This is a genomic window from Arthrobacter sp. UNCCL28 (assembly GCF_900102805.1).
GTDB classification, from domain to species: Bacteria; Actinomycetota; Actinomycetes; order Actinomycetales; family Micrococcaceae; genus Arthrobacter; species Arthrobacter nicotinovorans_A.
In genome coordinates, this window is record NZ_FMWE01000002.1 from 403,898 (window position 1) to 461,568 (window position 57,671).

A 57,671-nucleotide genomic window follows, 5' to 3' on the forward strand; every position below is an offset into this window, starting at 1 on the left:
GACATCGGCCAGGTCCTCGGGCTTCAAGCTGAACAAACCCGCTTCACTTGTCAGGGGCGGTGTTTCAGGCTCCGCCGGCTGGGTGAGGGCGATGGCCGCTTCCCACCCCAGGGCTTCAATGTCGAACGCGCCCCTGCCCGCAAGGTGGAAGACACGCTCACGCAGTTGGGACGGGCACGACTTCGCGTTGGGACACCGGATGTCCACGTCGCTTTCCTTGGCCGGCGCCAGCGGGGTGCCGCAGGACGGGCACTCCGTGGGCATCACGAACTCCCGGACCGGAGGGTCTTGTTTGTCCCTCAAGGCAAGGACCGGCCCCACGATCTCCGGGATGACGTCGCCTGCTTTTCGCAGGATCACGATGTCACCGATCATGACGCCCTTGGCCTTGACCACGTCCTGGTTGTGCAAGGTTGCCATACCCACCGTGGAACCGGCCACTTTCACCGGTTCCATCAATCCGAAGGGAGTCACCCGTCCAGTGCGGCCAACGTTGACTGCTATGTCCAGGAGCTTGGTGTGGACTTCTTCCGGCGGGTACTTGTAGGCAGCTGCCCACCTCGGAACGCGGGAGGTGTATCCGAGGGCGCGTTGGGTCGCGAAGTCGTCGATCTTGACCACAATGCCGTCGATCTCATGTGCGAGGTCGTGACGGTGCTCGCCGTAGTGGCTTATGAACTGCAGGACCTCGTCAAAGGAGTCCAGGACTTTGAGGTACGGGCTGGTAGGCAGTCCCCAGGTCTCCAGGAGCTTGTACGTTTCGGACTGGCTCTTGGCGTCCAGGCCTTCGCGGGCACCGATCCCGTGGACGTACATGCTCAGCGGCCGCTTGGCTGTTTCTGCAGGGTCCTTCTGGCGAAGCGACCCGGCGGCTGCGTTGCGGGGGTTGGCCAGCGGGGCTTTGCCTGCTGCCACGAGGGTCTCGTTGAACTCCGTGAAAGCCTTGGAGGGGATGAACACCTCACCACGGATCTCGACTTCGGACGGATATCCGGAACCGCTGAGCTCCCGCGGGATTTCCTTGATGGTGAGGACGTTGTGCGTGATGTCTTCGCCGGTTGTGCCATCCCCGCGTGTGGCTGCACGCACCAGCTTGCCGTCGCGGTAGAGCAGGTTCACGGCGAGGCCGTCAATCTTCAACTCGGTCAGCCAGGCGATGGGCGGAACGGAGTCTCCGAGCTTGGCCACGGACGCTTCTGCCTTCCGCACCCAGGCCTCGAGCTCGTCCAGCGAGAAGACGTCGTCCAGGCTGTACATGCGCTGCAGGTGTTCAACGGCAGCAAAGGCCGAGGAAACTTCGCCGCCTACTTCCTGCGTAGGGGAATCGTTGGAGACCAGTTCCGGGTGGAGTGCCTCCAACTCCTCCAGCCGCCGGTACAGCTCATCAAACTCGGCGTCCGATACCGTGGGCGAGTCCTCCTGGTAATAGGCATACCTGTATTTACGGACGAGGTCGGCCAGGTGCTCGTACTCGTCCCGCAAGGACTCCGAGGGCGGGGTGCCCTCTCGTTCCACAACGGCTGCAGCCGTGTCCTCACCTGTGGTTTCTACCGGATTCGCAGTTTCTGGTGTGCTCACACGTCTATCTTGCCGCACGGTGCGGACATTATGCGGTGGGCTAGTGCGAGGAGAGCCTGTTCTTGCTCCACAGTGCGAACGCCAGGCCGCCCAGGCCCACCAGGAGGACTCCACCCAGGATGCCGAAGAGGCCCAGCATGTTGGGGCCGGAGAATGAGGTGCCGACCATCGCCGCCGCCTGCGTCTCCTTGCCCTTGTCCACAGGAGTGTTCCAGTTGGACGACTTTGAGGGGCTGGGGCTGGCGGAGGCGGAACCAGCAGAAGGCGAGGCCGTCGGCGTTGCCGACGCTGAGATCGGCTCGGCCGTGGGCGTGGGTTCGGATGACTCCGACGCCGGACTGGTCACCCGGGGTGCCACGGTGACGAACTGGGTGACCGCGGGCTGCGGTGCCTGGACGGGCGGCTGGGGAGGCGCCGGTGCCGGTGCCGGCGCCTTCGGGGTTTCCCTTACCCTGGTTGGTTCCGGTTGCGGCGCGGGCTTCTTATCCGGCTCCGGGGCCAGGCCAGGCTGCGTGGGTGTGGGCTCCGTAGGAACCTGTACGGGAGCACACGTGGCTTTGCCCTCCGTGCATGGAGCGGCGTGAACTGCGCCGGCGGGGGCAAGCACCCCGCCGACGGCAAGGAAAGCGGTAAGGAGAACGGCAGGGACAACGGAGTGTCTCATGAAGATAACCTCAGCTGGGGCGTTGGGGTGCCGCCAGTTTTCAAGGAGTTCGGGTGTTTTGTGAAATCCTCCTATATCCACTGCGCTGCGGCAAATCCTAGCTTCTGTTCTCCGGTGGCATGGCAATCTGGAGTTTGCGTACCTTGCCCCGTCCAACAATGTATCCACGGCCCGGAATGAAGTCGGTACTGATCCGGCCCAGGGAGGTGTTGAGGAGGCTGTCGCCCTCCACATCTCCCGGGTTGAGCAAGAGTCCGCGGCGGCCGGACTTGAACGGCTGGGCCAAGGACCAGGCCTGGGACCAGGTGGAGGTTTCGGACTCCCCCACCACCCATTGATCGGCCTTGATGGCTGCCGTGACCAGGCGGCCGACACCCGATTCTGCAAGCGTGTCTGTGAACTCGGTCAGGCCCTCGATGAAGATGGCCATGCTGCCCGGGTTGTCCGAGGCTTTGTCGATCAGGTCGTCCACCACATCGGACACTTCATCCGGGCCCACCAGCGAGCGGCTCCAGATGTTCAAGGAGGCAACAGCGGAACGGCGTGAACCGATGTAGATCAGGTCCGTCCGCGGGTTGGAGCGACGCAAAGCGTACGCCAAGGTAACCAGTGCAACCGTCCGTCCGGCACCCGGAGGGCCGGCGAGGAGCAGCGAACCCTTGGCGGCGATGGCCGCCGAACCCAGCGTTTCGTCGTCGACGCCTATCACGGGGTTGTCCGGAGCGCCGGTAGGCAGGATGTCCAGGTCCACCAATTCCGGCAGGCGCTGGATCTGCGGTGCCTGCTCCAGTCCCTGGCGGACCATGGCTTGGCTCAGCTTGGCCACTTCGCGTGCTTGCAGGGCCAGGTTCGGGTTGCCACCGAGCACGGCGAGCTGGACTTCCAGCCCATCAAGCAGGCCTCGACCGGGAGGGGACGCAGCGTTGAGGACGTCTTTGGGGACGTCCAAGGTCATGTAGTCGTCTTCGGAGCTGAGCCGCAGGACCAACCGCTTCTGGATGGAGGCAAGGAGCGACGCCGGAACGGAGTTGGTGCGGTCACCGCTGACGACGAGGTGGATGCCCAAGGGACGCCCGTCGGTAGCCAGGGTCAGGAAGATGTCCCAGAGCGCGGACAGCTTGCTGTACTCGTATCCTTCCCGGAAGGAGGACATACCGTCGACCAGGATGAAGATGCGCTTCTCCTCCGGCCGGTTGGCCAGCTGCCGGTACTCGACAATCGTCGATGCCCGGACCTCGGCGAACCGGGCAGCGCGGTCATCGGCCACTTCCTTGAGCCAGCGCAGCAGGCGGCCAACCCGTTCTACGTCGTCGCCGTTGATGATTTCACCAACGTGCGGGAGTCCGTCCAGCATCTTGAGGCCCGAAGAACCGCAGTCGATGCCGTAAATGTGCACCGGACCACCCCGGGGGGTGACAGCGGCAGCGATGGCGATACTGCGCAGCGCAGCCGACTTTCCGGATCCACCGGTGCCGTAGACAGCCATGTTGCCGTCTTTGTCCGGTTCGTAGAACACAGTTGGCTGGTCCTGGTGGGCGGGATCATCCGCCACGCCCAGCAGGAGCCGCTCATCCGTCCGGGGGTTGGGCAGCTTGGAGAAGTCGTAGGTGGTGGCAAGCTCGTTCAGCCACGGCTTCCGGGGAGGCTCGATGGACAGGACGTCGGCAGCGCGGATGATGTTTCCGGTCATCCGGGCAATGTCGTTCGGGCCGGCCGGTTCTTCCTCCACCTGGGAGACCAAAGGCGGCTCCCAGGTGGGGCCGGAACCGAAGGCCATCTCGACGATGTCGATCCTGGGACGCTGCGGCTTGTCGGTGGTCCAGCCTCCGGCGTAGCCGGTCTGGAAGCCCTGGATGCGGCCCGGACCGGTCTTCGCAGCGCCACGACCCGGAATCGAGGGATCAAAGTAGGCAGCAGTGGGAACACCCAGGATGTCCACGGCATCCACTTCATCGGCCATGCGCAAAGCAACCCGGAGGTTGGTGTTGGCCCGCAGGTTGTCCTTGATGACGCCGGCGGGACGCTGGGTGGCCAGGATCAGGTGCAGACCCAGCGAACGGCCTCGGGCTGCGACGTCCACCACGCCGTCCACGAACTCGGGAACTTCGGTCGCCAAAGCCGCGAACTCGTCCACGATGATGATCAGGTAGGGCGGGGCCTCGGGATCGGCCTCGCGCTGGAGCGCCAGCAGGTCCTTGGCCTTCTTGCGGTTCAGGAGGCGTTCACGGTAGTGCAGCTCGGCACGCAGGGAAGTCAGGGCACGGCGGACCAAGTGCGGGGACAGGTCAGTTACCAGGCCCACGGTGTGGGGCAGGTGGAGGCAGTCAGCGAAAGCCGCGCCGCCCTTGTAGTCCACGAACAGGAAGCTCACACGGTCCGGGCTGTATGCCGCGGCCATGCCCATCACCCAGGACTGGAGGAACTCGGACTTACCGGCACCGGTGGTGCCACCCACCAACGCGTGCGGTCCCTCGTTCTTCAGGTCAAGGTAGAACGGCTCCACGCCCTTGGACCCCACCAAGGCCCGGAGGCTGCCATTGTCCTTGCGGTTGGGCACTGCCGTGGCGTGGACCGAGTTGTTTTCCTGCCACCGCTCGGCCACAGCCTGCGGGTTGTCCATCAGCTCCTTGCCGATCAATGTGGCATAGGAGACCGCGCGCGGGAGGTCGGAGTCGTCGTCGAGCGGGTTGCCGACGTCCACCAGCGGAGACATCATGCGCGCCAGCTGCGTGGCAAGATCCGCGTCGAGGCTTTCACAGCTCACCGGGTAAGTGTGGCGGCCCAATCGAACCTGGCCGGTGGTGGTGCCATGATCGCCGTCGACTGACAGGAAATCGCGGCACGCTGCGGGGAGCGACTGGACATTGGCGGCCACCCACATGATGTGGACCCCGTAATCGGGGCCCCGCTCCACCAGGCGGGTCAGGCGTCCGCGATCCACGGGGGCGTCGTCCTCAACGATCACCAGGACCGCCGGAACCACGGGGGCGGGGATCTCTTCGTGTTCGTCCTTAAGACCTGGCCGGGGCTGGGGGCCCGGTTCCTTGGCCATGGACTCGCGTTCTTCGACGAGGCTTTCCAGCCGGGACAACAAGGCAGCACCGGCGGCAGGGCCGGCGGCGAGGTGGTCGCCGGAGAGCGGGCTGTGGCCCGAACCCACGTGCGGGAGCCATTGCAGCCAGTCCCAGCGTTCGCGGGAGCGTGCGGAGGTCAGTGAGGTCAGGACCACTTCCGCCGGTGAGTGGAGGCCCACCAGTTGGAGCACCATCCCGCGGGCAACATCGTCCACCACGCTGCGGTCCCCCGCGACGCCGAACGAGCCGGAGGTACGCAGTTGGGAAACGATCGGCACGCCTTCAATCACACGGACCTGTTGAAGGCATTCCTGGATTTCGCGCATGTACTGCGGTTCGGTCTCGTTGGCGCCGGGCTCGTCGAACGGGATCCGCGACGGCGCGGAGCCCAGCCCAAAACGGACGCCAAGGAAGTGCTGGTGCTCGGGACGGTTGGTCCACAGCAGCGGGCCAAGCTTGTAGATCGCGTCCACGGTATCGCTGACCGACGGCGCTTCCTGGAGCCTGACTGCGCGCTCGATGTTCTGCTGCCGGTCAATGTCCTCGCGAAATGCCAGCATTGCGGCTTTGAACTGCTTGTGGCCCTCCTTGGCCTGTCGCTTGCTCTGCATCTTGTGGTCCACATAGTGCCCCACGATGAACAGCGGCATCATGGCCATGAAGAGCACGGAGAGCAGGTTCTGGGTGACGGCGAAGAGCACCCCACCCATCAGCAGCGGCGCCACCAGCATGATGTAGGGGAAGGGCTGGTGCTCGGGGCGCTTGGGCCCCGCCGGCGGCACGCGCTTGGGAGAGTCGAACCTGGGCAGCACCCGGGGCGAGCGGTTGAAGTCCACCAACGGCGACGACGGTCCCCCGCCGTGGTTGCGCGACAACGCCACCACTCCCACCGTGGTGTCGCCCAGAGTTACCGTGTCCGAGGACTGCAAGGTTGCCCGGGTGACCGGCAGCCCATCCATCAGGAGGCCGTTGGCGGAGTTCGTGTCCACGATCTCCACGGTTTCGCCCACCGTGATGCGGGCATGGCGCTTGGAGGTCAAGGGGTCCGTGAGCCGGATGTCGGCGTCCCTGTCCCTGCCGATGTAGCTGGTGCCGAAGGGCAGCGAAAATTCGCGTCCGACGTCGGGCCCTGACATAACCCGCAGCGTCGCCGCTGCCGGTCCCCTGTTGGTGCCGTTTGCGTGGCCGTTCGAGGCGAACTGTTCACTGACCTGGGCGAGCGAAACCTTTGAACCAGGCCGCAGCCCGGACTCCAGCAAGTTGTCCGTGGGCCGCAGGACGTGACCGGACAGGCCTCCTCCAACGAACGCTTCGTCCACGCTGATGGACAGGTTCGACGGCGGTTCGGTCCCCTTGCGTACGGGGTCGGCGGCCCAGAGTTCCGTGGCGATGTCAGCAACCGTGGCACGGCCATCCACCGTGACGGCGAGGTCCTTTGCTTCGGCAGGATCGCGCCGCAAGGTCAGGCGAAACTTCATCCTTCGTCGACTCCAGTCATTTTTTCAAGAAGGTGCAAATCCGCCGGGGTGACCAAATGCGAGGTCACAGCGTGCTCCACCAGGCGGGCGCGGCGATTGGTGGCAAGTTTTCCGGCACCCCCGCGCAGGCCCACTACGCCCACGCGGTCCAGTTTGTCGCACACGTTGTCCAGCTTGCGGTTGAAGCGGGTCAGCGCCCATCCCAGGCGCTTGGCAGCCTCTGCCGAGGAAGGAATGGCGCTGAAGCCGGTGCCTTCGCGCCGCAGCATGGGTTCAGCCAAGGCCACGATCAAGGCCTTCTGCGAGTCGGTAAAGACCACGGGCCCAATGGTGGTGTCCCCGGCCTGGTCTTCTTCACGTGCCTCATGCCGGAACGATGGCGTCTTCAGGTGGACGGCGAACTCATAGGTGGTGGGACCGGCCGTGAAGATCACGTTGGTGTGGCTGAAGACCAAGGGAATCCTGGCGCCGGGCGCAAGCCAGGCCTGCATCCCGCCGGAACCATCGGCGATCGTGGCAGACAACATGCTGCCCACGTTGCTGAGCCACCACATGCCGTCGTAACGGGCAATCTGCAGGAAACGCCGGTGCAGGTACGGGTTGTCGTCGACCTCCAGATCACCTTCCCGACCAATGTCAAAGACGTCTTCGTCGGACGGTTCGTACCACTCCCCACAGAAATCTATTGCTAGATCCCCCATGATCTGTGCCTCCTATGTCGGTGATAAGTAAGTGTCATGCGCCGGTCAGCCTTCCAGGCAAGCAATGGATTCCGGGCCCTCCGGTGAGGCGCTGCCATCAGAGCGGACAATGATGACCTGGACACAAATGGGCGTTTCACCGAATCCGGAAACAAACGCCTTCTCGGTCTGGGTTGTCTCATAGGCGCCGTCGGCTTTAGCCGATTTGGTGCGCCACTTATAGGTGTCGCCCTCTTTTGGCTGCGGGTTCTTCCAGGAGAAAACAATGATGTTCGGGTCCTTGGTGTCCCGCGCTGCGGACAGTGCTTCGACGTCCGGGACGCTTCCACTGTCCAAGGGATCGGCCGGGGGCTTGCTCGCCGTTTCTGTCGGTGCAACCTTTGGTTGCGCCGAGGAGCCCAGGACCACGCCAACAACGACGGCGACCACAAGTACTGCTGCTCCGGTGGCGGCGAGCCACAGGTTGCGTTTGCTGTGGTCGGCTGCCGGGGCGTCGTCGTCAACAGCCGTTGGCACCCCTGCGGAGGCAGAGGAGCGGCTGATGGTGGCATCATCCACAGGCTCAGGCGAGGACTGCCACCCCCGCAGCACTGTGGACTCTGCGACGTCCGGTTCTTGCACAGGGCTGTTGTCCCGGGCAGGCGCGTGAAATTGGGGCGGGGTTTGCTGGGCGGCTGCTTGCGTTGATTGGGCAGCGCTGGCTTGTTGGGCAGCGCTGGCTTGTTGGGCAGGGCTGGCTTGCTGGGCAGCGTTTGGTTGCTGAACAGGGGTTGCTGGCTGGGCAGCGCTTCCTGGCGTTTGCTGTGCGGGCCTGAACTGGGCCGGCTGTACCGTTTGGGGCGGACCAGCCGACTGCGCAGGAGGCCGGGTGGCTCCTGGAACAGTGGAGGGAAAAGTCCGCGCCGGGAACGTGGGAGCCGAGCCCGTGGTGGCCGTTCCGGAGGCGTCCGGATCGATGGATGCAATGCTCCGGACCCGGGTTTCCTCGAAGTTGTCATCCGGATGCTGCTCGTCACCGTGCCCGGGCTCTTCGAGTACCTCGAACGGCGTCACGGACAGGTTCAGTTCTGTCTGGATCCGCTGGAGCGCCAAGGCAAAAGCGTGGGCCGACGAGTAGCGGGACCCTGGCGATTTCGCCATGGCCGTAGCCAGGACCAATTCCAGCGACTCCGGAACATCCGCCCGCCCCAGCCTGGGCAGGGGCGAATTGGTGATGCGTGAAATCAGCTCCCGCTGGGAGTTGTCCTGTCCGGGCAAAACGAACGGCGAACGGCCGGCCAAAAGCGTGTAAAGGGTTGCCCCCAGGGCCCAGATGTCCACGGGAACCCCGTCCACTGCGCCGCCCCGGAACTGCTCAGGCGGCGACCACGGAATGGACATGCCGGCGTCGTCCTCGGTGTCCGCGCCAATGGTGCCGGAAATCCCAAAGTCCGTCAGGGCAGGCCGGTTGTAGTCAGTGACCAGGATGTTCGCCGGCTTGATGTCCCGGTGGACAATGCCGGCCCGGTGGGCAGTCTCGACGGCGGATGCCACCTGGATGCCGACGGCCAGGACCTCGTCCACGCTGAACCGCTGGCGACGGTAGCGGACATCAAGGCTTGGCCTGGAGCAATACTCCATGGCGAGGTAGGAATGGCCGTTCTCGGTGATCTCTGCTTCAAAGATCGTGACAATGTACGGGTGCGAGGACAACTGGGCCATCAGGTTGGCCTCGGACTCGAAGCGACGGCGTGCGCCCTCGGTCTTCAGGTCCGACAGCAGCACCTTGACGGCTACTTTCCGGCGCGGCCTGTCTTGCTCGTACAGGTAAACATCCGAGAATCCACCGGAGCCTAGCAGGCTGACGTACTGGAATCCCGGGATGGGTGGAGGCGGCGCGGGGGGCCTCTTGGAACTCAAAGAATCTCCTCGAAACGCAATGAAATATCGTCACCCAACTCTGCGATATCGCCATCGAGCAGGATGGCCATCTCGTTTTGGGCAAGCCTGCGGGGTGCCTGGCCTTCCCTGATCAACACGGTTCCGTTGGTTGCTTTCAGGTCGCACAGCATGACGTGCCAACCTTCCAACCTGACCTCGACGTGGGAGCGGGAGATGTCCCCACCGGGGCTCTCCACCTGCACCAGCTTGGGCATGGTGCCGCCTTGGACACGGGAAACGGAAGGTTGCCGTCCAATGATGAGCGACTGGTCAAGATCAATCAGCTCACCTGTTGAAAGGCGCATCCGGCCAAGCCGTGGTCGTGGGACCTGCTGCGCATCGCCGGACAAGACGGTACCGCACACGGAACACTGCGGGTAGGTAGGCGGATTCGCGTGCCCTTGGGAGCACACCCTCGCCAGGACGCTTGGTCCGTTGGCAACCGCTGTCTCCGACGCGTCTTTCGCCGCGTCCGACGCTGGTTTGGCCGCATCCGCGGGATCAGCAGCAAGGCTGCTCTTCATGATGGTTTGGCCGTCATGATCTGAATCTTCGTCAACCGCGGGAGAAGGCGCCACTGGCCAGCCGCCTGGAAGCTGCGGGGCAGCGTCCACTCCACGCGCTGAGGGAGCCTGCCCGGGAGCTGGAACCGACCCAATGGCCGGCACCGCGGGCATATTCGAAAGCGGTGGCGGAACGCTGCCCGTGTCCGGTGCAGTGGGATTGTTGCGGAGCCAAGGGACGGAATCGATCAGCCCGGAGCCTCCGGTGGCTGCCGGGGGTTGCTCGACGGATTCCACGGCGGGTTCCACGGCGGGGGGCAGCTCAATGGGTTGCCCATGGCGTTCCGGAGCGGAGGGTTGCTGAACCGGGGACCCGGGGGCATCCGGTGTCTTGGACGCCGGGGCACCAGATATTTGGGACGCCGGGGCGTCATGGTCATCGGAGTCGTCTTCCACGCGGACAGCCGCGTCTTCAATATTCCGCATCACCGTCTTGTCCCATAGGTGATCGTAATTGGTGGTGTTTTCCAACGTGGGCAACAACGGATCGGTGGTGCTGGTGTGGACAGGGACTTCCGACGCCTCCTGAACGTCCTCAACCGCAGGGCCATCTGCGGGTCCGTCCGCGGGTGGTGCCCCAACCGCCGCTTCCTTCGCGTCGTCGTTCGTTTCCGGACTCTGGAGGCCAGGGGAATCCGGGAGAGCGCCCGCTTGCGAAGACCCAGCCGCCGCGGTGGTCTCCCCTGCCGGGGCAACTGTCAGTGAAGCCGCTCGGGTACCGTCAGCCGCAACCCCTTCAGGAGATTGCTCGGCTTCGTGGGATTCCTGGTCCCCTGGCCGGCCAGCGGCCGGCAGGACATCAGCGTGCTGGTCTTCAGCGTGCCGGTCATCAGTGGGTTGGCTGGCGGAAAGCTGGCCCGGGGCGATGGTCAGGCCCAGGTCTGCCTCGGTGTAACCGATCATGGTCTCGTCCGAAACGCTGTCCCGCACGGCAGACCCGGCGTCGCGCTCCTTGGCCGGCACCTCCACAGGAACGGCTGCAGCGGATATCACCGGCACGGCAGGCCCGGCGTTGCCGTCCTTTGCCGGCACCTCCACAGGAACGGCTGCAGCGGGTATTGCGGGCACGTCAACGCTGACGGGTTCGCCGGGGGCAGCTTCCAGTGCTGACAAGAGCACCACTCCCTCCGCCACGGGAAGGCTGTTCAAGGGCATGTCCGAGGCGGAACCGCCACCAATCCGGAGGCTGTAGGAAGTTGCTCCAGGGAGCCGGCGTTCGGTCCATGTAGTGACATCACGTCCGGTGAGCTGTTCGGCACCCGACTCGAACTGGACCAGCAGTTCAAGATCGCCACGAAGGAACACACGGAGCGCATCCTTGGCGTCAATGATCCCGAACGGAGGGATGCGGCTCAGGGATACACCAAAGGCGTCCGTTACCTCGTGGAGGACTTCGTGGGCCTCGGGAGCTGATTCCAGCAACCCCCAAACGGTATCAATCAGGGCGTGCGGCGTATCCGGGCCAAGGAGCACCACCGTTCCGTTCCGCACCACGCCGAACCAGTCACCCTGCTGGTAGCGGGTCTCCGACAGGTTACTGCTTGCCATCGACGCCTTCCTCCTGGTCCGCCGCGGGAAGCTCGTCTGTTCCATTCACCCAGGCCCTGGGCAGCGTGTCCTCTTCAACCTCGGCGGCAACCTCGGGGCGGGGCGCAGTGGTGGCGATGCCGGCGTCGTTCAGGACGTTCTTGGCGTCCACCACTATGACGGTGACGTTGTCACGGCCGCCGCTTCTGAGTGCCGCCTGGATCAGCGCGTCCACGGCGTCCTGTGGATGGGCCACGGTGCTGAGGATACGGAACATGTGGTCATCGCCCAGTTCACCGTTGAGGCCGTCGGAGCAAACCATGATCCGGTCGCCTTCCTGGATGGGAAGCAACCAGAAATCCGCTTCGGTCTCATCTCCCGTGCCCAGGGCGCGGGTCACTACGTGCCGCCGGGGATGGACCGTTGCCTGCTCTGCGGTGATGTCCCCGGAATCCACCAGTTCCTGCACCTCGGAGTGGTCAACGCTCACCTGGGTGAACTCCCCCTGGCTGAGGCGGTATGTCCTGGAATCGCCGATGTTCATCACCAGCCAATAGGGCAGGCCCATCTGTTCCACCACCACGACGCCGGACAGCGTGGTTCCGGCCCGGGCTCCGGTGGCGTTTCGAATAGCCGCGTCAGCCCTCAAGAGGCAGGCCTGCAGATCCGCCGCGGATGCTGTGCGGACACCGGCAGCAAGTTCGGGGGCGCTGCCCAGGGCCCGGACGCACATGCCGCTGGCAATTTCTCCGGCTTCGTGCCCGCCCATGCCATCGGCCACCGCGAAGACGGGGTCGGCAGCGATGAACGAATCCTCGTTCAATTCACGGCGGAGGCCGCGGTCCGTACCGTACCCGTAGCTCAGGCCAAAGGATGGCCCGCCCGGGACACCTGCTTCGGCGTTGGCAGGGGTGGCCGGCTGTGAATTCATGCTTGTCCTAGGTGGAAGGAACGGTCGCCAAAGTGAACGGTGGAACCGGGTCGGACCAGGACAGCCTGGCCCGGATGGAGTCGAGTCTGGAGGCCGTCGGGCGTGGTAACGGCACTGCCGTTGGTGGAGTTTCTGTCTGTGACCCAGACGCCATCGCCATCCACGCGCAGATGCAGGTGGGTTTTGGAGATGGACCGGCCGGGGTCCGCTACTGGCATCAGTTGTTCCACCGCTTCCCCTGGCTGTGGGGCAGGGTTGCGTCCCAGAAGAACCGAGCCACCAAGCTGAACGTCCTGGCCGTCGTCGATCCGGATCCGCAGGACCGCTTGCGCACGCTCGGCCCCGGGACGCATCTGGGTTCGCTCGACGTCGTCGTCGGGGTGCCCGGCAAAGCTGTGAACCGGTGCAGGAGGCTGTTGAATGACCTGGGGTTCAGGGGCGACCGGCGGCTGAATGACATGCGGCTGCTGCGCCACAGGGGCCGGGCGTTGTGCTGCCGCAGGGGGCCACGGAGCCGACGGCGGACGCCACTGGTTGGGGTCGTGGGAGGGTTGCTGCGCGGCCGGCACCGCAGGGGTCGCATGCACTTGAGGCCCCTGCGATTGAATCCCCTGAGCTGGGGAAGCAGTCCTCGGGGCGGAGTGCCCTGAGCCGGACGGCACCGGCGAAGCCACTGGCTGCACCGGCGGCAGGTCCATCGGCGCGAAGCTATAAGGCCCCTGAATTCCGCCGGTAGCCACGGGGTTGCGTCCCGCGTGGACATCGAACATCAAGGATTTCGCTGCCTTGTCCTGCCAGCCGCGCAGTTTGCCGTCTTTATCCCAGGCGTTGGAGACCACCACCAGGATGGCCCACACAACACCAAGGAATATCAAAGGAAGCCCGATCCACAGGACCAGGGAAATCAGGCCAAGCGCGGAAAGGACTGCCGAGGTGATCCCGCCGAGGAGCAGGACACTGCCGGTGACGATGCCACGAACAAAAACGGCGCCTGCGCCGGGAGCGTACCCCTCGGCATCGGAGCTGCGGATTCCCATGAGCTGGTTGCCAATGGTGTTGCCGGATTTCGCCTCAAGGGCAAGCAGAACAAAGATGTAGACAACGGTGACGCCCAGGCCGATGCTGCCCAAGAGGACCAGCAGGCCGGTGTCATAAACAATGAAGCCGTTCCGGCGGGTTTGGGTGATGCCCGCGATGCCTATGGCGAAGGTGGTGGCCAGGACTGCGAGTGGTCCAAGCCAGTCCAGCACAGCCGCGCCCAGCCTTTTGCCTGCAGATGCGGGCACCAAGTCGAGCTTGGTGGTCATGGTGGTCCCTCCCCCTGGCCCAGTGATACGGTCCGGCGCGTTGCTGGTTCCCGGTGGCACCGGGTGTGCCGGCGACGCCGGCGCCGACACTACCGAGATACTACCGGGATCGGGCACGCCCTGCCGGGTGGCGAACTCCAAAGCCGCTTTTTGGGCGTGGTTGATGTTCCCTTCCTTGCGGGCTCCACGGTTGCTCAGCGGGGAACCGCACTGGGTGCAGAACGCAGCCCCGGGACGGACTGCGTGCTTGCAGGCCGGGCAGAGTTCGGCCTCATTACTCATTGGTTGTGTCCTTCTTGAACGGCCAAGTGAAGCGACGACGTGTCGCCGGATCAGTGGTTCCCAGTTCCCGGCGCCTCAAGGCGGCCCGCCCATCGGACAACAGGGACCTCGGCGAGAACCTGGCCTGCTGCCGTTTCCAGAAACCGACGCTTCCAGTGATGTCGGTCAAGGACGAGTCAACGATCTCCCAGTAGTCCTTGACCTCGTCCTCGCTTGGTTGACCGGCGCCAAAGACGGCAGCGTCGGCGCGGTGGGCCAGCATCGTGGTGGTGCCGCCCGCGTTCGGGAACGCCTCCGCGATGACCGTGGCCGACTCGCGGCGCGTGGACTTGGTATCGATCGAGGCACCCATGTCGGTGGCAAGGCTGATCACTTCGTTCCATCCGCCGCCGACCCGCTGCGCAGGGTGGCCGTCACGGAAACGGGCCTTCCGGCGTCGTGCCTTCAACAGGAGGATGAGCAACAGCGGCAAGGCCAGGATCCCCAACGGAATCAGCGCAACACCGATGGCTGCCAACAACGGACCCCAGAACAGCCAAGGGTTGTTCTTCTTCTCATCAGCGTCCAAGGCATCCGGGGTGGAGTCCGGCGGGAGGTCTGCCGGTTCCTGCGGCGGGGGCGGCGGCTGCAGCACCTGCGGCTTGGGCTTGGACTTGTTCTCCGGGTCCGGCGGGATGGGCACGTTGTCTTTGGGCGGGGTGGGATCGAAGGCAACCCAACCCACACGGTCGAAAGCAACCTCAACCCAGGCATGGACGTCCTTGCCGGTGATTTTGATATCCCCGGCGCCATTTTCGGGGCTCTTCGGATCGGGGTAGAAGCCCATCACCACGCGCGAGGGGATGCCCAGGTGCCGGAGCATGAGGGACATGGAGACGGCGTACTGCTCGTCATCGCCGAGCATCTGCTTGGCGGAGAGCATGTTCCGGATACGTGCGGCGCTGTGGCCGGGCAGGCTCGGAAGCTGTCCCTCCGTCACCAAGCCGTTGCTGAACGCACCGCTCTTCTGGAAGTGAGCTTCAATCTGCCGCACGCGGTCAATGGCCGTCGGCGCATCCGCGGACAATTCGTTGGCCTGGGAGGCGACGATCGGCGGCACTTCCTGCGCCTCAGGCAGGGTGAGCTTTGCGAAGTCGTACTGCGTCAACTGCCCGTGCTCCAAGGTACCGGGGTCCGAGACCTGCACGGTGTAGTTCTCACCCTTGGACAAACCCTTGGTGCTTACAGCGGTGTCCGTACCGGCATTGAAGTAAAGCCCTGAGGCCGCGCCGGACGTGTCGGAGAAACTCATGCCGGTGGTGTGCCGGCCGCCCGGGACAAAGTACCCCTGGTAGTCCTCCACAGTGATGTCCAAGGTGTAGTTGGTGCCCTTCACCGGGCTCCCGGTATCGGCCAGCGTATTGAGCGAGCGGGCGTCGCCCACCTTGCTGAAGTTGCCGGAACTGTTGGGATCCATGGTGTAGTTCAGACCGTTGAAGGCGTCCAGCGCAGCCAGGCGCACACGGGCATCCTTGGGCAAGCCCTTGACGGTAAAAAGCGTGCTGTCCTTCTCGTCCTTGACGAAGTTCCGGAAGCTCGCCAGAGGAGTGATGTAGTCACGCGGATCGAACGGCGGGACAATCGTGTTCCGCAGGACCTTCCGGTCATCGCTGGCCGTCACAATCGGCGAGGCGATGGCGGTGACACCGACGGCGACCGCGATCACGGCAGCAGCAGTCCCCAGCCTGCGAAGCTGGCCGCGGCGGGCCGCACCGGCGTCGGAATCCGGCCTGTTGGCCGAGACGGTCTTGGTGCTCCGCTGCCGAAGGACATCGCGGCGGAACGTCGCCCATACGATCGAAACGATGGTGAGGGAAACACCGCGCTCCACGTTGAGGAAGCTTGCACTGGTGCTGAAGGCGATACCTGTCACGAACAACACCAGGACGGGCAGCAACGGCCAGTACGGGCTCTTCAGGCGCCATGTCAGCAGGCCCGCGGCCAGCGCCGTGAGCAGCGAGCTGAGGAATGGCACAATGAGCATCCCGTTGGCTGTGCCCACGGGAACGCCCACTGTGAGCATGTCCTTCCAGGAAAACACGACGCCCAGCAGCAGGGTCCGCAACGAATCGAGGCTCGGCAGGACGCCAAAGACCGCTGAATCCGGGACAGCCAGGGCGGAACCGAACAGCATGTAGGCGCCGAAGGTCACTGCTGCGGTGATCAGCAGGCCCAAACGAAGATGGGCGTTCAGGACCGCTATGCCCAGCCCGAGCAGCACACCGCCCAGACCGGCAACCAGATAGTGCGCATCTCCGCCGAAGCTCAGGCTGAATCCGAGGACTCCAAGGAAAAGCAGCACCGCCAGGGCGCCGCAATCCACCGCGAAGTGCCACAACGGGCGGCCGTCGGCAAAAATCGACCCGCCGGCGGCGCCACTGGCGCGGCCTGCGGACCTGGCTCCCTTGGCGGCGCGGGGACGCACGCGAAGATTGGGCGCGGTGCTCATGCTGCCGCCTTTCGAAGGACAATGGCGAGGTCGTCCAGGTCGCCCACCGTGAGGACCGTCAGGTCCGCGATGTTGGCCCTCGACGGCGCCGCGCCGGGTTGGACGCGCACCGCCAGGCTTCGGACTCCCGGAGGTACGGACGCGGCGCAGGTGCGCAGCTGGGTCGCGCTGACGTGGCTGCCCACGACGAAGAACACCACCGAAGCGTTCGGAACGGCGTCGGACAGGTTGCGTGCGAGGTCGACGGCGGTCTTCCTCATGGGTGCCCCGACAATGCGGGTGGCGTCGTCCAGCAGGTTGCGGCCGGTTTCGCAGCGGAGCGGTCCTCTTTGGGTCAGGACGTCGAGATCGCGCTGCTCACTGATGGCCTGGCGTCCGATGGATGCCGCCACTGAGATGGCCATTTCAAACTCAGGCTCGGAATCGTATTCCTCAGTGTTGATGGACAGGGCGATGGCAAGGTGGGCGCGGCGGGTTTCTTCGAACTGGCGGACCATGAGTTTGTTGGTGCGCGCCGTGGTCTTCCAGTGGATATGGCGGCGGTCATCGCCCGGAACATAATCCCGAAGTGCATGGAAGGAGACATCCGCGCTGGACAGCTCCGTGGTGGGCATGCCTTCGAGGTCACGGATGAAGCCGGCGGCAGAGCTGCCCAGCGACACCGTGCGGGGGTGGACGAAGAGGTCCACCGGTTCCGTCCACATCACCCTACGGCGCAGGAGGTGGAGGGGGTCGGCGCGTACCGAGCGAACCGGGCCCACCACGATCACAGCACGCCGGGCCGTGGGGATGGTGAAGAGGTCCTCGTGCACCTGCGCCGGCTTCATGCGGGGCAGATGGAACACAGCAGTATTGGCGCCGACCGGAAGTTCCAACGCGGCCGGCAACAACGGCCTGGTGGAGACGTTGGACACCGCAATACTGCCCACAGCGTCATCTCCCACAGCCACGCGCGTGCGGGCAAGGTCCAGGACCACACCGTAGGCCGAGCGGCCCACGATGAAGGCAATCGCCAGGACGAACAGCAGGAACGCGACCATCGCCGCGGACTTGGCTTCCTGCCAGCCCCAAGCCTGTCCGGCCCACCACAGTCCGATCGCAGCAGCCAGGACCACCCAGCCCAGCAGGCTCACTACGGACAGGACCGGCCACACGAACTTCAGCCATACTCCGCGCACGTTGTTCCAAGCCGGAGAGAGGAACTGGCCGGCTGTTCCCGCGGCTTCGGCCCAGACGGCGGCCGGGTGAAGTGAGCTGGACTTGCCCGGTTTCCCGGTTCGGCCAGGGCGGTTGCCTGGTTCGTTCCGGGGAGTGCGGGCGCCGCGGATCTTGCCGTTCACTGCCGCCGTAGCGCGCTTGAACGAGTCAGCAGCCCGGGTCAGGGGTGTGCTGGAGGACATGTGGAGGCCTTTGTTTGAGCTGGGGTGCAGGTGGGGGTGCTGTGCGCCGTGTTTGTTTGACCCGACGCCGGTGCCGCGGACTAAGCGGTGGCGCGTTGCTGCGGGGCGGCGACGTCGGCGAGAACGCGGGTGAGGACAACGTCAGGCGTTGCACCGGAGAACTCAGCCTCGGGATCCATCACCAAGCGGTGGGTCCAGACCACAGGGGCGAGTTCCTTGATGTCATCCGGAAGCACGAAGTTGCGGCCCTGGCCCGCAGCCCACACCTTGGCGGCACGAACCATGGCAAGTGCACCACGCACAGACACACCAAGGCGGGTCTCGGAGGCGTTGCGGGTCTCCTCGCACAGGCGGGAAATGTACTCCAGCACAGCCGTGTCCACGTGGGTGGTGGCCGCGAGGTCTGCCATGTCGGCCACGGCCTGGGTGGTGATGAGCGGAGTCAGCTCCTTGGACCGGTCCTTGAGGTTGGCCCCGCCCAGCAACCGCACCGTGGAGGCGTGGTCCGGGTAGCCGATGGACGTCTTAATCAGGAAGCGGTCCAACTGTGCTTCGGGCAGGCGGTAGGTGCCTGCTTGCTCGATCGGGTTCTGGGTTGCCAGCACCATAAACGGCCGGCCTGCCTCATAGGTGGTTCCATCCACGGTCACTCTGGATTCTTCCATGACTTCCAGCAGTGCAGACTGGGTCTTCGGCGACGCACGGTTGATTTCATCAGCAAGGACGATGTTGTTGAACACCGGACCCTTGTGGAACTCAAACTTCTGGGTCTTCTGGTCATAGATGGTCACGCCCGTCACGTCGGACGGCAGGAGGTCAGGCGTGAACTGGATTCGGTTATGCGAACCCTGAACCGTCGCGGCCAGAGCGCGGGCCAGCGAGGTCTTGCCCGTTCCCGGCGCATCTTCAAACAAGACGTGGCCCTCGGCCAGCATCGCCGTGAAGGTCAGCCGGATGACGTGCTCCTTGCCAAGCACCGCCTTGCCCACATTGGCCACGAGCTTCTCGAACGTTTCTGCAAACCAGGCGGCCTGCTCGTTTGTCATGGTCATCGGTTGATCCTGTTCCTTATGTATCGGTGGGGGTTTGACGTTGTTGTTGGCTGCCGCCCGGACAGGCTAGCAACCGCCGGGACGGCTGCCGTAGATGTCCACAGTGGTGGACTTCACGAACCAGCCCGGGTGGCTGCCCTCGGTGACGCGGTACCAAGGAGTACTGCTGCCGGGGGCGTATATAGCCTTGGTGCAATCGATCTTCAGGCGTCCCTCGGACCGTGAAACCCAGCCAACACCACAGGACGGGCCGCTCGGGTTGAAGGTATCGGGCTGCCCGGGCTTACCGGGACAGGTGTTGTTGTGCGCCTGGATTGTGGTGGACGGCGGTGGTGGCGGGGGTGGCGGCGTGGGGTCAGCGCCGCTGGTGGCGTTGACATTCCCGCTCCCTGGACCAGCCACGACAGTGACTGCCCTGACCTTCAATTGCCGGGTCTTATCCCAGCCGCCGCCGGGGGCGTCATAGCTGTTTGCCTTACCTACGCTCGTCCATCCGCCGTTGTCGAGGCTGACCTCGTAGTGGTCCAGGGGTCGGCCGTTCATGGCCGGGTTGTTCCAGGTCCAGTGAACCTGGCCGTCACCCTTGGCAGACTTTCCACCACTGACATTCGGGGCGTTGGGCGGACCGTACGGGTTGCCAGTGCCGATGGCCTTGGCATCGCCTGCCATACCGTTCTTGACCGAGGTGGCAATGATGTTCACCACCACATTGGTGCCGTTGGGTTGGCCGCCGATACTTCCACCTCCACGGCCGATCGGGCCTGAGCCATAAGCCGTTTGCCAGCGATAGGTGATCTCGTTGTCCTGGGACCCGTTGCGTTCGGCGGCAGTCAGCGGTGTGAACGCAACAGTGAGTTGGCCACTGGTTCCGGTGGCTGTGACGGAGCCACTGCCCACCGTGCCGGGCTTGCCGGCAGCGCGGATTGCCGCAGACTGCTGGCTGACCCCGCTGACGCCTGCCTTGTTGGTAGCCGACACCGTGAACGTGTAATCAGCTTCAGCGTTGGCAACGGTGACGTTCTGCGAGGTCGCCCCCACCGACTGCGTTGCCACCACGGCACCGCCCCGGTAAGTGGTCAACGTGTAGGCGGACACGGCGTCGCCGTTGTTGTTCGGCGCAGCCCAGGTGACCTGGAGCTGACTCTGGTTGCCAAGGGGTTTGGCGCCGGCTACTGAAGGCGCGGCAGGGGTTGCCGGTACGCCGGCCGGCGTTTCCGCCGCCGAGTAGGGGCTCCACTCGGAGGGTTCCTTGGCGTCGTTCCGGGCCAGGACACGGACCTTGTAGGCCACACCGTTGGTCAGCCCGGTCCAGACGTGGCTGTTGCCCGTGAGGTTCTGGATCTGGGGGTTCTGACCGGCCGGAGCCGGTGAGATTTCGAGATCGTAGGACTTGATGGGCGAGCCCTTGCTGCCAGGGGCAATCCAGGCCACCGAGAGTTGCTTGTCACCAAACTTCAGCGTGGGAGCAACCGGAGTGTCAGGCTTGACGTCCGGACGGACTTCGGCGGAAACCGGAGAGCGCTCGGATTCATTGATCGCATTGGTGGCGGTGACGGCAAAGTGGTACTTCACGTTGTTGGTCAGCCCGGTCAACGTACACGTATTCGCGGGACAGTCCTGCTTGAAGCCGTTCTCCCCGTACACCGTGTACTTGGTGATAGGTGAGCCGCGATCAGCAGGCGCGTTCCACGTCAGCAACGCCGTCTGGTCGCCCACGCTTTGGGCCAGCGGCGTGGTGGGTGCCGCCGGCTTGTCCTTGACCGTGAGTCGGATGCGGCCGGTCGCATACCGCGAGAGCTCACCTGTCTTGTCCTGCACTGTGTACGCCACAACCATGGTGCCGGTGAAGCCGCCTGCGGGAGTTACCGTGACGTTGCCGCCCCCGGCTTCGGCCGTTCCTTGTCCCGTTTCCGTCACAGCCGAAACGATCTTCAACGGCGTGTCCGGGAACGGATTGGAGTCGTTCGCCAAGGCATTGACGGTGACGGGCTTTCCGGATTGCGCCTCCGGTTCAACATCGTCATTGGCTACCGGCTTGGGCCGGTTGGACGCCGTCAACCGCAGTTTGTACGTCGCAATCGCTTCGAGGCCGCGAGGGTCCTTGGCCTTCACCTGGACCGTGCCGCCTTGCCCGATTTGCACGGAGTCTTCGGCCGAGACCTTCAAAGTCTTGCCATCGACGTTCACCCTGAATCCACCCGGGGCTGCACCGGCCAACTCATACTTCATGTTCTGAACGTCGTCGGAGTCAGGATCGGACGCCAGCTTCTCCAGGTCCAGGCTGGCTGAGTCACCCTTGGGAACGTCCACGTCACTGCCAAGCAGCACCGGCGGGTTGTTCTTGTTCGGATCAGGCAGCACCTTGGTACGGATACTCAACGTGGACTTCAGTCCGTTGGGGTCATCAGGGCCTGAACCATCAGTGACTTCGAAGCTGATGGACCCGGGGCCGACGTATTCGGCACCGGCGGTGTACTTGATGGCCGTTCCGTTGCCCGCAACGGGGTCGCTGCCGTCCGCACCAATGAGCTTGATGCGGTCCGCCTGGGTCAACCGGGGCGACTTTCCATCGCGCACCTTGACCCATTCGGCCAGGTTAACGGTGACGGACTGGCCCGAAACCAGTTCCACCACTTCGTCCTTGGCAAGAGTCGGAACCTGCTGGCCGATGCCCGGAACCCAGATGATGGCTGTGGACTTCTGGCCGTCCACGTCTTCCACGGTGTACGGCACCAGTTGCGGCTGCTCGGTGAGGTCCACCACCACGTTTCCTTCGGAACCGGGGCGGGCCGTTTCCAAGCCTGTGGTGACCTTGAGGTTCTCCCCCACGCCGTCAGGATCCTCGTCGTTCTTCAGGACCGGAACGTCCACTGCGGTCTTACCCAGCGTTTGGGCGGACGTGACGCGGTCATCGCGTGCGATGGGTGCCTGCAGCGGAATGTCGTTCTTCACGATCACCCGGATGCTGGCCTGGCCCACGGCGTCCCGGTCATCGGCCACCGAATAGCGGACGTTGACAGTGCCCTCGGCTGCCGGCGCTGTGACCAGGACCCGGCCGCTGGTCTTGCTGACCTGTGCTTCAAGCCCTGCGTCGGCCTCGATGCTGTCCGTCAGGATACGGATGATGTCGCCGTCGGGATCGGTGTCGTTGGCAGTGGCATCCACGGCGATCTGCCGTCCGGGCCGAACCCGCACTTCGTCATCCACCGGGGCAGGCTTTTGGTTGTCTTCACCGCGGGGCGCGACGCCGACCGTCACCGTTCCGGTATTGACCGCACCTTGGCGGTCAATCACCTTGTATCGGAAGGTGTCGGTTCCCGCGCCATCACCTGCGGCGACGAAATCGATGAAGCTGCTGCCCGCCGTCGCGGTTCCCATGGTGGGGGTGCTGTCGATGCCCGTGAGCTGGACCGAGTCGCCGTCGGGGTCGATGCCGTCCAGCGGCACCGGAATTCGGACGCTTCCGCCTGCCACCACGCGTGCGGTGAGGTTCTGCGGCTGCGGACGTGAGTTCTGCGCGCCCTCCAGCGGCAGGATGTGGATGGTCACAGCCGCGGCGCTCTTCTGGCCCTGCGGGTCCACGGCGTTGTAGATGGCACGCACTGTCTTGGGGGTGGGGCCGGCAATGAAACGCAAGGTCTTTTCGGAAATGAACGCCTTGCCATCCTCTTCCGGAATGGTCTGCGCCAGTACGGGATCAACGGACAGTTCTTCGCCCTGCGGGTGTGTGTCGTTGTCCAGGACCGGAATGGTCACGACGTCGTTAACGCGGACGTTGACTTCGTCCGGTTTCGGTTGGGGAGCTTCGACGACGGCGGGGGCCGGCACCGGGACGACGCCCACGGTGCCTGTGGCCGAGGCGCGGCCGTTGGACATGGTGTAGCTGAAAACGAACGGCTCTTTCGCGCCGAGGACGTCGGTAACGCGCAAGACGCTGTGGTCGATCACGCTGACCGAGGCAGAGGAGCCATCCGGGACGGTAACTGACTGGAGGACCAGCACGCCGCCGGAAGGATCCGAGTCGTTGGCCAGCGGATCAACCAGGACGCTGCCACCTACAGGGAGCAGGGCGACGTCGTGGACCGCCACCGGCGCACCGGAGTCCTTGCCGGATTCGACGTCCACGCGGATCAGGCCTTGGCTGCTTTGGGGGCCGTTGCTGGCGATATACGTCAAGTAGACCGGACCCGGTGTGGTGCTCCGGAAAGTGAACGTACCGCCGTCGGTCACTGGACCCAGTTCCGCAGGTCCAGCGGCCTCTACGTGGGCAACGCGCAAGGCGCCGCCGTTGGGGTCGACGTCGTTCTTGAGGGGTGCGATGACAAGGTCCTGGCCCACCACTGCCGTGACGTGGTCGGCGTTGACCACCGGCGCCAAAGCGCCCGGCGGCTGAACGTTGACAACGATCCTGCCCGTGGTGGTGGCCCGGCCGTCCCATACCGTGATGGTGACGTTCTTCTTGCCCGGTGCTGCACCCGAGTCCTGGTACGTGAGCAGGCCGTCGCGGCGGACCTTCACCTGGTCCTGGTCGTTGTCCGTCTTGGCGTCCAGAAGCACGAGGTCGTCGCCGTCAGGGTCCATCCAGTCTGTCAGGATGTTCTGGCTGACGGACTTGCCCTGCTCCACCAGCATGGTGGTGGGCTCGCCGCGTTTGAAGAAGGGAGGCTTGTTGTCCTCCGGAGCGACCACGCGCAGCGTCACCTGGCCACCGGCGGACAAGCCACGTCCGTCCGAAGCGTTGTAGTCGAAGGTTTCCGTACCGGGCTTGGCGTCAGCGGGAACCTTGAGCTGGAACGCTGAGCCACCATAGATGTTCTCCAGCGCCCCCGATTTGGGTCCGTTCGCGCCCACCGCTGCGGTGAGGACGTCGCCGTCGGGGTCTGAATCATTGTCCAGGACGCTGAGGATAGTGGTTCGGCCAGGCCTGACACCGAACTCGTCCGGCTTGGTTTCCGGAGCTCGGTTGGGTTTGGTGCGGTCCGGCAGGACGTTGATGGTGTTGTTGTCCGCGGACTCCTGGTCCTGGTCATCGGACTGGTTCTTGGGAGGGACAACATCGTCCCAGTTGTTGACGAGCTGCATGTTCTGGTTGACCAGCCACACGCTGCCCGAGTTCACGTCATTGAGGACTACGAGGTCGCGGTTGACGCGGAAAACGTAGCTGGGCGAAGCACTTGCCTTGGGGACGTCGTTCTTCTTGTCATCGGCATCGTTCTCGCAGTCGCGGACATACTTGTTGGCCCCGGACCAAGCTGCGTGAACACACTTGCTGACCTGCACTGGTGCTGCCGGGACACCTTCGCCGTCGGCGTTGACTGTTGCCGCTGTGGACCCGTCCAAGGGCTGCTTCAGCAGGGCTTTCCGCGTGGCGATGGCAACGAAGCTGCTGTCCTCGCCGCTCTGCTGCAGCTTGGCTTCCCTTGCGTCCTGCAACTGGAGTTTGCGGCCACCGGGCAGGAACAGGTTTCCGGAACCGGCGTCGAGGACTACCGGCTTGTCCCCCACGACGGCGATCTGGAGGTCTCCGGCGCCTTTGAGTTCGTCAATTTTGGTGACCTGTGAGTCTGTCCGCTCGCCATTGGCATCAACCGCGGTAACGGTGATTTCGCCCTTGCCCGGATCCGCAGTGTAGATGCGGTTATCGGCACCTACAGCAGAAACCATTCCCTGTTCGCCGGTCAGGACCGGCTCGGTGCCTGCTTCATCGAAACCGTTGACGGTGGAGGGCGACAACGCCCAAACCTTGCCCCGTGCGGGATCGGTCACGGAGAGGACGGTGGAACCGTAGCTCACCTGCGAGGACGACGGCAGCTGCTTGTCGCCGCCAAGCTTGAGGTTCGCGGCAGAGACCTGGTTGATGGTGGAACCGGACTCGTCGTCGACAAAGACGTTGCCGTCATGCTGCAGGACGTCAAAGGTGGTGGTTGCCGGAGTCACGGCACCATCGAGAACACGCGACGGGTAGTTCAACCGGCCCACGGCGTTCTTGGTCTTGCTCACAACCCACACGCCGCCGTCGTTCAAGTCCACCTCAGTGGTCTTGAAGCCCGGGTACAGCACAGCCCCGGTGATCAACAACGCGCCCGCTGCCGTGGCAGCAGTTCCCGCTATGAACTTCTTGTTTTGACGCCTCGTCAGCCTCAACTTGCCGAAGAAATTTCTCACAGCCCCAAAATTCCCTTGATATACAGCCGCTCCCCAGCGGCGTCCGGGCCAACCGACACGTGCCGGCAGCCGTGCATTCCGCAGTACCCCCATACGGCGGCGGAATTTTCAGTCCCTAAGACTATCCCACGCACCCCACGTCCAATCGAGGAAACCCGAGACCGGGCTATCCATTGGCTTTGACAGACTACGGCCTTAACCACTGGGCGCGCGATGGGGAGATGTGCCCCGTCCCGTGGTTTCTTCATGTTCAGCATGCAGGTGCTCCGACTGCTCCTGGCTCACCCATAGTCGTGTGACCTGCGATGATGTAGCGGCCCACGTTCCGGGCGGACCCATCCTCAAGGCGCCACCAAGTAAAGGTGAGGTTGTCCACATCCTGCTGGACGATGTAACACTTCACAACCATCTTCTGGCCCGGGTACTCCCAGGGCGGCTGGTCTCCACCCTTGCCATCGCAGGTGAAGGCCGGTTTTGGCTGGTAGTTCTTGCCACCAAGGGTGTAGGTGCAGGATCGCCCAACAACACCGGTATTAAGAACGCCCTCCCAAACGCCCTGCCGCCCGGACTGGACGCTGGCACTTGCCACGGGACCGCCGGTTCCGAGTGAGTTGAACGTCTGCACGTCGATGGTGCGGGTCTGCTCCCACCCTCCGGTGTTGATAGTCCGGCTACCCGAGGCAGCCACGGTTTCCCATGCTCCCCCGCTGATCCTGATTTTGGTGGTCTTGACGTCATTGGTGGAGGCAGACGGCGAGGACCAGTTCAGGGTGACCGATTGGTTGTTCAGGCCACCGCCCGTACCCGACGCCGACGGCGTCCCCGGCGCACCAAATGGCGTGACGGGTGGCGCGGCAGCGGCATCGGAACTGGGCGCCACGGTTGAATGTGCTGTCACTGTCACGGTGGTGGCCTGGCCATTGGCGAAGCCTCCTACGGTCTGCCCGGGCTGGATGGCGCCGGAGCGTCCGCCTGCGGAGTAGGTGTAGCTGACTTCGTTGGCCTTGGAACCGTTGCGCTGGGTGTCGCCGAGCGCACTGAAGTTGATGGTGAGCTGGCCACCAGCGGCGCCGGTGTTGGCCGGCGTCGCGCTGACGTTTTGAACGGTACCCAGCTTTCCGGTGGCCCTGCGCGGTGGCGAGGCTGCGCTGACCAGGCTCTTGCCTGCTTTGTTCTCGGCCTGGACAGTAAACGTGTACGCCGATTGGTCTGTGGCAACCTCGAAGGTGGCTGTTCGGACGTTCCCAGGAACGGTTTGCGTCTGGGTGGTTCCGCTGCCGCCACTCATGGTGACGTAATAGCTCTTGATGGGGTCACCATTGATGCCCGGCTCGGCCCAGTCGACGCGGAGCTGGTTCCTGGATCCGAGGGCGGAGACCACGGTGGTGCTCGGCGGCGCCGGTGTTCCCGGGATGCCCGCTGGGTGGTCCTCGGCGGAATACAGCCCCCAGTCGGACGGGCCAAGATCGTTGACGGCCTGAGCACGGACCTTGTACTTCACGCCGTTGGTCAGGCCCGGCCAGGTGTAGCTGAGGCCGGTGACCTCGTTCTTGACGGCGATTCCGTTGGCGGGCGGCGGTGAGATCTCCAGGTTGTAGTGCTTCACCGGTGAGCCCTCGGTTTTGGCGGGGGTCCAGGTGATGGCGAGGTCCTTGTCTCCTGCTTTGACCGTGGGTACGTCAGGGGGCGACGGCTTCTCATCCGGGGTGATCTCGTTGGAGGGCACGGATGGCTGGGACTCGCCCACTTCATTGGTGGCAACCACGGTGAAGACGTACTTGACGTTGTTGGTCAGGCCAGTCAACGTACACGTCGTGGTTTGGCACTCCTGCTGGAACCCCGCAGCCTTAACCGTGTACTTGGTGATGGCTGCGCCGTTATCCGACGGCGGCGCCCACTTGAGGACGGCGGTTTTGCTGCGGACGTCCGTAGCCACCGGCGCCGAAGGAGCGTCGGGCTTGTCCCGCACGGTGATCCGGACACGGCCCACGGCTTGCCGGCTGGGATCATCGGTCTTGTCCTTGATGGTGTACCTGACTACCAGGACCCCCTTGAAGCCATCGGCGGGTGTCACCGTGATGGAGTCGCCTCCAATGGCAGGCTCGCCTGATGCGGATCCGGTCTCCACCACGGCAGAAAGCACCGTCAAGGGTTCGCTGAAGGGGTTGAAGTCGTTGCCCAGCACATTGATGGTTTCGGACTTGCCGGCGTTAGCCTTATCGAGGACATCATCGTTCGCTGCCGGTTTTGGCCGGTTTGATGACACCACGGAGACGGTAACGGCTGCCTTCGCAGGCTCCGAGCGGCCATCGGTCACCTTGAGCGGCACGGTTCCGCGGGCACCGGGGTTGAGCGAACCCCCGGGGGTGATTTTCAGGACCGTACCCTCCACCCGCGCGTCGAATCCGCCGGGCAGGTCACCGTCCACGCTGAACGTGAGCTTGCCTTGGTCCTGCTCATCAACGTCCGCGGCAAGGTTGGCCAGGTCCAGCTCAGTGGTGTCCCCCTTCGGCGCTTCAATGGCAGCTCCACTGAAGGTGGGGGCGTGATTGGCGTTGGGGTTCGGGAGCACCTTGGTTTGGATGGTCAGGGTGGACTTCAAGCCCTCGGCATCGTCCGGACCACTGCCGTCGGTCACTTCGAAGGTGATGGACCCGGGGCCAACGTACTCAGGCTTGGCAGCATACCTCAGCGCAGTACCGTCACCAGCAATGACGTTGGTGGAGTCACCGCCCAAGACACGGATCTTGTCAGCCACCGTGATGCGGGGTTGGCGGCCGTCCCTGACCTTGACGTGGTCCTGGAGGGCCAAAGTGACTTCCTCCCCCGCTGTGACCTCCACGATCTCTGTGGTGGAAAGCGTGGGGTACTGGAGGCCTTGGCCTGGAATCCACATGATGGCGGTAGCTGATTGTCCGTCAATGTCCGTGACGGTGTAGGGAATCAACTGGTCCTCGGGCAGGAGTGTCACCACCACGTTTCCGGCGGTTCCGACGCGCGCATTCGGGTTTCCGTCCGGCAGGGAAATGGTGAGGTCCTCCGCCACGCCGTCGGGATCGGAATCGTTCTTCACCACCGGAACGTCAACCGCAGTCTTACCCAGGGTCTCGGCCAGCGTGATCCTGTCGTCCACTGCCACGGGGGCATGGAGCGGCGCGGTCGGGCTTGTCTGGACACGGATGACCGCCGCGGCTTCTGCCTTCTTATCGTCCTGTATCCGGTAACTGATGCTGTCCGTGCCGGCGGCACCCGGAGCTGTGAGGACTACCTTTCCTGCCGCAGCTTCTACCTGGAGCTCCGGCTTGGCCTCGAACGTCGGCACCAAAGCGATGGGATCGCCGTCGGGGTCTGAGTCGTTCTTCAGCGCATTCACCGCCACCCGCCGGCCGGGTCGGACATCAATGACATCGTCCACCGCGATGGGCTTCTGGTTATCGGCTTCCGCAGGCGCGATGCCCACGATCACCGTGCCGGTGTTCTCCGCACCAATACGGTCACGTACGCGGTAGCTGAAGGTGTCAGTGCCGGCAGACGTGCCTCCGGCGGTGAACTCGAGGTACCCGTCCCGCAGGATCGCCGTCCCCAGCTCGGGAGCTTTATCGATGCCCATCAGCTGCACCGAGTCGCCGTCGGCATCGATGCCGTCCAAGGGAACAGGGATCCTGACCGTCATCCCCGCAACCACGCGGGCCGTCAGATTCCTCGGCTCCGGCCTGGTGTTGGTGGCGTCGTCGCGGGCGCGGATGCGGATGGTAACTTGCTGCGAGTCAGTTTGGCCCGAGGCATTGCTGACCTTGTAGATCGCATAAACGGTGGTGGGTTCCGGGCCCGCGATGTAGCGCAACGTGTTGCCGGCAAGGAAGATCCGCCCGGCTTTCTCGTCCGGCTGCTGGGCCAGGACCGGGTCCAGCGTCAGTTCTCCACCATTGGGGTCCGTGTCGTTCTCCAGGACCGGGATGGTGACGACGTCGCCGGCACGGACGGAGACTTCGTCCGGTTTCGCCTGCGGTGCCTGGAGTTTGGTCGGCGCCGGGACAACCTGGACCGAGATGTCCCCGCTTGCGGAGGCTTTGCCGTTGGAGATCGTGTATTTCAACGACAACTGTCCTTGGGCACGGATGTCGGTGATCTTGATGACCGAATGGTCAAGGACCGCGACCGATACCGGGAGCCCGTCGGCTGCAGTGACTGACTGGACTACCAGGACACCCCCGCTGGGATCCGAGTCGTTGCCCAACACGTCAACCACGGTGCTGCCGCCGCTGGGCAGGAGCGCAATATCTCGAACAGCAACAGGCGCACCGTCGCTGTTTCCGGAAACCACATCCACACGCACCAACTGCTGCGCGCTTGCCGGCCCGTTGGTCACCATGTAAGTCACGTAATGGGCGCCGACGGTGCTGGAGTTGAAACTGAAAGTCTGCTGGTCCGGCCCCACCACCGCTGTTGACTGCGGATCCGGTTGTGCCTGCGCAAGCCGCAACGTGCCACCCTGTGGGTCGGTGTCGTTCTTGAGCGGCGCAATCACCGTATCCTGGCCCGCCACCGCGACCACATGGTCAGCGTTCGCGATGGGCGGCAGTGCACCGGAAGCACGAACGTCGACGCTGATCTGCCCTTGGGTGGTCAGCGACCCGTCCGAAACACTGACGGTCAGCGTCTTACGGCCCGCTCCCGCCCCTGAATCCTGAAAGGTGAGCAAGCCGTCGGGCCGGATCCGGACCTGGTCCGCGGGATCACTGCTGGAGACGGCGACGGCGAAGACGTCATCGCCGTCGGGGTCCAACCAATCGGTGAGGACAAACTGGCTGGCGATCTTCCCGGACTGGACCACCAACGTGTTGTTCCGGTTCGGCTTGGGCTGGGGTGCGTTGTTTTCCTCCGCTGGCACAACCCGCAGGTCAACATCGGCGCCGCCCGTACCGCCACGGCCATCATCCACCGAATACTTGAAAGTTTCCGAGCCCGTGGTTCCTGCGGGAACCGCAATCTGGAAGCCGGTGCCACCATACACGGCGGACAAAGCGCCTGACTTCAATGGCTCGCTGGTACTGACCGTGAGGACGTCGCCGTCGGCATCTGCGTCGTTGTCCAAGACGGGCAGGACGGTGGTCTTACCGGCCCTGACCCCAAACGCATCAGATTTGGCCACTGGTGCGGTGTTGGGTTTGCTCCTGTCCGGAAGGACTGTCTGCTGGACTTCGTCCGCAGAGTCCTTCTCGGCGTCGTCCGAGGTCTGTTGGGGCGGAATGACGTCATCCCAGTTGTTGACCAACTGCATGTTCTGGTTGACCATCCAGACGTTGCCGGAGTTGACGTCATTGAGCACCACGAGATCGCGGTTAACCCGGAAAACGTACGACGGCGATGCACTCGCCTTGGGAACGTCGGAGCGTTTGTTATCTGCCTCGTTGGTGCACTCCCGAACGTATTTGTTGGCGCCGGACCAGGCGGCGTACGTGCAAGACCCCAGATGGACAGGGGCGGCCGGAATCCCCTGGCCATCTGCCGAAACAGTCTTGGCGGTCCCGCCGTCGAGGGGCTGCAGAAGCAGCGCTTTCGGAGTGGCGATGGCCACACTGTTGGAGTCCGGGCTGCTCTGCTGCAGCTTTGCTTCCCGGGCATCGTCCAGATGGACCCTCTTGCCCCCGGGCAGCACGATCTCGCCCGTGGCAGCGTTGAGTACCACTGCTTTGTCGCCGACAGTGGCCAACTGGACTTCGCCGTCGGCCTTCAAAGCGTCATCGCTCCTGACCTGCGAGTCCACGGCCTTGCCGTCAACGTCCACCTTTGTGGCCGTCAGCGTCCCCGCTTTAGGGTCCAGCGTGTGGATGGTGTCATCCACGCCCACCACTGAGGCCACGCCCGGCGACTGCTCGAACAAAGGTTCAGCTTCGTCACTGAAACCGCCAATGGACGTGGGCGAAACGGCCCAGACCTTGCCCTTGGACGGGTCTGTGACAGCCAGGACCTTGTTGCCGAAACTCACCTCTGCGGAGCCGGGAAGTTTTTGGTCCCCTCCGAGGCGCATGTTGGCTGCGCTGACAGGGTTGATGGTGCCGCCGTCGGCGTCATCAATGAAAATATCGCCGGCCTGCTGGAGGATGTCGAAGTTGGTACTTGCCGGAGTTACTGCTCCATCCAGCGATTTGGAGGGGTAATTGAGGCGGCCGGCCGCGTTCTTGGTCTTGCTGACCACCCATACACCGCCGTCGTTCAGGTCCACCTCGGTGGTCTTGAAACCCGGATAGAGGATGGCACCTGTTACCAGGACAGCTGCGGCGGCAGTGAAGGCAGTGCCTGCAATGACCTTCCGCCGGCGAGTATTGGCACGGCGTTTTCCGGACCCATCAGACAGAGCCATCCCAGATTCCCCCACAGTTCAGGCAGCACGGAGCCGCCATCGCCGACCCCCACAGCGCAACACGACACAATCACCCCACAGCCTACCGGGTTACTCCATCGATTAGCTAAGTCGTGACCTAAATCGCACCCACACGCTCGCTCACATAACACCCCTTAAAGCCGCACGCTCGCTCACATAACACCCCTTAAGGCCGAACGCTCTCTCCCTTTCTTGAAGAAAGTGAGAGAGCGAACGGTTCAAACCGGGGGGACGTGATAGAGCGTCCGGTTTAAACCCGGGGGACGTGAGAGAGCGAACGGCTTGGAGGTGGCCCAGCCGGAGGCGTCTAGTCGAGTACCAAACCCTTGCCGCGGCCACGGGCCAGCATGACGGGATGGATCTCGCCGAAACCGCGGACATTTTCAGATTTCTGCGGAACCAGGACGAACCGGTCATCCTGGCCCAACGCAGCGGCGGTCATGGCATCCACCAGGACAGTCCCGGGTTGGGCCAACGTGGTAAGGCGGGCAGCGAGGTTGACCGTTGGTCCATAAATGTCACCCAGCCTGGACAGGATGCGACCCCAAACCATGGAGACACGGCATTGCGGCAGGATCTCGTCCTCAGTAAAGGCCTGCGCCAATGCAAGGGAAATCTCGGCCCCTGCAGCTGGTGTCTCGGCAATGTAGAGGACTTCATCGCCCACAGTCTTGACCAGACGGCCGCCACCCACGGAGATAATTTCTGCGCACTTGTTCTCAAAGCGCTGCACCAACTGGGCAAGCGTCTTCTCGTTCATGCGGCGCGAAAGGCTGGTGTAGGAGACGAGGTCGGCGAAGCCCACAGCCCGCGCCAGGGGCAATGGCGAATCGTCCTCATCGCCCTCACGGCCTTCCTCGCTGGCCTGAAGTCCGGCCTCGGCGCGAACCGCGAGGCGCTGCACACCGGCGTTGAGTTGACGGCGGTAGGAGTACACAAGGATCTCTTCAAGCGAATCCACCAGCGCCGGCAACTGACCTACCAATTGCTTGCGCGCCACTGCATCCGGAATCCCCTGCTCGGAGACCATGTCTTCCACCAGCGCTTCGATCTGCCAGACCACCATCCGGTCTGTCATCTGCCCGATTGAACGGGTGACGGAGATGGCGGCTTCCTCGGTCAGTATCCCGGCCCGGACGAGGTCCAGGATGGTGGACAGGGCGGCCTGGTCCCGTTCGGTGAAAGCCACGTCCTCGTCGCCGAAGTTCGGGAATCCCAGGGCACGCCAGATTTTGCGGGCCGACAGGATGGAAACGCCCGCCCCCGCGGCAACTTCACGACGACGGAGCTTGCGTTCACCGCCCAGCAGCTTCGATTCCAGAGCTTTGATGGCAAGGCGCTCGGCGGACATGACACCAGTGGGCGGACCACTCTGCACCGCAACCGGAGCAGGGCCGGCGTCGGTGTCCTCATCCACGGAAGGCTCGGGGACGGCGTCGAACTCCTGGTCCAAGTCCCCGCCGGACTGCTGATCCTCAACGCTCATCTCTTCCACCTTCTCTCAGCTCCCATGGCAACTGGTCATAGTCCGTCAATACTTGGCCTTCAAAAACCTCACCTTGCGGGAGTTCATCCATGGCGTCAAGAATGAACCCCCGGAATTTTGCGACCTCGGGAACATCCGCCAGAACGGCCGTTCCGGAGTGCCCGGTATCCAAGGATATATTCCCGGAGTGCAATGCCCGTTGGAACATGCTCTGATGGATCCCCACATTGCGGATTGCCACGAGCGATACTTGCCAGTCCCGGCGTCGAAACATTCCGTATTTGGCAAGTATCCGCCTGCTCGTCAGGATGTAACGGACGGAATTCCAGCGCATCACCCGGCGCAGGCTGTAGCCAAATACCAGCCAAGCTGCCAGCAACAGGCACAGCCCGATCAGCCATGGCGTCCATTCAACTGTAATGAAAGAAGCCAGGCGCTGGGGATTGCCTTTGACAATCCAGGCGCAGGCATAGCCTGTGAGGGCCGGAGCAGCAAGGAAGGCAAGCACGGGAAAGAAGAGGGAGCGGGCCTGCTGGCGCGTGATGGTGATGACCTGCTCTCCCGGAAGCAACTCCTTACGCATAACCGCTTTCTGTGGCGCGCAGGTGCACCACATCCCCAGCAGTCACAACATGCTCCCTGCCGCCGTGGTCTACCACCAGCAGGGATCCGTGCTCGTCCAGCCTTGAAGCATGGCCCACGAGTTCGAGATCTCCGGGCAAGTGGGCCCGTACTTCCCGGCCAAGGGTGACCATGGCCGACTCCACCCGCTTGTGCAGGGAAGCTCCGCCGGCCAAACCTGCGGCGGGGTCTCCTTCTGAATTGCAGAAACTGCGGTAAAGCCGTGCGAAGCGGGACAGGTAGCTTTTCAGCAACGCGGTACGGTCCGTCGTCGTGGCCCCTTCCAAGGCCAGCGACGTAGCTGTCTTGACCGGCAATTCCTCCTCAGCCAGCGTCACGTTGAGCCCCACGCCGAGGATCACTGCTGGAACCGAGCCATCGCCGATGTTGGTCATCTGCGCCAGGATGCCGGCGATCTTGCGGCCGTTCACCAGGACGTCGTTGGGCCACTTGATATCGGCAGTGACCCCAGCCGTTTCCTGCAAAGCTTCACGCAGGGCAACCGCAGCCAGGAGGGACAGCCACGAGTAGCTCTGGGTGGGTACCGGCATGCCTTCGGCTGTGACAGGACGAAGCACCATGGATACAGACACCGCTGAACGCTCGGGCGATTCCCACTGCCGGTCCAGCCGTCCACGCGCCGCCGTCTGGTGTTCGGCGGTCAGCACGGAAAGGTCAGTCCACTTCTTGGGCTCAACGGTGACCGCCCGCACCAGGTCCTGGTTGGTGGAGCCCGTGGATTGGACGATGTTCAGTTGCGAAATGCCCGCTGCCGACAGGAACTCCGGCTGCAGCAATGCTTCACGGTCCAACGCGGGTCGCTCGGGACCGGCGCCCTGGACGTGGGGTTCGCTGCTGTCTGGCTGTTGGGCATCCATAGCTGAATCCTATCCATTCGCGGCGCACACGGATGGCCCTTGCCCTGAAAAGGGTCTGGGAATACACCCCGAGAACGCCGAGTGGAAATCAGAGGAAGATGTCCGGAACCAGGCGGTCTTCGGGTGCACCGAGGCTGTAGGTCGAAAAATCCGACACACCGGCTGCTGTCAGGACCTCTTCGTCCGTGAAGAATTTGCCTGTTGCCCCGGAACCGGTCAGGACAGCATGTGCGGCATCGGCCATGATTTCGGGGCCTCGTGCTGCTTGCACGATTTGCTGCCCGCCGGGCATGTTCCGGATCGCGGCTGTATCAATCAGCGTGCAGGGCCAGAGGGAGTTGACCGACACGCCGTCGTTCTTGAGCTCTTCGGCCAATCCCAGGGTGGTCAGGCTCATTCCGTACTTGGCCATGGTGTAGGCAAGATGCATGCCGGCCCATTTCGGGTCAAGGTTCAGGGGCGGGGAAAGGGTGAGAATGTGGCCGTGGCTGGATTCCCTGAGCGCCGGCAGCGCGAGCTTGGAGAGCAGGAAGGTGCCACGGACATTAATGTCCTGCATGAGGTCGTAACGCTTCATGTCAACGGCGTCGGTGCGGGACAGATCGATTGCCGAGGCGTTGTTAACCACGACGTCGATCCCCCCGAAACGCTCGACGGCGGCGGCTACTGCTGCGGCGACGTCGTCATCGTTGCGGACGTCCCCGACGAGCGGCAAGGCCTGGCCACCTGCCGCCACCAATTGATCCGCGGCGGTGAAGACTGTGCCTTCGAGTTTGGGATGGGGATCCCCCGTCTTGGCCATGAGCACGATGTTGGCACCGTCCCGGGCCGCACGCGTGGCGATAGCCAGGCCGATGCCCCGGCTGCCGCCGGACATCAGGATGGTCCTGCCCTTGAGCGAACCAGTAGCTACGTAGGGAGTCTGCGTCGGCGCAAGTGCGCCGGAAGCGTCGTTGCTTGAAGTCATGGGGACACTCTAACCCAACTATGTTACTGACGGGTAACATAGCGACGGCTTTGGCTTGGACGCGGAAAATTGTAGGGTTTCTACAGCAGTTCGCGGCTAAGGCGTCACTAGACTGGCCTGCGGGCCCTGTTCTTTGTACGGAAGCTACTTAAGCTTTGGGACCAACACCGAACTGCGCCAGCGAAAATCAGCTACAGAGCCGGAGACACTTGATGAGCCACGATCTGACAACGACAGCGGGAAAGATTGCCGACTTCCGCGACCGCCAGGCCCGTGCAGAGCAACCTTCCGGCCCGGAAGCGATTGAGAAGCAGCACGCACGGGGCAAGAACACGGCCCGCGAACGCATCGACCTCTTGGTTGATCCGGGCTCCTTTGTCGAGTTCGACGCCTTGGCGGTGCACCGCTCCACAGCTTTTGGCATGGAGAAAAAGAAGCCTCTGGGCGACGGCGTGGTTTCCGGTTACGGAACCGTCGATGGCCGCCTCATCGCGATCTACAGCCAGGACTTCAGCGTCTACGGTGGCTCGTTGAGCCAGGTCAACGGCGAGAAGATCGTCAAGGTCCAGGAATTCGCCCTCCGCAACGGGTGCCCTGTTGTGGGTATCAACGACGGCGGCGGCGCGCGCATCCAGGAAGGCGTGGCTTCGCTGGCCATGTTCGCTGACATCTTCCGCAACAACGTCCACGCTTCCGGCGTGGTCCCCCAGATTTCCCTCATCATGGGCCCGTGCGCCGGCGGCGCCGCCTACTCCCCTGCCCTGACCGACTATGTGGTCATGGTGGACAAGACCTCGCACATGTTCATCACCGGCCCGGACGTCATCAAGACGGTCACCGGCGAAGACGTGGACATGGAAACCCTTGGTGGCGCCCGCCAGCACAACGCCACCACCGGAACCTCCACCTACCTTGCCTCCGACGAAGCAGACGCGATCGAATTCGTCCGCGAACTCCTGGACTTCCTGCCCTCGAATAACCTCTCGGAAGCACCCGTGGTGGAGCACGACCAGGAACTGGAACTCAACGACGACGACCAAGCACTGGACGCGCTGATCCCCGACTCCGCCAACCAGCCGTACGACATGCGCAAGGTCATTGAGCAGATCGTGGACGACGCACACTTCCTCGAAATGCAGTCCCTGTACGCCCCTAACGTGATGATCGGCTACGGCCGCGTTGAGGGACACACCGTGGGCATCGTGGCCAACCAGCCCATGCAGTTCGCCGGAACCCTGGACATCTCCGCCTCGGAAAAGGCTGCCCGCTTTGTCCGGCACTGCGACGCCTTCAACATCCCCATCATCACCCTGGTGGACGTCCCCGGCTTCCTGCCCGGCAAGGACCAGGAGTTCCAAGGCATCATCCGCCGCGGGGCCAAGCTCCTCTACGCCTACGCCGAAGCAACGGTCCCCAAGCTCACGGTCATCACCCGCAAGGCTTACGGTGGAGCGTACATCGTGATGGGCTCCAAGAAGCTCGGCGCGGACCTCAACCTCGCATGGCCCACCGCCCAGATCGGCGTCATGGGCGCCCAGGGTGCCGTGAATATCCTTTACCGCCGCGACCTTGCTGCCGTTGCCGAAGCCGGCGGCGACGTGGAAGCCAAGCGCGCCGAGATCATCCAGGGCTACGAGGAAGAACTCCTCAACCCTTACCAGGCAGCTCAGCTGGGCTACGTAGACGCCGTCATCGCTCCGTCCGACACGCGCCTCCAGATCATCCGCGGCCTCCGCGCCCTCCGCGACAAGCGCGCCAGCCTGCCCACCAAGAAGCACGGAAACATCCCGCTGTGACCACGCCCAAGCATCGCGCCGATTCGGCGCCGGACGCCGCTCCCGCAGAACCCGCCGTCCCGCTGTTCTCGGTGGTCAAAGGCGAACCGACAGCCGAAGAGCTCGCGGCACTTGCCGCCGTCGTGGTTTCACTCGGTACGCAGCAGGAGGCTGCCGCAGCCAAGCCGAACGTCCGGCATTGGGTGCGACGCCAGCAGCTGCGGCTGGACCCGTCACCAGGCCCTGGCGCATGGAAGCGCAGTCGCGGCTAGTTTTCCCGCACGTAGAAAAGTTCAACAACCCTTTCACGTAAGCGGTGTCGCGGCTAGGCTCTGTGGGTGACTACTGCAAACACTCCAGTACGCCCGAAGTCCGCCATCGATGCCGTAGCTGACGCGTACACAGAAAAGTTGATCGAACTCAATCCCGGCTTTGCCACCACGCTGGGCCTGCCGGGACACGAAACCGAATACCAGGACTACTCCCCTGCCGGTGCCGAGGCTCACGCGGAGGCCACAAGGTTGGCCCTGGATGCCCTGGCAGGTCTTGAGCCCTCGGACGACGTGGATGCCGTCACCCTGGACGCCATGCGCGAGCGGCTCGGCCTGGAATTGGAGATCCACGAGTCGGGTTGGGACCTCGCCGACCTGAACAACATTGCCTCTCCTGCCCAGGACATCCGCGCCATTTTCGATCTCATGCCTACCGAGACCGTTGAACAGTGGGAACACCTTGCCGGCCGTGCAGCCAACGTTCCTGGCGCCATTGAGGGCTACATTGAGTCGCTTCGCTCCGCTGCCGATGACGGGAAAGTAGCCGCCGCCCGCCAAGTCCGGATCGTGATCGAGCAGACCGGCCGCTACGCCTCAGAGGATGGCTTCTTCGCCAAAATGGCCACCAACGCTGCTATTGGTGGCTCCCCGCTGCCCGCCGAGGTTCAGTCAAAGCTCGACGCCGGGACTGCGGCCGCGCGTTCTGCGTACAGCGCCTTGGGTGAATTCCTTCGGGACGAACTGTTGCCCGCGGCACCCGAAAAGGACGCCGTTGGCCGCGAGCGTTATTCACTGGCCTCGCGTTCATTCGTTGGCGCCGAAGTAGACCTGGAAGAGACCTACGCTTGGGGCGTTCAGGAGCTCGAGAGGCTTATCGGCGAGCAGGAAAAGGTCGCGGCGCAGATCAAGCCCGGCGCCTCCATTGAAGAAGCCAAGGCCGTCCTCAATAGCGACCCTGCCCGCCAGATCAAGGGCACCGACGCCTTGAAAGCCTGGATGCAGGAACTCTCCGACCGCGCTGTCTCCGAGCTGGCCGATGTCCACTTCGACATCCCTGATGTCATGAAAACTCTTGAGTGCATGATCGCCCCCACCGACGAGGGCGGCATCTACTACACCGGCCCTTCCGACGACTTCTCCCGGCCCGGACGCATGTGGTGGTCAGTGCCGGCGGGCGAAGACACCTTCACCACCTGGTCCGAAACCACCACCGTTTTCCACGAAGGGGTGCCCGGCCACCACCTCCAAGTCGCCACGGCAACATACCGCCGGGAGCTGCTGAACAACTGGCGGCGGAACGTCTGCTGGGTCTCCGGCCATGGTGAAGGCTGGGCGCTCTACGCCGAGCAGCTCATGCTGGAACTGGGCTACCTCAAAGACCCAGGTGACCACATGGGCATGCTCGATGGCCAGCGGATGCGGGCAGCCCGCGTAGTGTTCGATATCGGTGTGCACCTGGAACTGCCCGTCCCCGAACGCTGGGGCACCGGCACCTGGACGCCGGAGAAGGGCTTCGACTTCCTCAAGGCCAACCTCGACATCAGCGAAGGCCAGCTTCAGTTCGAATTCACCCGCTACCTGGGCTGGCCGGGACAAGCTCCGTCCTACAAGGTAGGGCAGCGTCTGTGGGAGCAGATCCGTACCGAGCTGGAGTCCCGTGAAGACTTCGACCTCAAGTCCTTCCACAGCAAGGCGTTGAACATCGGCTCGGTCGGTTTAGACGTGCTGCGCCGGGCGTTGCTGGGCTGACCCGGCTCGAGTGCCTCCGGCCAGAAGCTGGGGGCACTCGATGTGCTGCGACGCTGGTTCAGTCAAACTCCATGAAATCCCGTACTGCCGCAATCAGCCACTCATCCATCGAGTGGTATTCCGCTGCCTGGTGGCGTACGGCCGCCCCAGTTGCGTCCCGCATCACGTCGTAGTCATCGACGACCACGACGTTCTTTCCGGTCCAGCAGGCCACATCATCGTTATCGGACCTGCAGGCAAAAGGAATCAGGTTCCAGCCAGGGAAAACCTCGTCTGTGTGTTTCATTCGCTGCGCCTGCTGTGCTCCTCGTAGGAGTTCCCAAGGTTCCAGATCCACTATGCCTCGCTCGATCATGCGGTCATAAAGAACTGGCAATGCAAGATTCTGCGTCAATGGTTTTCCTCCCAGTGGCCGTCAAGCACATCTGAATTCTCGAACAGACTCTACAGTTCATTTCACATCGTGAAGGAGCTCCCTCAACCGAGTTTCCGTAGCGTCGACGTGCGAGACGAGATCCTCATTATCAATGGTCCGCAACACTGCCGATATGGCCGTTCGTAAGACATGAGTTTCTCCGTCGTCGATGGCTACCGGAAACCAGCCTTCCTGCTTGGTCAACTGCTCATCTACGCTCCGAAGTCGTTAAATGTCCGATTCCCCAGCCGGCTTCCAGGTCAGCGAAAGAGTGCCCTATTGGGGCAAGTTGCCTGTCGAGCTGGCACGCGCCCCGGGCTGAACCGCAGGATAACGGCTGCAATTAGAGTCTCGCATGTCCACATCAGCCCAAAGGCGTCGGCGGCTATTGCTCAAACTCAATCAAATCTTCGATAGCTTTGCGAAACCAATCAGTGATATCGCCGTATTTTTCCCTCTGCTCCCATCCAGGATCCGCAAAATCATGCACGACGGAGATCGCACCAAAACCCGCGTCAATGTCCCAGCAAGCAACGTCGTCGGAGTCTACCCGCCGCGCGAACGGAACGAGTACACGAGAGGGATACCGCGCTTTTAATCCCACGGCTCGTTGTGCCAGCAACTGATCATGAAGTATTCGCCAAGGCTCAAGATTAGTGAGATTTAGCTCAACAAGCCTTCTATAGAAGCTTGGGTATTCAAACTTAGGCGGTAAATGCTGATTGGAAAGAAAAGCGTTCACTGGTTCCCAATCCATCCTGTCAATGGTGATCCATTTGGATAAGTATTCCTGAAACGACTATTTTGTGAACTTATTCTGTTCTCGACAGCATCACCCCATGTCACCGGCATCTCATCATTTCGCCCCGGGAATCGAACCGCATGGCTCCCCGGGATGGCGGCATCGTGTGGAACGCCTAAGCCAAACCAGCCCAGGCAACCAGACGCCCCCAAACTACCAACACCAACCGATAAATCCGACAAACAGAGAAATGAATGTGGATAACCGGTTGGCACACCAGGAGGACCCCCGTGAGACCAACGTCACAAAGCTGCGGGAATAACTTTTGCGCACGTAACATTTCTCAACGTCCGTTCGCTATGTTATTGGCCATGCACCTAACGTGTTCCGGTGAGCACCTCAATCAACACTTCCCCAGCAGCTGGCAAGAGCGGCTTCCGGCTCCCCAAGTGGGCCGGTTCCTTCGGCGTCCAGATCATCGCAGCCCTCATAGTGGGCCTCATCCTCGGCCTCATCGCCAAGTACACGGGCAGCACCAAGACCACCCCCAACGGTCTGGGGGCTACCCTCCAAACGATCGGCTCCAGCTACGTCTCCTTGCTGCAGACCGCCGTCGTTCCTTTGATTTTCACCGCCGTGGTGAGCTCCATTGCCAACCTGCGCCAGGTCTCCAACGCTGCGCGACTGGCTTGGAACACCCTGCTGTGGTTCGCGATCACCTCGCTGGTATCGGTGCTGATCGGCATCGGCCTGGGCGTGCTCCTGCAGCCGGGCGCCGCAACCGGCATCACCGAAGAAGCCAAGTACGCCGGCAAAACCGGTGACTGGTGGGCCTTCCTGATCGGTCTCTTCCCCAAGAACTTCCTGGGTCTTGGCGCCAGCTCCACAGTGACCGAGAGCGCCGACGCTGCCACCACGGTCAGCACCGCGGTCAACTTCAACGTGCTGCAGATTCTGGTCATTGCGATCGCGATCGGCGTGGCTGCACTCAAGGTGGGCAAGCAGGCCGAAGCCTTCCTCACCTTCAACGCTTCCGCGCTGGCTGTTATCCAGAAAGTGCTGTGGTGGATCATCCGCCTTGCTCCGCTGGGCACCATCGGCCTGATCGGTAACGCTGTAGCCATCTACGGCTGGGACACCATCGGTTCCCTGGGCAAGTTCACCGCCGCCATCTACATCGGGCTGGCTCTGGTGCTGTTCGTCCTCTATCCCATCCTGGTGCGCATTCACGGGCTCTCCATCAAGCAGTACTTCTCCGGCGTATGGCCGGCCGTGCAGCTGGCGTTCGTCTCCCGTTCCTCGATCGGCACGCTGCCGCTCACACAGCGCGTCACTGAACGGAACCTCGGCGTCCCCTCCGGCTACGCTTCCTTCGCCGTGCCGCTGGGTGCCACCACCAAGATGGACGGTTGCGCAGCAATCTACCCGGCCATTGCAGCCATCTTCGTGGCACAGTTCTTCGGCATCAACCTGGACTTCAGCCAGTACCTGCTGATCGTTCTGGTCTCGGTCCTGGGTTCGGCCGCTACGGCAGGTACCACCGGCGCCGTCGTCATGCTCACGTTGACCCTGTCCACGCTGGGTCTGCCGCTGGCCGGCGTCGGCCTCCTGCTGGCTATCGACCCCATCCTGGACATGGGCCGCACCGCGGTCAACGTCGCGGGTCAAGCGCTGGTCCCGGCCATCGTGGCCAAGCGTCAGGGCATCCTGGATGAGTCGCTGTACAACGCGCCCCGCAACGGTGCCGCCTTTGCCGACGAGTACGCCGCCGACAAGGCAGCAGCCGAAAGCAACGAGCGCGAACTGGCCGATACCAAGGCGTAGTCTCAACCTCTTTGGAAGTGCGCAAATCCCCCGGGGAGTTCTCCCCGGGGGATTTCCCCGTTAAAGGGGCCATCTCTGGATAGGCTCTGACCATGTTGATCGTCACTTCAAATGAAATCCCGGGCCACCGGATCGATGCCGTCTTCGGCGAAGTCATGGGCCTCACCGTCCGCTCACGGGACATCGGCTCGCAAATGCTGGCCGGCTTCCGTTCCCTCGGCGGCGGCGAGCTGCCCGAAATGACCAAGGCACTCTACGAAAGCCGCCAGGAAGTCATGGCACGCATGGTCAATGAGGCGCAACAGCGTGGGGCCAACGCCATCGTCGCCATGCGGTTCGACACCTCGGAAATGGGCACCAACTGGACCGAAGTGTGCGCCTACGGCACCGCCGTCTACGTACTGCCGCTCGGAGAGGGCGAGCCCGGGGCAACGGGACAGTCGATCTACCTGACCAAGTCGGCCGCGCAGCAGCAGAGCCAGCCGACTCCTCCCGCGCCGCCGGTGCCCCCGACCCAGTTCTAGTCCACGCTTCCGAGTCCCGCCCTGGTTCGCCCTCCTCCCTGCACAGGGCTGACCGCGACGAACAAGGGCGGGACTTTTGGCATGCCCACGATCCTCAAATTGCGCAGAGTGCAAACTTGCACTTAGTGTAAGTATGTGACACAAACCAGTAGCCAGGAAGCCGCTGCAGAGTCGCCCAGTACTTCTGAGTCAACGGCGCCCACCAGGCGCGAACTCAACAAGGCGGCCACCCGCAGCTCCATCGCATCCGCAGCCCTGGACCTCTTGCGCAGCAACGGGTCCGGCAATTTCACCGTAGAAGACATCGCGGCCGCCGCCGGTGTCTCGCGGCGAACCTTCTTCAACTATTTCCCAAGCCTTGAGGCGGCCCTGGCCTCCGTGGCCGACGGCTTCATGGACCACGCTTTGGAGCAGTTTCGGCTGCGTCCGGCAGATGAGTCGATCCTCGAATCCGCTCAAGCGGCCCTCATGGCGCTGGCCGATCCCATGTCCGTCGCCCCCATGGCCGAGCTGTTCAGCCTGACGCAGGACAACCGCCAGTTGGCCCGCTCCGAGCTTGAAGCCTGGGAACACTGCACCGGGCAGATCATCGACGCCGCCCGCAGCAGGCTCGGCGCCGGCATCAGTGAGCTCTATCTCCACGCCCTGGCAGGCTCCGTGATTTCGTGCGGCAAAGCAGCCATGAACGTCTGGTTCGCCGACCGCGGGCCCGACCTCTCGGCGGAGTCCCTCGCGGTCCTTCGCCAGCACCTCATCGATGCGATGGGCCTCCTCGGAGCCGGCTTCGCGCCGCCGTCGGACGCGCCCGTCCCCACCTCCCCCTCCGCTCCAACCACCACAGATCGGTTCTGACATGGCCTCGTTCCTCTACCGTCTCGGCAAGTTTTCGTATCGGCGCCGCTGGCTGGTCATCTCCATCTGGCTGGCCGTCATGGTGGCAGTTGGCGGCTCGGCCGCAGCCTTCCACGGCACCATGTCCAACAACTTCACCATCCCCGGGACCGAAACCCAGCAGATGGCGGACAAGCTCAAGGAAGCGCTCCCTGATTCTTCGGGAGGCTCCGCCAGCGTGGTCTTCGATGCCGGGGACGGCGGATTCGACCAAGCCAAGAAGGACGCAGTGGCCGCTGCGCTGACCAAGCTTGAAGCCATGCCTGACATTCAGGGAACGGTGAACCCGTTCACGACGCAGGAACAGTTGGACAAGTCCGCCAGCGAAATCGCGGCCGGTGAAGCCAAGGCCGCCGCGGGCAAGGCACAGCTTGACGCAACCCGCGCGCAGCTGGAGGCAAGCGAGGCCCAGCTGGCAGGGGCGGAACAGCAGCTGGCCGCCTCAGGCCTGACGCCTGCGGAGATTGAAGCACAAATGGCTCCACAGCGCGCCGAACTTGCGGCAGGCAAGGAAAAGCTCGACGCCGGAGCCAAGGAAGCTGCCGACGGCGCCACCGAACTCGCGCTGGGAAAGCGACAACTCGAAGCCTCCGAAGGCCTCCGTTTTGTCTCAAGCGACAACAAAGCGGCAGTAGCCCAGGTCCAGTTCAAGACCTCCATCAACGCCGTTGACCCCGCCGTCCGCGAACAGGTCCAGGAGATCGTCCACGGTGTCTCATCTGCTGGCGTCACGGCCTACGCCAGCAAGGAAATCACCGAGGACGTCTCGGAGATCTTCGGGATTGCTGAAATCGTGGGCGTCGCAGTCGCGGCCATGGTCCTGATCCTGATGCTCGGAACACTCATCGCGGCCGGGCTTCCCCTCCTGATGGCCCTGATCGGCGTAGCTGTAGGTGTCGGCGGAACGTTCGCACTGACCAGCGTCATCGACATGAGCTCCATCTCTCCAATGCTTGCCCTGATGCTTGGCCTCGCGGTTGGTATTGATTACTCCCTCTTTATCGTCAACCGTCACCGCACCCAGCTTCTGGCCGGCATGGACGCGGAGGAATCCGCTGCCTTGGCGACGGGCACTTCGGGTAATGCCGTGCTGTTCGCCGGTCTCACCGTCATCATCGCCTTGGCTGCACTGGTGGTTCCGGGACTTCCCTTCCTCGCCGTGATGGGTGTTGCGGCCGCAGCGACAGTGGCCGTCGCCGTCGTCGTAGCTTTGACCTTGACCCCCGCCGTTCTGGCCCTGATCGGCCGGAGACTCATTTCAAAGCGCGCCTGGGCCAAAGCTGCAAAGCACAACGCTGAGCCGGGCCACGAAGCGGCCGACCGTGAACGCGAAGAGAAGCGCAGCAGCGGGGGCTGGGGCGGTATGGTCACTCGTCATCCGTGGGTTGCCCTGGTTGCCAGCGTCGTATTGTTGGGCGCTTTGGCGCTGCCGGCATCGCAACTGCGGTTGGCACTTCCCGACGGCGGTTCCGAGCCTGTCGATTCGCAGGCGTTCAAGGCCTATGACCTCACCCGCAGCAGGTTCGGTGAAGGCGTCACCGGACCGATCGTCGTCGTCGGCGAATTCCCTGAAGGCCTCAGCGAAAACGACGCCAAGAACAAGCAGTTCGATGTCGCGGATCAGCTTCGGAGCGTTGAGAATGTCATTGCTGCGGTACCGATCGCACTGAGCGACGATCGTCGCACCGCAGTGTTCCAGGTGATTCCCAAGGAAGGCCCGGCCAGCGCGGGCACCGTGCAGGTGGTATCCGATCTCCGCGCAAAGGGTGCTGTGATCAGCGATGACCTTGACGTGAAAATTGGCCTGACCGGACAAACCGCGGGCAACATTGACGTTTCCAACAAGCTCGGCGCTGCATTGCCGCCGTACTTGGCGATCGTCGTGGGACTCTCCCTGCTGCTCTTGCTGCTGGTATTCCGCTCGATTGTGGTGCCCCTGCTGGCAACCGGCGGTTTCCTTCTGTCCCTCGCTGCTGCCTTCGGCGCCGTAGTTGCCGTCTACCAGTGGGGCTGGCTCGGAGGGATCTTCGACGTCGCCAATCCGGGCGCTGTCCTGAGCTTCCTGCCCATCATCCTTATCGGTGTGCTGTTCGGTCTCGCCATGGACTACCAGGTGTTCATCACCTCGGGCATGCGGGAATCGTTTATGCACGGTGAGACTGCCAAGCACGCGGTACGCTCCGGTTTCAGCCACGCTGCAGCCGTAGTCACAGCGGCTGCGATCATCATGGTCAGCGTGTTCTCCGGCTTCATCTTCAGCCACCTCACCATGGTCCGGCCGCTAGGCTTCGCTATGGCGTTCGGTGTACTGATCGATGCCTTCGTGGTCCGCATGACCATAGTTCCAGCCGTCATGTACCTCTTGGGTGAGAAGGCCTGGTGGCTGCCCAAGTGGCTGGAACGGATCCTGCCGGACGTCGATGTTGAGGGCGCCAAGCTGGAGCGGACCGATCGCCGCAAGACCGACACGGGGGAACTGGTCCACTAACGCTCGATCACATAACAGCCGATATTCACGATCGCTCTCTCACTTGCTTGAGGCAAGTGAGAGAGCGATCGGTTTAAGCAAGGGGGAAGTGAACGAGCGTCCGGCTCAAGCACGGGGGACGTGAGCGAGGGTTCGTATTAGGCTGGGGACCGTGACCCGATTGATTCTTGCCTCCCAGTCCCCCGCCCGCACCAAGCTGCTCACGGAGGCCGGAATCAGGCATGACGTCCTGGTCTCGGACGTTGACGAGGACGCTGTCCAGGCGAAGTATGGGGTCACCGACGCGCACGACACCGCACTCTTGCTGGCCCGTGCCAAGGCCGAGGCGGTCGCTTCTCTCCCAGAGGCTGAGGGTGCCTTGGTAATCGGCTGCGATTCGGTATTCGAGTTCGACGGCGAGTCCCATGGCAAGCCCTACACTGCGGAGGTTGCCCGGGAACGGATGCTGCGGATGAGCGGCTCGCAGGGCGTGCTCCACACCGGCCACTGGCTGATTGACTGCCGGGACACCGCAGCCGACGTGGACGAGGACGCGGACGCTGAAGTTGAGCCTGCCGAAGGCTCGGGTGCCACGGTCGGAGCCGTTTCCAGCGCGGAGGTGCACTTCGCTGAGATGAGCACCTACGACATCGACGCCTACATCGCCACCGGGGAGCCCCTGCATTGCGCCGGATCCTTCACGATCGACGGCCTGGGTGGGGCCTTCATCCGCAAGGTCGACGGCGACCCGCACGCCGTCGTCGGGCTTTCCATCTCCACGCTGCGCGACTTGCTGGTCCATGCGGACGTGCGGATCACCGAGCTCTGGGACAACGACGAGCAGTAGAAGCCGTTTGTAGCAACCCTACAAAGGAACATCGCCTCACACACGGAATCCCCCATCAATATGGGCGGAACCCTCACAATCGCGCTAGGCTCCTCAAGGACAGAAGGAGTCAACAACTTGTCAGCTAACCCGGCGCAGCCCATTTCCAGCCCTCTTACCAAGGTCTTGATTGCCAACCGCGGCGAAATCGCGGTCCGCATCATCCGAGCCGCCCGGGACGAAGGCATTGCCTCCGTAGCGGTGTACGCCGACCCTGACCGCGACGCACTCCATGTCCGCCTTGCCGACGAAGCCTACGCTTTGGGGGGCAACACCGCCGCCGAGTCGTATCTGGTGATGGACAAGATCATCGACGTCGCCAAGCAGTCCGGCGCTGACGGTATCCACCCCGGCTACGGCTTCCTGGCCGAAAACGCCGAGTTTGCGACCAAAGTCATCGAGGCCGGTATCACCTGGATCGGCCCCTCCCCCGAAGCGATTTCGGCCCTTGGCGACAAGGTCCAGGCCCGCCACATCGCCGAAAAAGTGGGCGCTCCCCTGGTCCCCGGTACGGCCGACCCCGTAGAGTCCGCCGACGAAATCTTGAAGTTCGCCGAGGAATTCGGCCTTCCCATCGCCATCAAGGCTGCCTTCGGCGGCGGCGGGCGCGGCATCAAGGTTGCCCGCACCATGGAGGAAATCCCGGAGCTCTACGAATCCGCGGTCCGCGAAGCCATCGCCGCTTTTGGTCGCGGCGAGTGCTTCATCGAGCGTTTCCTTGATGCCCCGCGCCACGTCGAAACCCAGTGCCTGGCCGATGCTTTCGGCAACGTTGTGGTGGTTTCCACCCGCGACTGCTCGCTCCAGCGCCGCAACCAGAAACTTGTTGAAGAAGCCCCGGCTCCTTACCTGAGCGAAGAGCAGAACAAGCGCCTTTACGAGTCCTCCAAAGCCATCCTCAAGGAAGCCAATTACCTCGGCGCCGGAACGTGTGAATTCCTGGTGGGCCAGGACGGCACCATCTCCTTCCTCGAGGTCAACACCCGGCTCCAGGTGGAGCACTGCGTCTCTGAGGAAGTCACCGGAATCGACCTCGTCCGGGAACAGTTCCGCATTGCCCGCGGCGAAGCACTGGGCTACGACGACCCCGAGGTCCGCGGCCACTCCTTCGAGTTCCGTATCACCGGCGAGGACCCGGGCCGCAACTTCATGCCCGCGCCCGGCACCATCACCACGCTGAAGAACCCCACCGGCCCGGGCGTCCGGATCGACTCAGGAGTTGAGCAGGGCGATGTCATCAGCGGCAACTTCGACTCCATGCTCTCCAAACTGATCATCACCGGCGCCACCCGCGAGCAAGCCCTCCAGCGTTCACGCCGCGCCCTCGAGGAGATGGTGGTTGAGGGTATCACCACCGTCATCCCGTTCGACCTCGCGGTAGTCACCGACCCCGCATTCGCACCGGCCGAAGGCCCGTTCAAGGTGCACACCCGCTGGATCGAGACCGAGTTCGTCAACAGCATCCCGGCATGGTCCGCCAACGCAGCAGGCGCTGAAACACCCGACGCCGGTGAGCGCCAGCGCGTCGTCGTCGAGGTTGGCGGCAAGAGGCTCGAAGTGGTTCTGCCCTCCGGACTGGGTGGTGGCACCGCAGCAATTTCCAGCGGTTCAGGCACCAAATCCGGCAAGTCCAAGAAGCGCTCCCGCTCGGCCGGCGCCACCGCTGCTGCTGCGGGCGGCAATGCACTCACCTCCCCCATGCAGGGCACCATCGTCAAGGTAGCGGCTTCAGAGGGTGACGTCGTGGCAGAGGGTGACCTGATCGTGGTCCTGGAAGCCATGAAGATGGAACAGCCGCTGACCGCCCACAAGGCAGGCACCGTGCGCGGCCTCGCTGCCACCGCTGGCGAGACGGTCGCAGCTGGTGCGGTCATCGCCACCATCGAGGACTAGAGCAAAGCACCCGAACACGACGGCGGCTCCGCACCCTTGGTGCGGAGCCGCCGTCGTTATTGGGGTGCTTAGGCTACGTTGTTTTCGTAGTCCGTGTTTTTGGTTTCCCGACTCAGCCAGAGGGCAATGAACGTCAAGACCGCGGCGAGGGCCATGTAGGCACCCACCCAGGCGGTGGACCCTTCGCCGAGCTGCCAGAGGGCAATCGCGATGAATGACGCCGGAGCTGCGCCCAACACCGATGAGAGGTTGTACGCCACAGCCGAACCCGTGTAGCGGACGTTCGCCGGGAACAGTTCCGGAAGAATTGCCGCCATGGGACCGAAAGTGAGGCCCATCAGCGTGAAGCCAACGATCAGGCCAACCATCGCCGCTGCCTGGCCAGGCCCAAACATGGCGAACCAAAGTGCGCCGAACACGAAGATGCCGGCGGTGACTGCCAGCAGGAACTTGCGTCGGCCCCACTTCTCCGCGAGCGGCCCGGAAACCACCGTGAAGATGCCGAAGAAGACAACGCCGACGATCAGCATCCAAAGGAACTGGTTCTCCGGAATGCCCAAGCCGGGAACGAAGGAGTCTACCTGGGCCGGGGTCATAGGCTTGCCTGCCTTTTCAGCAGCAGCCTTGGCTGCTTCCAGTGAGGCCGGAGCCTTGCCGAAAGTCAGCGTGAAGGAAGTCATGATGTAGAACAGCACATACGTTGCCAACATGATGAACGTTCCCGCCAGGACGGGGCGCCAGTGATTCTTCAGCGTGGCGCCCAGTGGCAGCTTCTGGACTTTGTCCTGTTCGATGACCTTGCTGAAGGAGGCACTCTCCACCAGCTTGAGCCTGACATAGAGACCAACGATCACCAGTACTGCGCTGAGCAGGAACGGCACACGCCAGCCCCAGTCCATGAATTGCTGATCCGTAAGAGTGCCGCGCATCCAGATGAAGATCAGGTTGGCGATGATGAAACCGATGGGAGCGCCCAACTGGGGGAAGGTGCCGTAGATGGCGCGCTTTCCTTCGGGCGCGTTCTCGGTAGCCAGCAGCGCGGCTCCCGACCATTCGCCGCCCAACGCCAGGCCTTGGCAGAAGCGGAGAACCACCAGCAGGAGAGGAGCGAGGAGGGCCCAGCCGGCAACACTCGCAGTGGGCAGGCAGCCGATCAGGAACGTAGCGACACCCATGGTCAGCAGCGATGCGACCAGCGTTCCCTTTCGTCCGAACTTGTCGCCGAAGTGCCCGAAGACGACAGCGCCCACAGGGCGCGCCACGAAGGCTACGCCGAAGATGGCAAAGGCGCTAAGCAGCGCGTTGATGTCCGTCGCGTTGGGAAAGAAGAGCTTGGGGAAGACCAGCACCGAGGCAGTTGCATAGACATAGAAGTCGTAGAACTCGATGGTGGTGCCAATCATGCTGGCGAAGATCACCCGTCCGCGCGAGTTCACTGGCTTAGTGGACTCGCCTTCCTTGGATGGTGCAGTGGAAGACATGTATTTGCAGCTTTCTTTCACGCCGGCAGATGCCTCTGGAGCCTACCCGGCGATGGATTATTCGAGAGTTCAATAATAGTTCCCGTTGTCCATTGACTGGACAACCAAGTCCAGCATGCGGACATTCGGAAAAATCCCACACTGTGGTCCGCGCCACATTACCTCACCAGCGTCTCACTCGCCGGTGACCCCGCCGATAGGGAAATGTCACAGGCCGTTTACAAACAGCGACAGTGCGCGAAATGCGCCAAACCTACCTTGGAAGAACAACGTCCCCCACCAAGGAGGCACTTCCGTGACTGTTGACCGCACCGCAGATGCACTGGCCCCCGTCCAGTCCACTGCCACCGCCGCTCCCGCCCTCGAACACCGCCCCGGCCGCTGGATCGCCAACTGGGACGCCGAAAACAAGGGCCAATGGGAATCCGAAGGACGGTCCATCGCCAAGCGCAATCTCTACTGGTCCATCTTCGCCGAATTCCTCGGCTTCGTCGTCTGGCAGCTGTGGTCCATCGTGGTGGTCCAACTCCCCGCGGCCGGCTTCCGGTTCGATACCAACCAGATCTTCTGGCTCATCTCCATCCCCAGCCTCGTGGGCGCCACGCTTCGTATCCCCTACACGTTCATGGTTCCCAAGTTCGGTGGCCGGAACTGGACCATCGTCTCAGCACTGCTCCTGCTCATTCCCACCACCGGGCTTGCCATCTGTGTCTCCAACCCGGAAACGCCCTTTGGCGTCATGCTCCTGGTGGCCGCCCTCGCCGGCTTCGGTGGCGGCAACTTCGCCAGCTCGATGGCCAACATCACCTTCTTCTACCCGGCCCGCGAAAAGGGTTGGGCGCTGGGCCTGAACGCTGCCGGCGGCAACCTCGGTGCCGCCGTCGCGCAGCTTGTTGTCCCCATCGCCATCACGCTGCTGGCCGCCGGAACCGTCAACCTGCCCATGGCAGGCATCATCTGGATTCCGCTGATCATCATCGCCGCCTTCGGTGCCTACAAGTACATGAACAACCTCACCAACGCCAAGGGTGACGTGGCCGGTTCACTGGCCGCACTGAAGGAACCTCACCTGTGGATCATGGCGTTCCTTTACATTGGAACGTTCGGCTCGTTCATCGGCTTCGCCGGCGTCTTCCCCAAGTTGATCAAGGACTACTTCCCGGACTTCTCCTCCATCCACGTCGGAGCAGTGGCACTCTCGCTGGCGTTCCTCGGCCCCCTGGTCGGCTCCCTGGCCCGCCCCTACGGCGGACGCATGGCCGACCGCATGGGTGGCGCCCGGATGACCATTACCTCGTTCGCTTCCATGGCAGTCATCACGCTGACCATGATCTGGACGCTGCCCCTGAAGAACTTCTGGCTCTTCCTCACCCTGTTCCTGTTCCTCTTCCTGGCCAGTGGGTTCGGAAACGGTGCAACATACCGCATGATCCCGGTGATCTTCGCAACGTCCAGCCGGGCAGCACGCTCCGGAGCATCCAGCGCGGCCACTGCACGACTCGCCGCGTCCTCCCTGGGCCTGATCTCCGCGATCGGAGCCTACGGCGGCTTCGTAATCCCACAGGTTCTCAACGCTTCCAACTCGGCCAGCGGCTCCTACACCCCGGCGTTCTACGGATTCGTTGGAGCCTACGTCCTGATGCTCGCCGTCTGCTGGGTTTGCTACATCCGCCCGGCACAGAAGCGCAACACGATCGGACACATCTAGATGCCCAACGGCGCCGATACCCACTGCCCCTACTGCGCGCTCCAGTGCGCCATGACGTTGACCCCGACTGCCCCGGCAGCCCCCGGGACAGCGGCCACGAACGCACCCACCGCAGAAACGGCGAAGCCTGAGCTTCCCTTGGAAGTTTCCGCGCGCGACTTCCCCACCAACCGGGGCGGGCTGTGCCGTAAAGGCTGGACATCGGCGTCGTTGTTGCGTCACAACGGGCGCGTCACAGAGCCCATGCTCAAAGGTTCCGACGGCGTTCACCGGCCCGTCTCCTGGGACCAGGCCCTCATGCTCATCACGGCAGCGGTCAAGGAAACCCAACAGCAGTACGGGAATGACGCCGTGGGAGTTTTCGGCGGCGGCGGCCTCACCAATGAGAAGGCCTACCTGCTGGGCAAATTCGCCCGGCTGGCCCTGCGCACCTCCCGCATCGACTACAACGGCCGGTTCTGCATGTCCTCCGCTGCAGCTGCCGGCAACCGGGCCTTCGGCGTAGACCGCGGCCTCCCTTTCCCCGTCACGGACCTGGACACGGCCTCGGTGATCCTCATGCTCGGTTCCAACGTAGCCGAGACCATGCCACCGTTCGTCCAGCACCTTCAGGGCGCCCGGGACGCCGGCGGGTTGATTGTGGTGGACCCCCGCCGCTCGGCTACTGCAGCGTTCACGTCCGACGGCGGCGGTCTCCACTTGCAGCCGACGCCCGGCACTGATTTGGCGCTGCTTTTGGGCATCAGCCACGTGGTTGTGCACGAAGGGCTGGCAGACGCTGACTACATCGCCGCCAACACCAGCGGGTACAAGGCGGTAGTACGCAGCTTGTCTGCATTCTGGCCGGAGCGGGTGCAGTCCATCACCGGCGTGCCGGCCACCCTCATCCGGGAAACTGCCCGCCGCCTGGCGCAAGGAGCCCGCGGCCACGGCAGCTATATCCTCAGCGGCCGCGGCGTGGAACAACACGTTGATGGCACCGACACCGCAACTGCCGCCATCAACCTGAGCCTCCTCCTGGGCCTGCCCGGCTCTGCCCGCAGCGGTTACGGCACCCTTACGGGCCAGGGCAATGGGCAGGGCGGTCGCGAACACGGGCAGAAAGCCGACCAGCTTCCGGGCTACCGCAAAATCACCGACCCCGCGGCCCGCGCCTACGTTGCCCGCGTGTGGGGCATCGAGGAGTCGCTCATCCCCGGGCCCGGGCTCCCCGCCGTCGAACTCCTCAACTCCCTTGGCAAGCCCGACGGCGTCCGGTGCCTTTTGGTGCACGGCGCCAACGTGGTGGTCTCGGCGCCCGATACCAACGCAGTGATTGAAGGGCTGCGCAGTTTGGATTTCCTGGTGGTCTGCGATTTCTTCATGTCAGAAACCGCTGCCGAAGCGGATCTGGTGTTGCCCGTGACGCAGTGGGCCGAGGAAGAAGGCACGCTCACCAACCTCGAGGGACGCGTGATCCGCCGTCGACGTGCACTGACGCCTCCCCCGGGTGTTCGCAGCGAATTGTGGCTCATGGCCCGGCTGGCGGAGTTGCTTGAAGCTCCTTCGACGTTCAGCGATGATCCCGAGACCGTTTTCGAAGAGCTGCGCCTGGCCTCTGCCGGTGGCTTGGCTGACTATTCAGGCATCGACTACGCCATGCTGGATCGGGGCGAAGCCGCTTACTGGCCCTACCCTGCAGGCAGTTCCGGGACGCCGAGGCTCTTTGCCGGTGGCTTTGCCCATGCTGATGGCCGGGCCGTCATGGTTCCTGTGACCCCGTCCAAGCGGGCTGTCCGTTCGTTCGCGGATGACTCCCTGGCACTGGCAACCGGCAGGCTTCTGGAGCACTACCAATCCGGAGCCCAGACCCGGCGCGTCAGCGAACTCCTGGCGTCCCAGCCGCAGGCCCGGCTCCTCATACACCCGGGCACGGCGGCCACCCGCGGCATTGCCAACGGCGACTACGCCACCGTGACCAACGAACGCGGAGAAGTGCTCTGCCGTGCCGAGCTGAGCACCGCGGTCCGTCCGGATACGGTCTTCCTGCCGTTCCACTTTCCCGGCCAGGAAAACGCCAACCGGCTCACGGAAGCAATCACTGATCCCATCTCCGGCATGCCGGAGTTCAAGACCAGCCGGGTGTGGGTCCGGAGGGCAGTGGCTGCGCAAGCTTCACCGGCCATTCCCACAAGCAGTCCAGCCATGGCCGGTTTGCCGGTAAACGCCAAGGAGGCCTCATGAGTGAGCGCATTGTTGTTGTTGGATTCGGGCCGGTGGCCGCGCGTCTTGTGGACGAACTGCTCCCTGCCGTCCGCGCCGGGCTGGTGCAACTTCTGGTAGTCGGTCAGGAAACTGAAGCGGCGTACAACCGGGTGATGGTTGCTGAGCTCGGCGTGGGACGCACCACTGCGGAGGCCTTGGCCATGGCCGATGTGTCCGAACTGGAAGCCGACGGTGTTGAGGTCCGGCTGGGCACCAAGGTCAAAAGGATCGACCGCGCCCGCCAGCTGGTCATCCTGTCCGACGGTTCCTCTGAACACTATGATCGTCTGGTATTTGCCACCGGGTCCCGTCCAGTGATTCCCAACCTCACCGGCCTCAACCCCGATCCGTCCCGGCCCGTCCTTCCATCCGGGGTTACTGCTCTGCGTGATTTGCGGGATGCTGCCGCGCTGCGTTCCGCCGTGGCTGAAGGTCAACGCGTGGTGGTCCTGGGCGGCGGGGTGCTCGGGCTGGAAACCGCGTTGGCTGCCGCGGAAGAAGGCGCCCAGGCCACGGTGGTCCACAACGGGCCCTTCCCACTCGGCAGGAGCATCGACCGCGGCAGTGGCTCCGTCCTGACCAGCAGCCTGCGTTCCCGCGGCGTCCGGGTGGCCGGCAACGCCCGCTCCACCGGCGTGGAGACGGCCGGACCTGGCGGCGCCTTCTCCGCTTTGCTGTTGGATGACGGTTCAGCGATCGACGGGGACCTGCTCGTGTTGTCCTGCGGTGTGCGCCCCCGGACCGAGTTGGCGGAAGGGTGCGGGCTTCCTACCGCCACGGGGATACTGGTGGACCACCACCTCCGGACCTATCACGAGCCACACATGTTCGCGATCGGTGACTGCGCCGAAGTGCACTGCCCGGATGCGTCGTGTGTGGACTGTCGGACTGCTTCCGGCCCCTCCGGTCTTGTTGGTCCCGGCTGGCGGCAGGCTGAGTGGTTGGCCGAGTACCTTGTGGTCCTTGCCCGTGACGGCCAGGAAGCAGCAGATACCTTGGAAGCCCTGCCCACGGAGAAACCCGGAGTGGTTGTCCTGAAGGCACGCGGCATCAACCTGGCCGTGGCAGGCGATAACCAAGCGGATCCATGGGACGAGGAGTTGCTGGAGGCCGGCGCAACCTCCGGACGCCCCCGCCGCCAGATTTCCCAGTGGGCCGATCCCGAACACGGCCGCTACGTGAAAATGACCACCCGCGGCGGAGTGCTGGAAGGCCTGGTGGCCGTGGGCATGCCCCGGACCGCCGCCGAGTTGGTGGTGCTCTTTGAACGTTCCTCGGAGCTGCCTGCCGACCGGTCCCTGTTGCTCCGCCTGGATGGACCTGACCAGCTTGATGCCGACGCCACCAGCAACGACCCCCAGCGGACTGTATGCCGCTGCGCCGGGGTGAGTGCGGCCAGTATTTCGGAGTCCGTGGTGCACGGTTGCAGCTCCGTGGGCGAGGTCTCCAAGGCCACCCGCGCCGGAACTGGCTGCGGAGGATGCCACGAGGACATCAAGGGGATCATCGAGAAGCACTTCCAGGCAGCCGCCGCGTAGCTGTTGGCGGGGGTGCCCGGCCCCCGATTCGGGGGTTCCCTGCTCAGAGTGCCGCGCGCAGGTTCCCCGCGGGGGTGCCCGGCCCCCGATTCGGGGGTTCCCTGCTCGGAGTGCCGCGCGCAGGTTCCCCGCGGGGGTGCCCGGCCCCCGATTCGGGGCTTCCCTGCTCAGAGTGCCGCGCGCACGGTTCACCGCGGGGGTGCCCGGCCCCCGATTCGGGGGTTCCCTGCTCAGAGTGCCGCGCGCACGGCATACTTTGCAGCGAAGCCCCGAAGCGGCGCCTTAGACTGCTCGGGTGAACGTATCCGAGCAGGCACCAGGGGTATTTTTCGTGGAGGGACCTGCATCCAACTGGCTGATCGTGCGGGATGCTTCGGGATTCATGCTGATCGACGGTGGCTACCCCGCCGACCGTGACCTGGTCTTGGAGTCCGTGCGCGGACTGGGCCTGGAACCCGCCGATGCAAGGGCCATGCTGATCACGCACGGGCACGTGGACCATACAGGATCCGCGGCGTACTTCTCACGGACTTTCGGAACACCCATTCTGTGCTCCCCCGAGGAACTCGCCCACGTCCAGGGCAAGGAGAAGCATCAGGTCACGTTCGGCCAGGTTCTCCTACGTGCTTGGCGTCCCCAGGTTTTCCGTTGGATGCTCCACGTGATCAAGGCCAAGGCGCTTCAGGCAGAACCAGCCACGCGAGCCGAGGCCTGGATGTCTGAAGCACTCCGCCACCTGCCCGGAAAGCCGGAGGCCATCCTGTTGCCAGGGCACACCCCGGGCAACGTTGCTCTCTTGCTGCCGGATGCCGGCGCCATTGCAGTGGGCGACACTTTCGTCAGCGGACACCCCATCAGCCCGAAGTCCGGTCCGCAGATGTTGCACAGTATGTACCACTCGGACGCCCGCCGTGCCCTCACCTCGGCACTCTCGCTGGGCGCGGTCCAAGCCACTGTCCAAGTCACTGCCCAAGCCAACGAGCGCGCCACTGTCCAGGTCACTGCCCAAGCCAACGAGCCCGCCACCGCCCAAGCCACTCCCCAAGCCACTGGGCAAGCCACTGAGCCCGCCACCGCCCAAGCCACTCCCCAAGCCACTGGGCAAGCCACTGAGCCCGCCACCGCCCAAGCCACTAAACACGCCACTCCCCAAGCCAACGAGCCCGCCACCGCCCAAGCCACTGCCCAAGCCACTGAGCGCGCCACTGTCCAGGTCACTGTGATCCTGCCGGGCCACGGTCCTGCACTGCACATGCCGTTGGCTCAGGCAGTGCGCGCGCTGCGTACGTAGGAAGCAGAAACGCCCGTTTCGATGGCTTGCTGCGCAGGGTGCCGTGCGGACGGCATGATGCGCAGCGAAGCCCCGAAACGGGCGTCCACTTTGGCTGGCGGTTACATGTGCACGTGCAGGCGCCGCGCAGCTTCCGAGATGGATCCGGTCAACGACGGGTACACCGTGAAGGCGCTGGCCACGTCATCAACGTGGAGCTTCTGGGTTACCGCGACGGAGATCGGGAAGATGAGCTCGGATGCGTTCGGCCCCACCACTACGCCACCGATCACGGTGCCGGAACCCTTGCGGGCGATGATCTTGACGAACCCGTCCTTGGTGTTGCGCATCTTGGCGCGGGCGTTGCTGAGCAGGGACAACATCACAACATCGCCCTGGTATTTACCCGAGGCCAGATCGGCCTCGGACACACCCACGGAAGCGATCTCAGGGGACGTGAAAATGTTGGAGGCTACCTGGTTGAGCTTCAGCGGCTTCACGCCGTCGCCCATGAAGTGGGCAATA

35 protein-coding genes (2 of these 35 running past the window's edge) are annotated in these 57,671 nt (G+C 63.6%); 14 read left to right on the top strand and 21 right to left on the bottom strand.

Annotated features, from left to right (window positions below):
• Nucleotides 1-1,578 carry the 5' portion of an NAD-dependent DNA ligase LigA gene (gene ligA / locus BLQ01_RS06530; protein ID WP_091550681.1) on the bottom strand. 735 nt of this gene lie to the left of the window's left edge, so only the first 1,578 of its 2,313 coding nucleotides appear in the window; the start codon lies at nt 1,576-1,578; its stop codon lies beyond the left edge, outside the window.
• Between the two features lie 40 nt (nt 1,579-1,618).
• Nucleotides 1,619-1,747 carry a hypothetical protein gene (locus tag BLQ01_RS22780; RefSeq protein WP_302846714.1) on the bottom strand — a complete coding sequence of 43 codons (129 nt, stop codon included), beginning with the start codon at nt 1,745-1,747 and terminating at the stop codon, nt 1,619-1,621.
• Here BLQ01_RS22780 and BLQ01_RS06535 point away from each other — a divergent pair.
• Nucleotides 1,737-2,162, top strand: coding sequence for a hypothetical protein (locus tag BLQ01_RS06535; protein WP_091550683.1), 426 nt, complete (start codon nt 1,737-1,739; stop codon nt 2,160-2,162). The genes BLQ01_RS22780 and BLQ01_RS06535 overlap by 11 nt on opposite strands.
• 177 nt (nt 2,163-2,339) lie before the next feature.
• Here the strand turns inward: BLQ01_RS06535 and BLQ01_RS06540 are convergent, their stop codons facing one another.
• From BLQ01_RS06540 to BLQ01_RS06610, 15 genes are all read right to left on the bottom strand, one after another.
• On the bottom strand, nt 2,340-6,794 hold the full coding sequence (locus BLQ01_RS06540; protein WP_026547129.1) for an FtsK/SpoIIIE domain-containing protein: 4,455 nt from the start codon (nt 6,792-6,794) through the stop codon (nt 2,340-2,342).
• Nucleotides 6,791-7,495: a hypothetical protein gene (locus BLQ01_RS06545; RefSeq protein ID WP_026541428.1), complete on the bottom strand. Its 705-nt coding sequence runs from the start codon at nt 7,493-7,495 to the stop codon at nt 6,791-6,793. The genes BLQ01_RS06540 and BLQ01_RS06545 overlap by 4 nt, the downstream gene beginning before the upstream one ends.
• 45 nt (nt 7,496-7,540) lie before the next feature.
• On the bottom strand, nt 7,541-9,394 hold the full coding sequence (locus BLQ01_RS06550; protein WP_091550684.1) for a serine/threonine-protein kinase: 1,854 nt from the start codon (nt 9,392-9,394) through the stop codon (nt 7,541-7,543).
• Nucleotides 9,391-11,526 carry a hypothetical protein gene (locus BLQ01_RS06555; protein WP_091550686.1) on the bottom strand — a complete coding sequence of 712 codons (2,136 nt, stop codon included), beginning with the start codon at nt 11,524-11,526 and terminating at the stop codon, nt 9,391-9,393. The genes BLQ01_RS06550 and BLQ01_RS06555 overlap by 4 nt, the downstream gene beginning before the upstream one ends.
• Entirely contained in the window at nt 11,513-12,436 is a 924-nt protein-coding gene (locus BLQ01_RS06560; protein WP_091550688.1) for a PP2C family protein-serine/threonine phosphatase, read from the bottom strand. The genes BLQ01_RS06555 and BLQ01_RS06560 overlap by 14 nt, the downstream gene beginning before the upstream one ends.
• Nucleotides 12,433-14,025 (bottom strand): RDD family protein, encoded by a 1,593-nt coding sequence (locus BLQ01_RS06565; protein WP_091550689.1) that lies wholly within the window; start codon nt 14,023-14,025, stop codon nt 12,433-12,435. Before BLQ01_RS06565 ends, BLQ01_RS06560 begins: the two co-directional genes overlap by 4 nt.
• Complete coding sequence (locus tag BLQ01_RS06570; RefSeq protein WP_026541423.1) at nt 14,018-16,513, bottom strand: transglutaminase TgpA family protein; 2,496 nt, start codon at nt 16,511-16,513, stop codon at nt 14,018-14,020. The genes BLQ01_RS06565 and BLQ01_RS06570 overlap by 8 nt, the downstream gene beginning before the upstream one ends.
• The gene (locus BLQ01_RS06575; RefSeq protein ID WP_091550691.1) at nt 16,510-17,913 is read right to left on the bottom strand and encodes a DUF58 domain-containing protein; all 1,404 of its coding nucleotides are present in this window, start codon (nt 17,911-17,913) and stop codon (nt 16,510-16,512) included. The genes BLQ01_RS06570 and BLQ01_RS06575 overlap by 4 nt, the downstream gene beginning before the upstream one ends.
• Before the next feature lie 80 nt (nt 17,914-17,993).
• Nucleotides 17,994-18,965, bottom strand: coding sequence for an AAA family ATPase (locus BLQ01_RS06580; protein ID WP_091550692.1), 972 nt, complete (start codon nt 18,963-18,965; stop codon nt 17,994-17,996).
• A 66-nt stretch (nt 18,966-19,031) separates the two neighbouring features.
• The gene (locus tag BLQ01_RS06585; RefSeq protein ID WP_091550694.1) at nt 19,032-25,223 is read right to left on the bottom strand and encodes an Ig-like domain-containing protein; all 6,192 of its coding nucleotides are present in this window, start codon (nt 25,221-25,223) and stop codon (nt 19,032-19,034) included.
• Nucleotides 25,224-25,380: 157 nt separating this feature from the next.
• Nucleotides 25,381-31,494, bottom strand: coding sequence for an Ig-like domain-containing protein (locus BLQ01_RS06590; protein ID WP_091550696.1), 6,114 nt, complete (start codon nt 31,492-31,494; stop codon nt 25,381-25,383).
• A 328-nt stretch (nt 31,495-31,822) separates the two neighbouring features.
• A complete protein-coding gene (locus BLQ01_RS06595) occupies nt 31,823-33,001 on the bottom strand; it encodes an adenylate/guanylate cyclase domain-containing protein (protein ID WP_091550697.1) in 1,179 nt (392 codons plus the stop codon).
• Nucleotides 32,991-33,584, bottom strand: a complete 594-nt coding sequence (locus BLQ01_RS06600) for a PH domain-containing protein (RefSeq protein WP_091550699.1) — start codon at nt 33,582-33,584, stop codon at nt 32,991-32,993. Before BLQ01_RS06600 ends, BLQ01_RS06595 begins: the two co-directional genes overlap by 11 nt.
• Nucleotides 33,577-34,500: a biotin--[acetyl-CoA-carboxylase] ligase gene (locus tag BLQ01_RS06605; protein ID WP_026541416.1), complete on the bottom strand. Its 924-nt coding sequence runs from the start codon at nt 34,498-34,500 to the stop codon at nt 33,577-33,579. The genes BLQ01_RS06600 and BLQ01_RS06605 overlap by 8 nt, the downstream gene beginning before the upstream one ends.
• A gap of 88 nt (nt 34,501-34,588) precedes the next feature.
• Nucleotides 34,589-35,467 carry an SDR family oxidoreductase gene (locus BLQ01_RS06610; RefSeq protein WP_091550700.1) on the bottom strand — a complete coding sequence of 293 codons (879 nt, stop codon included), beginning with the start codon at nt 35,465-35,467 and terminating at the stop codon, nt 34,589-34,591.
• 212 nt (nt 35,468-35,679) lie between these two features.
• On the opposite strand from BLQ01_RS06610, the gene BLQ01_RS06615 reads away from it, so the two are divergent.
• From BLQ01_RS06615 to BLQ01_RS06625, 3 genes are all read left to right on the top strand, one after another.
• Nucleotides 35,680-37,263, top strand: a complete 1,584-nt coding sequence (locus tag BLQ01_RS06615; protein WP_091550702.1) for an acyl-CoA carboxylase subunit beta — start codon at nt 35,680-35,682, stop codon at nt 37,261-37,263.
• Complete coding sequence (locus tag BLQ01_RS06620) at nt 37,260-37,514, top strand: acyl-CoA carboxylase epsilon subunit (protein WP_091550704.1); 255 nt, start codon at nt 37,260-37,262, stop codon at nt 37,512-37,514. Before BLQ01_RS06615 ends, BLQ01_RS06620 begins: the two co-directional genes overlap by 4 nt.
• 66 nt (nt 37,515-37,580) lie before the next feature.
• The gene (locus tag BLQ01_RS06625) at nt 37,581-39,263 is read left to right on the top strand and encodes a DUF885 domain-containing protein (protein WP_091550705.1); all 1,683 of its coding nucleotides are present in this window, start codon (nt 37,581-37,583) and stop codon (nt 39,261-39,263) included.
• 58 nt (nt 39,264-39,321) lie between these two features.
• Here the strand turns inward: BLQ01_RS06625 and BLQ01_RS06630 are convergent, their stop codons facing one another.
• On the bottom strand, nt 39,322-39,657 hold the full coding sequence (locus tag BLQ01_RS06630; RefSeq protein ID WP_139183447.1) for a hypothetical protein: 336 nt from the start codon (nt 39,655-39,657) through the stop codon (nt 39,322-39,324).
• A gap of 406 nt (nt 39,658-40,063) precedes the next feature.
• Nucleotides 40,064-40,420, bottom strand: a complete 357-nt coding sequence (locus BLQ01_RS06635; RefSeq protein ID WP_217638353.1) for a hypothetical protein — start codon at nt 40,418-40,420, stop codon at nt 40,064-40,066.
• A 390-nt stretch (nt 40,421-40,810) separates the two neighbouring features.
• Here BLQ01_RS06635 and BLQ01_RS06640 point away from each other — a divergent pair, with 390 nt between their 5' ends.
• The 6 genes from BLQ01_RS06640 to BLQ01_RS06665 all read left to right on the top strand — a co-directional run bounded on the left by BLQ01_RS06640 (nt 40,811) and on the right by BLQ01_RS06665 (nt 48,905).
• On the top strand, nt 40,811-42,244 hold the full coding sequence (locus BLQ01_RS06640) for a dicarboxylate/amino acid:cation symporter (RefSeq protein ID WP_091550707.1): 1,434 nt from the start codon (nt 40,811-40,813) through the stop codon (nt 42,242-42,244).
• A gap of 92 nt (nt 42,245-42,336) precedes the next feature.
• Nucleotides 42,337-42,768 (top strand): YbjQ family protein, encoded by a 432-nt coding sequence (locus tag BLQ01_RS06645; protein WP_026542732.1) that lies wholly within the window; start codon nt 42,337-42,339, stop codon nt 42,766-42,768.
• 135 nt (nt 42,769-42,903) lie between these two features.
• A complete protein-coding gene (locus BLQ01_RS06650; RefSeq protein WP_091550709.1) occupies nt 42,904-43,620 on the top strand; it encodes a TetR family transcriptional regulator in 717 nt (238 codons plus the stop codon).
• A gap of 1 nt (nt 43,621) precedes the next feature.
• The gene (locus tag BLQ01_RS06655; protein ID WP_091550710.1) at nt 43,622-46,147 is read left to right on the top strand and encodes an MMPL family transporter; all 2,526 of its coding nucleotides are present in this window, start codon (nt 43,622-43,624) and stop codon (nt 46,145-46,147) included.
• A gap of 151 nt (nt 46,148-46,298) precedes the next feature.
• Entirely contained in the window at nt 46,299-46,973 is a 675-nt protein-coding gene (locus BLQ01_RS06660) for a Maf family protein (protein ID WP_026547112.1), read from the top strand.
• A 60-nt stretch (nt 46,974-47,033) separates the two neighbouring features.
• Complete coding sequence (locus BLQ01_RS06665) at nt 47,034-48,905, top strand: acetyl/propionyl/methylcrotonyl-CoA carboxylase subunit alpha (protein ID WP_091550712.1); 1,872 nt, start codon at nt 47,034-47,036, stop codon at nt 48,903-48,905.
• 68 nt (nt 48,906-48,973) lie between these two features.
• On the opposite strand, the gene BLQ01_RS06670 is transcribed toward BLQ01_RS06665, so the two are convergent.
• Nucleotides 48,974-50,386 (bottom strand): MFS transporter, encoded by a 1,413-nt coding sequence (locus BLQ01_RS06670; RefSeq protein WP_026542737.1) that lies wholly within the window; start codon nt 50,384-50,386, stop codon nt 48,974-48,976.
• A 295-nt stretch (nt 50,387-50,681) separates the two neighbouring features.
• Between BLQ01_RS06670 and BLQ01_RS06675 the strand changes: the two genes are divergently transcribed.
• The 4 genes from BLQ01_RS06675 (at nt 50,682) to BLQ01_RS06690 (ending at nt 57,167) form a co-directional block, all read left to right on the top strand.
• On the top strand, nt 50,682-52,094 hold the full coding sequence (locus BLQ01_RS06675) for an MFS transporter (RefSeq protein WP_091550713.1): 1,413 nt from the start codon (nt 50,682-50,684) through the stop codon (nt 52,092-52,094).
• On the top strand, nt 52,095-54,317 hold the full coding sequence (locus BLQ01_RS06680) for a molybdopterin oxidoreductase family protein (RefSeq protein ID WP_091550715.1): 2,223 nt from the start codon (nt 52,095-52,097) through the stop codon (nt 54,315-54,317).
• Nucleotides 54,314-55,876, top strand: coding sequence for an FAD-dependent oxidoreductase (locus tag BLQ01_RS06685; RefSeq protein ID WP_091550717.1), 1,563 nt, complete (start codon nt 54,314-54,316; stop codon nt 55,874-55,876). The genes BLQ01_RS06680 and BLQ01_RS06685 overlap by 4 nt, the downstream gene beginning before the upstream one ends.
• 295 nt (nt 55,877-56,171) lie before the next feature.
• Entirely contained in the window at nt 56,172-57,167 is a 996-nt protein-coding gene (locus BLQ01_RS06690; RefSeq protein WP_254779260.1) for an MBL fold metallo-hydrolase, read from the top strand.
• A gap of 101 nt (nt 57,168-57,268) precedes the next feature.
• Here the strand turns inward: BLQ01_RS06690 and BLQ01_RS06700 are convergent, their stop codons facing one another.
• Nucleotides 57,269-57,671, bottom strand: the final stretch of a protein-coding gene (locus BLQ01_RS06700; RefSeq protein ID WP_026542741.1) for an NAD(P)H-quinone dehydrogenase. Its footprint extends 1,007 nt past the window's final position; 403 of the gene's 1,410 nt are visible here — the last part of the coding sequence; its start codon lies off the right edge, out of view; the stop codon is at nt 57,269-57,271.

Excerpts from the sequence above, each read along its gene's own strand:
- BLQ01_RS06575 (WP_091550691.1), bottom strand. The coding sequence starts at position 17,913 with ATGTCCTCCAGCACACCCCTGACCCGGGCTGCTGACTCGTTCAAGCGC.
- BLQ01_RS06595 (WP_091550697.1), bottom strand. The coding sequence starts at position 33,001 with ATGAGCGTTGAGGATCAGCAGTCCGGCGGGGACTTGGACCAGGAGTTC.
- BLQ01_RS22780 (WP_302846714.1), bottom strand. The coding sequence starts at position 1,747 with ATGGTCGGCACCTCATTCTCCGGCCCCAACATGCTGGGCCTCTTCGGC.
- BLQ01_RS06655 (WP_091550710.1), top strand. The coding sequence starts at position 43,622 with ATGGCCTCGTTCCTCTACCGTCTCGGCAAGTTTTCGTATCGGCGCCGC.
- BLQ01_RS06670 (WP_026542737.1), bottom strand. The coding sequence starts at position 50,386 with ATGTCTTCCACTGCACCATCCAAGGAAGGCGAGTCCACTAAGCCAGTG.
- BLQ01_RS06605 (WP_026541416.1), bottom strand. The coding sequence starts at position 34,500 with ATGGATGCCCAACAGCCAGACAGCAGCGAACCCCACGTCCAGGGCGCC.
- BLQ01_RS06585 (WP_091550694.1), bottom strand. The coding sequence starts at position 25,223 with ATGGGGGTACTGCGGAATGCACGGCTGCCGGCACGTGTCGGTTGGCCC.
- BLQ01_RS06615 (WP_091550702.1), top strand. The coding sequence starts at position 35,680 with ATGAGCCACGATCTGACAACGACAGCGGGAAAGATTGCCGACTTCCGC.
- BLQ01_RS06580 (WP_091550692.1), bottom strand. The coding sequence starts at position 18,965 with ATGACCATGACAAACGAGCAGGCCGCCTGGTTTGCAGAAACGTTCGAG.
- BLQ01_RS06645 (WP_026542732.1), top strand. The coding sequence starts at position 42,337 with ATGTTGATCGTCACTTCAAATGAAATCCCGGGCCACCGGATCGATGCC.
- BLQ01_RS06545 (WP_026541428.1), bottom strand. The coding sequence starts at position 7,495 with ATGGGGGATCTAGCAATAGATTTCTGTGGGGAGTGGTACGAACCGTCC.
- BLQ01_RS06600 (WP_091550699.1), bottom strand. The coding sequence starts at position 33,584 with ATGCGTAAGGAGTTGCTTCCGGGAGAGCAGGTCATCACCATCACGCGC.
- BLQ01_RS06680 (WP_091550715.1), top strand. The coding sequence starts at position 52,095 with ATGCCCAACGGCGCCGATACCCACTGCCCCTACTGCGCGCTCCAGTGC.
- BLQ01_RS06685 (WP_091550717.1), top strand. The coding sequence starts at position 54,314 with ATGAGTGAGCGCATTGTTGTTGTTGGATTCGGGCCGGTGGCCGCGCGT.
- BLQ01_RS06570 (WP_026541423.1), bottom strand. The coding sequence starts at position 16,513 with ATGAGCACCGCGCCCAATCTTCGCGTGCGTCCCCGCGCCGCCAAGGGA.
- BLQ01_RS06560 (WP_091550688.1), bottom strand. The coding sequence starts at position 12,436 with ATGAATTCACAGCCGGCCACCCCTGCCAACGCCGAAGCAGGTGTCCCG.
- BLQ01_RS06555 (WP_091550686.1), bottom strand. The coding sequence starts at position 11,526 with ATGGCAAGCAGTAACCTGTCGGAGACCCGCTACCAGCAGGGTGACTGG.
- BLQ01_RS06540 (WP_026547129.1), bottom strand. The coding sequence starts at position 6,794 with ATGAAGTTTCGCCTGACCTTGCGGCGCGATCCTGCCGAAGCAAAGGAC.
- BLQ01_RS06610 (WP_091550700.1), bottom strand. The coding sequence starts at position 35,467 with ATGACTTCAAGCAACGACGCTTCCGGCGCACTTGCGCCGACGCAGACT.
- BLQ01_RS06590 (WP_091550696.1), bottom strand. The coding sequence starts at position 31,494 with ATGGCTCTGTCTGATGGGTCCGGAAAACGCCGTGCCAATACTCGCCGG.
- BLQ01_RS06565 (WP_091550689.1), bottom strand. The coding sequence starts at position 14,025 with ATGAGTAATGAGGCCGAACTCTGCCCGGCCTGCAAGCACGCAGTCCGT.
- BLQ01_RS06665 (WP_091550712.1), top strand. The coding sequence starts at position 47,034 with ATGGGCGGAACCCTCACAATCGCGCTAGGCTCCTCAAGGACAGAAGGA.